The sequence below is a fragment of the Micromonospora cremea genome, assembly GCF_900143515.1.
In the GTDB taxonomy this organism is placed as follows: domain Bacteria; phylum Actinomycetota; class Actinomycetes; order Mycobacteriales; family Micromonosporaceae; genus Micromonospora; species Micromonospora cremea.
Genome location: NZ_FSQT01000002.1, coordinates 2790143 through 2844107 on the forward strand (window position 1 = coordinate 2790143; position 53965 = coordinate 2844107).

General features: G+C 72.0%; 62 protein-coding genes, 1 tRNA gene and 4 pseudogenes (2 of these 67 cut by a window edge). 38 read left to right on the forward strand and 29 right to left on the reverse strand.

Features of this window, described 5'->3' with window-relative positions:
* Positions 1 to 33, forward strand: partial view of an HpcH/HpaI aldolase/citrate lyase family protein gene (locus BUS84_RS26500; protein ID WP_074316511.1) — the final stretch only. 924 nt of this gene lie to the left of the window's left edge; only the last 33 of its 957 coding nucleotides appear in the window; its start codon lies off the left edge, out of view; its stop codon occupies positions 31 to 33.
* A 69-nt stretch (positions 34 to 102) separates the two neighbouring features.
* Here BUS84_RS26500 and BUS84_RS26505 read toward each other — a convergent pair whose 3' ends face one another.
* The gene (locus tag BUS84_RS26505) at positions 103 to 609 is read right to left on the reverse strand and encodes a DUF4190 domain-containing protein (protein WP_074316513.1); all 507 of its coding nucleotides are present in this window, start codon (positions 607 to 609) and stop codon (positions 103 to 105) included.
* Positions 610 to 723: 114 nt separating this feature from the next.
* Here BUS84_RS26505 and BUS84_RS26510 point away from each other — a divergent pair, with 114 nt between their 5' ends.
* Positions 724 to 1629 carry an SDR family NAD(P)-dependent oxidoreductase gene (locus BUS84_RS26510; protein WP_074316514.1) on the forward strand — a complete coding sequence of 302 codons (906 nt, stop codon included), beginning with the start codon at positions 724 to 726 and terminating at the stop codon, positions 1627 to 1629.
* A gap of 36 nt (positions 1630 to 1665) precedes the next feature.
* Here BUS84_RS26510 and BUS84_RS26515 read toward each other — a convergent pair whose 3' ends face one another.
* Positions 1666 to 2202 (reverse strand): DUF4190 domain-containing protein, encoded by a 537-nt coding sequence (locus BUS84_RS26515; protein ID WP_074316516.1) that lies wholly within the window; start codon positions 2200 to 2202, stop codon positions 1666 to 1668.
* Positions 2203 to 2379: 177 nt separating this feature from the next.
* Between BUS84_RS26515 and BUS84_RS26520 the strand changes: the two genes are divergently transcribed.
* A complete protein-coding gene (locus BUS84_RS26520) occupies positions 2380 to 3576 on the forward strand; it encodes an acyl-CoA dehydrogenase family protein (protein ID WP_074316519.1) in 1197 nt (398 codons plus the stop codon).
* 19 nt (positions 3577 to 3595) lie between these two features.
* Here the strand turns inward: BUS84_RS26520 and BUS84_RS26525 are convergent, their stop codons facing one another.
* Together BUS84_RS26525 and BUS84_RS26530 are read right to left on the reverse strand one after the other, a co-directional pair.
* Complete coding sequence (locus BUS84_RS26525; protein WP_074316520.1) at positions 3596 to 4003, reverse strand: CoA-binding protein; 408 nt, start codon at positions 4001 to 4003, stop codon at positions 3596 to 3598.
* Positions 4004 to 4029: 26 nt separating this feature from the next.
* Positions 4030 to 6096, reverse strand: a complete 2067-nt coding sequence (locus tag BUS84_RS26530; RefSeq protein WP_074319135.1) for an intein-containing Rv2578c family radical SAM protein — start codon at positions 6094 to 6096, stop codon at positions 4030 to 4032.
* A 93-nt stretch (positions 6097 to 6189) separates the two neighbouring features.
* Here BUS84_RS26530 and BUS84_RS26535 point away from each other — a divergent pair.
* Positions 6190 to 6579: pseudogene (locus BUS84_RS26535) on the forward strand (thiol-disulfide oxidoreductase DCC family protein); the annotation flags it as partial.
* Here BUS84_RS26535 and BUS84_RS26540 read toward each other — a convergent pair.
* From BUS84_RS26540 to trxA, 3 genes are all read right to left on the reverse strand, one after another.
* Entirely contained in the window at positions 6573 to 7532 is a 960-nt protein-coding gene (locus tag BUS84_RS26540; protein ID WP_074316522.1) for an HTTM domain-containing protein, read from the reverse strand. The pseudogene BUS84_RS26535 and the gene BUS84_RS26540 sit on opposite strands and share 7 nt — an antisense overlap.
* Positions 7529 to 7969, reverse strand: a complete 441-nt coding sequence (locus BUS84_RS26545) for a hypothetical protein (protein ID WP_074316524.1) — start codon at positions 7967 to 7969, stop codon at positions 7529 to 7531. The genes BUS84_RS26540 and BUS84_RS26545 overlap by 4 nt, the downstream gene beginning before the upstream one ends.
* Positions 7970 to 8132: 163 nt before the next feature.
* On the reverse strand, positions 8133 to 8495 hold the full coding sequence (gene trxA, locus BUS84_RS26550; RefSeq protein WP_074316526.1) for a thioredoxin: 363 nt from the start codon (positions 8493 to 8495) through the stop codon (positions 8133 to 8135).
* 548 nt (positions 8496 to 9043) lie between these two features.
* Here trxA and BUS84_RS26555 point away from each other — a divergent pair.
* The 11 genes from BUS84_RS26555 to BUS84_RS26600 all read left to right on the forward strand — a co-directional run bounded on the left by BUS84_RS26555 (position 9044) and on the right by BUS84_RS26600 (position 17456).
* The gene (locus tag BUS84_RS26555; protein WP_074316527.1) at positions 9044 to 9559 is read left to right on the forward strand and encodes a MaoC family dehydratase; all 516 of its coding nucleotides are present in this window, start codon (positions 9044 to 9046) and stop codon (positions 9557 to 9559) included.
* 91 nt (positions 9560 to 9650) lie between these two features.
* A complete protein-coding gene (locus BUS84_RS26560) occupies positions 9651 to 10187 on the forward strand; it encodes a hypothetical protein (protein ID WP_074316531.1) in 537 nt (178 codons plus the stop codon).
* A gap of 57 nt (positions 10188 to 10244) precedes the next feature.
* The gene (locus BUS84_RS26565) at positions 10245 to 10868 is read left to right on the forward strand and encodes a TrmH family RNA methyltransferase (protein WP_074319136.1); all 624 of its coding nucleotides are present in this window, start codon (positions 10245 to 10247) and stop codon (positions 10866 to 10868) included.
* Between the two features lie 79 nt (positions 10869 to 10947).
* Positions 10948 to 11625 (forward strand): DUF6758 family protein, encoded by a 678-nt coding sequence (locus tag BUS84_RS26570; protein WP_342198903.1) that lies wholly within the window; start codon positions 10948 to 10950, stop codon positions 11623 to 11625.
* A gap of 116 nt (positions 11626 to 11741) precedes the next feature.
* Entirely contained in the window at positions 11742 to 11900 is a 159-nt protein-coding gene (locus tag BUS84_RS38715) for a hypothetical protein (RefSeq protein ID WP_165942702.1), read from the forward strand.
* A 7-nt stretch (positions 11901 to 11907) separates the two neighbouring features.
* Positions 11908 to 12783: a PH domain-containing protein gene (locus tag BUS84_RS26575; protein WP_074316533.1), complete on the forward strand. Its 876-nt coding sequence runs from the start codon at positions 11908 to 11910 to the stop codon at positions 12781 to 12783.
* A gap of 103 nt (positions 12784 to 12886) precedes the next feature.
* The gene (locus BUS84_RS26580; protein ID WP_074316534.1) at positions 12887 to 13633 is read left to right on the forward strand and encodes a SigE family RNA polymerase sigma factor; all 747 of its coding nucleotides are present in this window, start codon (positions 12887 to 12889) and stop codon (positions 13631 to 13633) included.
* Between the two features lie 56 nt (positions 13634 to 13689).
* A complete protein-coding gene (locus BUS84_RS26585; protein WP_084757601.1) occupies positions 13690 to 14892 on the forward strand; it encodes a hypothetical protein in 1203 nt (400 codons plus the stop codon).
* Positions 14893 to 14962: 70 nt separating this feature from the next.
* Entirely contained in the window at positions 14963 to 15835 is an 873-nt protein-coding gene (locus BUS84_RS26590; RefSeq protein WP_074316538.1) for a PHP domain-containing protein, read from the forward strand.
* A 40-nt stretch (positions 15836 to 15875) separates the two neighbouring features.
* Positions 15876 to 16490, forward strand: coding sequence for a MarC family protein (locus tag BUS84_RS26595; RefSeq protein ID WP_074316541.1), 615 nt, complete (start codon positions 15876 to 15878; stop codon positions 16488 to 16490).
* A gap of 138 nt (positions 16491 to 16628) precedes the next feature.
* Positions 16629 to 17456 (forward strand): RecB family exonuclease, encoded by an 828-nt coding sequence (locus tag BUS84_RS26600; protein WP_425293509.1) that lies wholly within the window; start codon positions 16629 to 16631, stop codon positions 17454 to 17456.
* Between the two features lie 19 nt (positions 17457 to 17475).
* Here BUS84_RS26600 and BUS84_RS26605 read toward each other — a convergent pair whose 3' ends face one another.
* Both BUS84_RS26605 and BUS84_RS26610 read right to left on the reverse strand, forming a co-directional pair.
* On the reverse strand, positions 17476 to 18339 hold the full coding sequence (locus BUS84_RS26605) for an oxygenase MpaB family protein (RefSeq protein ID WP_074316545.1): 864 nt from the start codon (positions 18337 to 18339) through the stop codon (positions 17476 to 17478).
* A 64-nt stretch (positions 18340 to 18403) separates the two neighbouring features.
* A complete protein-coding gene (locus BUS84_RS26610; protein WP_074316546.1) occupies positions 18404 to 18832 on the reverse strand; it encodes a Fur family transcriptional regulator in 429 nt (142 codons plus the stop codon).
* Positions 18833 to 19031: 199 nt separating this feature from the next.
* On the opposite strand from BUS84_RS26610, the gene BUS84_RS26615 reads away from it, so the two are divergent.
* Entirely contained in the window at positions 19032 to 19514 is a 483-nt protein-coding gene (locus tag BUS84_RS26615) for a DUF2231 domain-containing protein (protein ID WP_074316549.1), read from the forward strand.
* Positions 19515 to 19532: 18 nt separating this feature from the next.
* On the opposite strand, the gene BUS84_RS26620 is transcribed toward BUS84_RS26615, so the two are convergent.
* Positions 19533 to 19859, reverse strand: a complete 327-nt coding sequence (locus tag BUS84_RS26620; RefSeq protein WP_074316551.1) for a hypothetical protein — start codon at positions 19857 to 19859, stop codon at positions 19533 to 19535.
* Between the two features lie 104 nt (positions 19860 to 19963).
* Between BUS84_RS26620 and BUS84_RS26625 the strand changes: the two genes are divergently transcribed.
* Positions 19964 to 20146, forward strand: coding sequence for a hypothetical protein (locus BUS84_RS26625; RefSeq protein WP_074316562.1), 183 nt, complete (start codon positions 19964 to 19966; stop codon positions 20144 to 20146).
* Positions 20147 to 20183: 37 nt separating this feature from the next.
* Here the strand turns inward: BUS84_RS26625 and BUS84_RS40755 are convergent, their stop codons facing one another.
* Positions 20184 to 20315 carry a hypothetical protein gene (locus BUS84_RS40755; RefSeq protein WP_280175150.1) on the reverse strand — a complete coding sequence of 44 codons (132 nt, stop codon included), beginning with the start codon at positions 20313 to 20315 and terminating at the stop codon, positions 20184 to 20186.
* A 600-nt stretch (positions 20316 to 20915) separates the two neighbouring features.
* Between BUS84_RS40755 and BUS84_RS40210 the strand changes: the two genes are divergently transcribed.
* Positions 20916 to 21167: a hypothetical protein gene (locus tag BUS84_RS40210; RefSeq protein ID WP_244298938.1), complete on the forward strand. Its 252-nt coding sequence runs from the start codon at positions 20916 to 20918 to the stop codon at positions 21165 to 21167.
* Positions 21168 to 21181: 14 nt separating this feature from the next.
* Here BUS84_RS40210 and BUS84_RS40215 read toward each other — a convergent pair.
* Both BUS84_RS40215 and BUS84_RS26640 read right to left on the reverse strand, forming a co-directional pair.
* Positions 21182 to 21388, reverse strand: a pseudogene (locus BUS84_RS40215) (FmdB family zinc ribbon protein); the annotation flags it as partial.
* Positions 21385 to 22062 (reverse strand): 5-formyltetrahydrofolate cyclo-ligase, encoded by a 678-nt coding sequence (locus BUS84_RS26640; RefSeq protein ID WP_074316566.1) that lies wholly within the window; start codon positions 22060 to 22062, stop codon positions 21385 to 21387. The gene BUS84_RS26640 and the pseudogene BUS84_RS40215, both read right to left, overlap by 4 nt.
* 85 nt (positions 22063 to 22147) lie before the next feature.
* Here BUS84_RS26640 and BUS84_RS26645 point away from each other — a divergent pair, with 85 nt between their 5' ends.
* The 6 genes from BUS84_RS26645 (at position 22148) to BUS84_RS26670 (ending at position 28916) form a co-directional block, all read left to right on the forward strand.
* Entirely contained in the window at positions 22148 to 24484 is a 2337-nt protein-coding gene (locus BUS84_RS26645) for a GGDEF domain-containing protein (protein WP_074316569.1), read from the forward strand.
* A 9-nt stretch (positions 24485 to 24493) separates the two neighbouring features.
* Positions 24494 to 25456 carry a UTP--glucose-1-phosphate uridylyltransferase gene (locus BUS84_RS26650; RefSeq protein ID WP_074316571.1) on the forward strand — a complete coding sequence of 321 codons (963 nt, stop codon included), beginning with the start codon at positions 24494 to 24496 and terminating at the stop codon, positions 25454 to 25456.
* Entirely contained in the window at positions 25453 to 26766 is a 1314-nt protein-coding gene (locus BUS84_RS26655) for a molybdopterin molybdotransferase MoeA (protein ID WP_074316573.1), read from the forward strand. Before BUS84_RS26650 ends, BUS84_RS26655 begins: the two co-directional genes overlap by 4 nt.
* A gap of 147 nt (positions 26767 to 26913) precedes the next feature.
* Positions 26914 to 27564 (forward strand): GNAT family N-acetyltransferase, encoded by a 651-nt coding sequence (locus tag BUS84_RS26660; protein WP_074316575.1) that lies wholly within the window; start codon positions 26914 to 26916, stop codon positions 27562 to 27564.
* Positions 27565 to 27741: 177 nt separating this feature from the next.
* On the forward strand, positions 27742 to 28524 hold the full coding sequence (sepX, locus tag BUS84_RS26665; RefSeq protein ID WP_208869737.1) for a divisome protein SepX/GlpR: 783 nt from the start codon (positions 27742 to 27744) through the stop codon (positions 28522 to 28524).
* Positions 28525 to 28839: 315 nt separating this feature from the next.
* Positions 28840 to 28916 (forward strand) — tRNA-Ala (locus BUS84_RS26670).
* Between the two features lie 62 nt (positions 28917 to 28978).
* Here BUS84_RS26670 and BUS84_RS40220 read toward each other — a convergent pair.
* A complete protein-coding gene (locus BUS84_RS40220; RefSeq protein ID WP_244298740.1) occupies positions 28979 to 29590 on the reverse strand; it encodes a tyrosine-type recombinase/integrase in 612 nt (203 codons plus the stop codon).
* Positions 29591 to 29623: 33 nt separating this feature from the next.
* A complete protein-coding gene (locus BUS84_RS40225; protein ID WP_244298741.1) occupies positions 29624 to 30607 on the reverse strand; it encodes an IS110 family transposase in 984 nt (327 codons plus the stop codon).
* 446 nt (positions 30608 to 31053) lie between these two features.
* Here BUS84_RS40225 and BUS84_RS26690 point away from each other — a divergent pair, with 446 nt between their 5' ends.
* The 3 genes from BUS84_RS26690 to BUS84_RS26700 all read left to right on the forward strand — a co-directional run bounded on the left by BUS84_RS26690 (position 31054) and on the right by BUS84_RS26700 (position 34875).
* Positions 31054 to 31764 carry an ATP-binding cassette domain-containing protein gene (locus BUS84_RS26690; RefSeq protein ID WP_244298742.1) on the forward strand — a complete coding sequence of 237 codons (711 nt, stop codon included), beginning with the start codon at positions 31054 to 31056 and terminating at the stop codon, positions 31762 to 31764.
* A 269-nt stretch (positions 31765 to 32033) separates the two neighbouring features.
* Positions 32034 to 34310, forward strand: a complete 2277-nt coding sequence (locus BUS84_RS26695) for a hypothetical protein (protein WP_074316581.1) — start codon at positions 32034 to 32036, stop codon at positions 34308 to 34310.
* Between the two features lie 67 nt (positions 34311 to 34377).
* Positions 34378 to 34875 carry a hypothetical protein gene (locus BUS84_RS26700; protein ID WP_074316583.1) on the forward strand — a complete coding sequence of 166 codons (498 nt, stop codon included), beginning with the start codon at positions 34378 to 34380 and terminating at the stop codon, positions 34873 to 34875.
* Between the two features lie 230 nt (positions 34876 to 35105).
* On the opposite strand, the gene BUS84_RS40760 is transcribed toward BUS84_RS26700, so the two are convergent.
* A complete protein-coding gene (locus tag BUS84_RS40760; RefSeq protein ID WP_084757603.1) occupies positions 35106 to 35360 on the reverse strand; it encodes a macro domain-containing protein in 255 nt (84 codons plus the stop codon).
* A 174-nt stretch (positions 35361 to 35534) separates the two neighbouring features.
* Here BUS84_RS40760 and BUS84_RS26710 point away from each other — a divergent pair, with 174 nt between their 5' ends.
* Positions 35535 to 35954, forward strand: a complete 420-nt coding sequence (locus BUS84_RS26710) for a DUF6928 family protein (protein ID WP_074316586.1) — start codon at positions 35535 to 35537, stop codon at positions 35952 to 35954.
* A 289-nt stretch (positions 35955 to 36243) separates the two neighbouring features.
* Here BUS84_RS26710 and BUS84_RS40240 read toward each other — a convergent pair.
* Positions 36244 to 36342, reverse strand: a pseudogene (locus BUS84_RS40240) (AraC family transcriptional regulator); the annotation flags it as partial.
* Between the two features lie 96 nt (positions 36343 to 36438).
* Here BUS84_RS40240 and BUS84_RS26720 point away from each other — a divergent pair.
* Genes BUS84_RS26720 through BUS84_RS40245 form a run of 3 tightly spaced genes read left to right on the forward strand, consistent with a single transcriptional unit; the run spans position 36439 to position 37996 of the window.
* Positions 36439 to 37293, forward strand: coding sequence for a Rossmann-fold NAD(P)-binding domain-containing protein (locus BUS84_RS26720; protein WP_074316590.1), 855 nt, complete (start codon positions 36439 to 36441; stop codon positions 37291 to 37293).
* Between the two features lie 5 nt (positions 37294 to 37298).
* The gene (locus tag BUS84_RS26725) at positions 37299 to 37799 is read left to right on the forward strand and encodes an anthrone oxygenase family protein (RefSeq protein WP_074316592.1); all 501 of its coding nucleotides are present in this window, start codon (positions 37299 to 37301) and stop codon (positions 37797 to 37799) included.
* A 32-nt stretch (positions 37800 to 37831) separates the two neighbouring features.
* Positions 37832 to 37996 (forward strand): hypothetical protein, encoded by a 165-nt coding sequence (locus tag BUS84_RS40245; RefSeq protein WP_244298939.1) that lies wholly within the window; start codon positions 37832 to 37834, stop codon positions 37994 to 37996.
* Between the two features lie 75 nt (positions 37997 to 38071).
* On the opposite strand, the pseudogene BUS84_RS40250 reads toward BUS84_RS40245, so the two are convergent.
* The 4 genes and pseudogenes from BUS84_RS40250 to BUS84_RS26740 form a co-directional block, all read right to left on the reverse strand.
* Positions 38072 to 38203: pseudogene (locus BUS84_RS40250) on the reverse strand (methyltransferase domain-containing protein); the annotation flags it as partial.
* Positions 38204 to 38212: 9 nt separating this feature from the next.
* Positions 38213 to 38617 (reverse strand): hypothetical protein, encoded by a 405-nt coding sequence (locus BUS84_RS26730; RefSeq protein WP_074316594.1) that lies wholly within the window; start codon positions 38615 to 38617, stop codon positions 38213 to 38215.
* 416 nt (positions 38618 to 39033) lie between these two features.
* On the reverse strand, positions 39034 to 39459 hold the full coding sequence (locus BUS84_RS26735; RefSeq protein ID WP_074316596.1) for a nucleoside deaminase: 426 nt from the start codon (positions 39457 to 39459) through the stop codon (positions 39034 to 39036).
* An 8-nt stretch (positions 39460 to 39467) separates the two neighbouring features.
* Complete coding sequence (locus tag BUS84_RS26740) at positions 39468 to 40307, reverse strand: LLM class flavin-dependent oxidoreductase (RefSeq protein ID WP_074316598.1); 840 nt, start codon at positions 40305 to 40307, stop codon at positions 39468 to 39470.
* A 109-nt stretch (positions 40308 to 40416) separates the two neighbouring features.
* On the opposite strand from BUS84_RS26740, the gene BUS84_RS41350 reads away from it, so the two are divergent.
* Complete coding sequence (locus BUS84_RS41350; protein WP_425293467.1) at positions 40417 to 40575, forward strand: AsnC family transcriptional regulator; 159 nt, start codon at positions 40417 to 40419, stop codon at positions 40573 to 40575.
* Positions 40576 to 40603: 28 nt separating this feature from the next.
* Here the strand turns inward: BUS84_RS41350 and BUS84_RS26745 are convergent, their stop codons facing one another.
* Complete coding sequence (locus BUS84_RS26745; protein WP_084757604.1) at positions 40604 to 41371, reverse strand: hypothetical protein; 768 nt, start codon at positions 41369 to 41371, stop codon at positions 40604 to 40606.
* Positions 41372 to 41469: 98 nt separating this feature from the next.
* Between BUS84_RS26745 and BUS84_RS26750 the strand changes: the two genes are divergently transcribed.
* Both BUS84_RS26750 and BUS84_RS26755 read left to right on the forward strand, forming a co-directional pair.
* The gene (locus BUS84_RS26750) at positions 41470 to 42555 is read left to right on the forward strand and encodes a Gfo/Idh/MocA family protein (RefSeq protein ID WP_074316599.1); all 1086 of its coding nucleotides are present in this window, start codon (positions 41470 to 41472) and stop codon (positions 42553 to 42555) included.
* Between the two features lie 82 nt (positions 42556 to 42637).
* Positions 42638 to 43084 (forward strand): Rv0361 family membrane protein, encoded by a 447-nt coding sequence (locus BUS84_RS26755; RefSeq protein WP_483189037.1) that lies wholly within the window; start codon positions 42638 to 42640, stop codon positions 43082 to 43084.
* A gap of 119 nt (positions 43085 to 43203) precedes the next feature.
* Here the strand turns inward: BUS84_RS26755 and BUS84_RS26760 are convergent, their stop codons facing one another.
* Complete coding sequence (locus BUS84_RS26760) at positions 43204 to 43395, reverse strand: general stress protein CsbD (RefSeq protein WP_074316603.1); 192 nt, start codon at positions 43393 to 43395, stop codon at positions 43204 to 43206.
* 152 nt (positions 43396 to 43547) lie between these two features.
* On the opposite strand from BUS84_RS26760, the gene BUS84_RS26765 reads away from it, so the two are divergent.
* On the forward strand, positions 43548 to 44387 hold the full coding sequence (locus BUS84_RS26765) for a hypothetical protein (protein ID WP_208869738.1): 840 nt from the start codon (positions 43548 to 43550) through the stop codon (positions 44385 to 44387).
* Positions 44388 to 44426: 39 nt separating this feature from the next.
* Here BUS84_RS26765 and BUS84_RS26770 read toward each other — a convergent pair whose 3' ends face one another.
* Together BUS84_RS26770 and BUS84_RS26775 are read right to left on the reverse strand one after the other, a co-directional pair.
* Positions 44427 to 45359 (reverse strand): DUF4352 domain-containing protein, encoded by a 933-nt coding sequence (locus tag BUS84_RS26770; RefSeq protein WP_074316606.1) that lies wholly within the window; start codon positions 45357 to 45359, stop codon positions 44427 to 44429.
* A 197-nt stretch (positions 45360 to 45556) separates the two neighbouring features.
* A complete protein-coding gene (locus tag BUS84_RS26775) occupies positions 45557 to 46213 on the reverse strand; it encodes a 4'-phosphopantetheinyl transferase family protein (protein WP_074316608.1) in 657 nt (218 codons plus the stop codon).
* Between the two features lie 208 nt (positions 46214 to 46421).
* Between BUS84_RS26775 and BUS84_RS26780 the strand changes: the two genes are divergently transcribed.
* A complete protein-coding gene (locus BUS84_RS26780; protein WP_074316609.1) occupies positions 46422 to 46688 on the forward strand; it encodes a hypothetical protein in 267 nt (88 codons plus the stop codon).
* A 51-nt stretch (positions 46689 to 46739) separates the two neighbouring features.
* On the opposite strand, the gene BUS84_RS26785 is transcribed toward BUS84_RS26780, so the two are convergent.
* From BUS84_RS26785 to BUS84_RS26795, 3 genes are all read right to left on the reverse strand, one after another.
* A complete protein-coding gene (locus BUS84_RS26785) occupies positions 46740 to 47522 on the reverse strand; it encodes a peptidase (protein WP_074319139.1) in 783 nt (260 codons plus the stop codon).
* Positions 47522 to 48805: a VWA domain-containing protein gene (locus BUS84_RS26790; protein WP_074316611.1), complete on the reverse strand. Its 1284-nt coding sequence runs from the start codon at positions 48803 to 48805 to the stop codon at positions 47522 to 47524. Before BUS84_RS26790 ends, BUS84_RS26785 begins: the two co-directional genes overlap by 1 nt.
* Positions 48806 to 49243: 438 nt before the next feature.
* Positions 49244 to 50905, reverse strand: a complete 1662-nt coding sequence (locus BUS84_RS26795) for a dolichyl-phosphate-mannose--protein mannosyltransferase (RefSeq protein ID WP_244298903.1) — start codon at positions 50903 to 50905, stop codon at positions 49244 to 49246.
* A 141-nt stretch (positions 50906 to 51046) separates the two neighbouring features.
* Between BUS84_RS26795 and rsmI the strand changes: the two genes are divergently transcribed.
* Positions 51047 to 51886 (forward strand): 16S rRNA (cytidine(1402)-2'-O)-methyltransferase, encoded by an 840-nt coding sequence (gene rsmI, locus BUS84_RS26800; RefSeq protein WP_074316614.1) that lies wholly within the window; start codon positions 51047 to 51049, stop codon positions 51884 to 51886.
* 55 nt (positions 51887 to 51941) lie between these two features.
* On the opposite strand, the gene BUS84_RS40255 is transcribed toward rsmI, so the two are convergent.
* On the reverse strand, positions 51942 to 53063 hold the full coding sequence (locus BUS84_RS40255) for a hypothetical protein (RefSeq protein WP_244298744.1): 1122 nt from the start codon (positions 53061 to 53063) through the stop codon (positions 51942 to 51944).
* Between the two features lie 158 nt (positions 53064 to 53221).
* Here BUS84_RS40255 and metG point away from each other — a divergent pair, with 158 nt between their 5' ends.
* Positions 53222 to 53965 carry the 5' end (the start) of a methionine--tRNA ligase gene (gene metG / locus BUS84_RS26810; RefSeq protein WP_074319140.1) on the forward strand. It continues 1059 nt past the right edge of the window, so 744 of the gene's 1803 nt are visible here — the first part of the coding sequence; it begins with the start codon at positions 53222 to 53224; its stop codon lies off the right edge, out of view.

Consider the following 53965-nt stretch of genomic DNA (forward strand, 5'->3'; position numbering starts at 1 on the left):
CGAACCTCGTCGTTCACCCCGCCTTCGGAGTGAACGTGCCGGGCCGGGACGACAGCCCTCGTCCCGGCCCGACAACCGGCGCTGTGCCGACCCGTTCGCCGATCAGTAGCTGCTGGTGTTGTCGCCAGCACTCGTCGTGATGGCGAGGACGATCACGACGACGTAGAAGGCGATCAGCAGCACCAGCAGCCCGGTGAGGATCCAGCCGACGATAATGGCGGCCTTCGCCATCCCCTCGCCGCCCTCGCCGCTGAGCCGGATCTGCTTCTGGGCCACGTGACCGAGGATCGCCCCGACCGGTGCGGTGATGCAGGACGTCAAGCCGAGCAGGGCCAGCACCAGCGCCGCGATCGCCATCCCGTTGGTCTTCTGCGGCACCGGATAGCCGTAGCCCGCGTACGGCGGCGGATAGGCGGGCGCGGCGTAGCCGGGCATGGGCTGGCCCGGGGGAAACTGCCCACCGGCGTACGGGTCGACCGGCGCGTACGGGTCCGCCGGGCCGTGCTGGGTGGGAACCGGCTGACCGGCCACAAGGGTCGGCTCCACCGGAGGGCTCGACTGCTGGCCCGTGGGATCGGTCCAGCCGCCGGGCGGGTGGGGATAGGTCATGCGATTCTCCGTCAGGTCGGGTGGCCGTCAGGGTAGCCAGCGGCGACCAAACCGGATGCCCCTGCTCCCGGGTGCCGCGTTGCTCGGGCCCGCCGGACCGGGCAGGATCCTGGCATGGCAATGGATGCGCGCGCCGCCGACCGTTCCGGCAGTCGACCGAGACGGGACGTCAGCCGCCCGGGCACCGGCCGGCGCGGCCGTGCGGCCACACCGGCCGGTGCCTCCGGCGCGGACGAGCCGGTCGCGCTCGCCGACCCGGTGACCATGCGGCTCGACGGACGGGTCGCCCTGGTGACCGGTGCGGGCAGCCCGGACGGCATCGGGTACGCCACCGCCCGCCGGCTCACCGACCTGGGCGCCCGGGTGGCCATCGTCTCCACCACCCGGCGCATCCACGAGCGGGCAGGCGAGCTGGGAGTGACCGGTTTCGTGGCGGACCTGACCGACGAGTCCGAGGTCGGCGCGCTGGCCGACGCGGTCGCCGAGCAGTTGGGCGACGTCGAGGTGCTCGTCAACAACGCCGGCCTGGCCAGCCGGGCAAGCCCGGAGGTGCTGCGACCGGTCGCGCAGCTGACCTACGACGAGTGGCGCGCCGAGATCGACCGCAACCTGACCACCGCGTTCCTGTGCAGCCGGGCGTTCATCAGCGGAATGGCCGAACGGGGCTGGGGGCGGATCGTCAACCTCGCGGCCACCGCCGGCCCGGTCAACGCGCTGCCCACCGAGGCCGCGTACGCCGCTGCGAAGGCCGGGGTGGTGGGGCTGACCCGTGCGCTGGCCATGGAGATGATCGCCGACGGGGTGACCGTGAACGCGGTGGCCCCCGGCACCATCTACACCGCGGCGTCCACGATGGCGGAGATCAAGCAGGGGCTGGGCACTCCGGTCGGTCGACCGGGCACTCCGGACGAGGTCGCCGCCGCGATCAGCTTCCTCTGCTCGCCGGCTGCCTCGTACATCACCGGTCAGATGCTGGTGGTGGACGGCGGCAACAGCGTCCGCGAGGCCCGCTTCCGCTGACGGGTACGTCCTCACCGGACGTTTCCTGGTCGCCGATCAGTAGCCGCCGCTGTCGCCGGTGTTGCCGATGAGGACCAGGGCCAGCCAACCACAGCAGCCCAGCAGGGTGAGCCCGGTGAAGACGTAGCCGAGGATCAACCCCCACGTGGCGAGCTGGTCGCCCTCCTCGCGGCTGGTGCGGATCTGCCGCTTGGCCACGTGGCCGAGGACCACGCCGGCCGGGGGGAACACGAAGGCGAAAACCAGCGACAGGATCGCCAGCACGTTGGTGCCCCGACCCGGTCCGGACGACGGTGGGCCGTACTGCCCGTAGGGGCCCTGCGGGGGGTACGGCGGCTGCTGCCCCCAGTGCGCCGGCTGGTGCGGCCCCTGCTGCTCGTACGGCGACGGGTCGTCCGCCGGCGGCCCGTACGGCGAGCGCTCCGGCGGCCCGAAGGCCGACTGGTCCGGCGGCGGCCCGTACGGCGACTGGCCCGCCGGTGGCGGCGCGTAGGGCGACTGGTCCCGGGGTGGCTCGTAGGGTGACGGCGGCTGCTCGTCCCCGGGCGGTCCCGACGGCGGCGGGTAGCTCACGGCTGTCCTCCTCCTGCCGGTGCCGGAAAAGTCCCTCTTGCCGGACGCTACCCGCAGCGGTGAACCTTTTCACAGCGGTTGTGTGGACTGGTCACCTTGGCCTCGCCGGCCCCGGAGACCGATACTGACCCAGCGTTCAGTTACCCACGAGTAGTGCGCTGATCCCCGGAGGCTGAGATGGCTCGACTCGCCCAGACGCCCGGCCTGACCGATGTGCAGCGGTCGATCCTGGAGACCGTCCGGGAGTTCGCCGACAAGGAGATCATCCCGCACGCTCAGCGGCTGGAGCACGCCGACGAATACCCCACCGACATCCTCGACGGGATGCGCGAGATGGGACTGTTCGGCCTCACCATCGACGAGGAGTACGGCGGCCTCGGCGAGTCGCTGCTCACCTACGCGCTCGTGGTGGAGCAGCTGTCCCGCGGCTGGATGTCGATCTCCGGCATCGTCAACACCCACTTCATCGTGGCGTACCTGATCTCCCAGCACGGCTCGGCCGAGCAGAAGACCCGGCTGCTGCCGAAGATGGCCACCGGTGAGGTGCGCGGCGCCTTCTCCATGTCCGAGCCGGAGACCGGCTCCGACGTCTCGGCCATCAAGTCCCGGGCCGTCCGCGACGGCGACCGCTACGTGCTCAACGGGCAGAAGATGTGGCTGACCAACGGGGCGTACTCCTCGGTGGTGGCCACCCTGGTCAAGACCGACACCGGCGCCGAGTCGGTGTACGGCAACATGAGCACCTTCCTGCTGGAGAAGGAGCCGGGCTTCGGGGAGACGGCACCCGGGCTGACCATACCCGGCAAGATCGAAAAGATGGGCTACAAGGGCGTCGAGACCACCGAGATGGTGCTCGACGGGGTGACCGTGCCCGACTCGGCGATCCTCGGCGGCGCCGACAAGGTGGGCCGGGGCTTCTACCAGATGATGGACGGCATCGAGGTGGGCCGGGTCAACGTGGCCGCCCGCGCCTGCGGCATCTCCATCCGGGCCTTCGAGCTGGCGGTCAGCTACGCCCAGCAGCGCAGGACCTTCGGTCAGCCGCTCGCCAAGCACCAGGCCATCGCCTTCAAGCTCGCCGAGATGGGCACGAAGATCGAGGCCGCGCACGCCCTCATGGTCAACGCCGCCCGGCTCAAGGACTCCGGCCAGCGCAACGACGTCGAGGCCGGGATGGCCAAGCTGCTCGCCTCGGAATACTGCGCCGAGGTCGTCCAGGAGGCGTTCCGCATCCACGGCGGCTACGGCTACTCCAAGGAGTACGAGATCGAGCGGTTGATGCGGGAGGCCCCGTTCCTGCTCATCGGCGAGGGCACCTCCGAGATCCAGAAGACCATCATCTCCCGCGGCCTGCTCAAGGAGTACAAGCTCTGAGGCCCCGCCCCGCGCGTGGTCAGCCGAGTCGGGTCAGTGCGCCCACGGCCCGTTCGACGGCGAGGCAGCGGTCCTCGACGTAGTCCATCCCGGCTGCCGCGGCGATGCGCCGCGCCTCGGCCGAGACGATGTCGAGCTGCAACCACACCGCCGGGGCGCCGATCGCCGCCGCGTCCCGGACCACCTGCACGGCGTCGGCCGCCGGCCGGAACACGTTCACCAGGTCGACCGGGTGCGGGATGTCGGCCAGCGTGGCGTACGCGCGCTCCCCGAAGAGCTCCTCGACGCTCGGATTGACCGGAATGATCCGCCAGCCGTGCCGCTGCATCTGCAACGGCACACTGTGCGCGGACTTGTTGGGGTCACGGGACGCGCCCACGACGGCGATCACGGCGGAGTCGGCGAGGATCTGCTGAGCGGTACGCACCCGCCGACTGTAGCGCCGCCCGCCGGCTAGAGCAGGGTCAGTTGCTCGGGAGCCGGCGGTGGCGTCGGCTCGGGTAGGCGGCGGCTGTCGCCCTGCTCACCACGGTGCAGCCCGTGCCGGCGGGCCGCGATCCGCACCCGCGCGGTCAGCTCCCGCTGGTACGCCTGTGGAGCGTAGGCGCCGGCCCGGTAGAGCTCGCGGTAGCGGGGCACGAGTTGCGGGTGCTCCCGGGCGAGCCAGTGCGCGTACCACTCCCGTGCGCCGGGGCGCAGGTGTAGCGCGAGCGGGGTCACGCTGGTCGCCCCGGCGGCGGCGATCGCCGACACGGTGGCGTCGATCGACGCGTCGCTGTCGCTCAGGCCGGGCAGGATCGGGGCCATCAGCACCCCGACGGAGAAGCCGGCGTCGGCGAGCGCCCGGACCGCGTCCAGCCGCCGGCGCGGGTGCGGGGTGCCCGGCTCGACGGAACGCCAGAGCTGCTCGTCGACGAAGCCCACCGAGTATGAGATGCCCACCCTGGTCACCTCGGCGGCCTCGCGCAGCAGCGGCAGGTCCCGCAGGATCAGCGTGCCCTTGGTCAGGATCGAGAATGGGTTGGCGAAGTCCCGCAAGGCCGCGATGATCTGCGGCATCAGCCGGTAACGGCCCTCGGCGCGCTGGTAGCAGTCCACGTTGGTGCCCATCGCGACGTGCGCGCCCCGCCACTTCGGCGCGGCCAGCTCCCGCCGGACCAGCTCCCCGGCGTTGACCTTGACGATCACCTTCCGGTCGAAGTCCGCACCGGCGTCGAGATCGAGGTAGGTGTGAGTGTTTCTCGCGAAACAGTTGTGGCTGACCACCCCGTTGGCGATGAAGTCTCCGGTGCCGGTGGTGATGTCCCACAGCGGCAGTTCCAGCCCGAGCGCCTGGATGCCCACCACCCTGAGTGCGGTCTGATGCTTCAGCGCGGCGCCCTCGATCGACCGCTTGCGAGTGATGGCGGGGTCGGTCAGGTGGAAGAACCGGAGCCGGGCGGTCAGACCGCCGGTCAATCTGATCACCCGCACACGGTTGGGTAGGCCGCGATCTTCCCGCATGAAGGAGAACCCGAACCGCTGAAGTGCCTCCGTCGTCTGGTCGAGGATGGCGTCGTCGCTGTTGGTGATGCGTAGAGCGCCTCTGCTGCAACCGCCCTCGGCGTCGAAGATCCCGGCCAGGAAGCCGAGCCTCCAGTCATCGCTGGGAGCCACCGGCCAGCGGATCAGCTCAGTAATCGTCTCGATGTCCCGCTGCTTCGAGGTGCGGATGGCGGTCACCGCTCGCCGCACGGTGCTGGCCTGAGTGAACGTGAAGCGCTGCGTTTCGACCCCTTCGTGGACGAGGTAGCGCTCACTACGGGTCAACGCCTCGTCGTCGCACAGCGCCAGGCGGAACCGATGCACCACGCCGTACGAGTACGAGAAGGTGCCGAGATGAGCGTCCCCGCGGATCATGCCGCAGAGATAGCCCCGGCGGTAGTCCGGTGACTCCTTGGGACCGGCGGCGAAACGGCCGGTGCCGATCAGGCGATTGTTGGTGGTCAGGTAGGGGCGCCGGCTGCCGCCCTGTATGGCTCCGGTGACGCGCTTCCAGCCCCGTTCGGAGAGGAACCGGTGGTCGCCGCTCGCAACGAGCGTCGTGCCGTCCTCCAGGGTGACCCGATAAGCCGCTTTCACGGTCGACCACTTGTCCAGCACGGTGGTGACGACGTATCGCCGGTAGGCGCCGCGCCGCTCCGTCCCGTAGATCCGGTCGCCCGGCTCCAACTCGCTGATCGGCTTGGTGCGCCCGTCCGCCATCAAGACTGGGGTGTCACCCGAGACGCAGTACACACACGCATGCGAGCAGCCCCGGTACGGGTTGATGGTCCACTCGAAGGGGACGCGGGACTGCCCGGGCACCCGGTTGATGATGGATTTGGCCTGCACCTCGTAGAAGGTCATCCCGGCGAACTCCGGGGTGTCGAAGGTGCGGGCGACGGCGCCGGGCAGCGCCAGCGGCAGGGGTGGCGTCGCTGGCGCTGCCCGCTCGGGGTCTCCCTCAACCGGGGGAGCGGTGAGGTTGTCCCAGCGCATGGCCACTATTCGAACACGTGTACGAGGGAAGCGCAAGTGACCCGCCGGACACCGGTGCCTGATCGTGCGCTCCGGGAGGGGAGGATGGACACCATGAAGACGTCGACCTTCGTCTACGACGGGGACTGCGCGTTCTGCACCCGGTGCGCGGAGTTCATCGAGCGCCGCATCCCCACCGCCGCGCGGGTGGTGCCCTGGCAGTTCGCCGACCTGGACGCGCTCGGCCTCACCGCCGCCGAGTGCGAGGAGGCCGTGCAGTGGGTCGGTGCGGACGGCTCACGCGCTGCCGGTCCGGACGCCATCGCGAAGCTGCTCGCCGCGAGCGGCCCGGTCTGGCGGGTCGCCGGCGCTGGGCTGCGCTTTCCGCCGGCCCGCGCCGTGGCCTGGCCGGCGTACCGCTGGGTGGCGCGCAACCGGCACCGGCTGCCGGGCGGCACGGCGGCCTGTTCCCTGCCCCAGGAGGCGCGGGAGCGGCTCTACGGCCCGGCCGGGCGGCCGACCGCCGGCGGCCGACCGCCGAGCGGTGCCGGCTCGGTGCCGGCCCCCACCGGGTCGGGTTCCGCCCCGGGCTCCGGCGGGGCCTGGACCGCGTCGCTCGCCGGCTCGGCCGTGGGGCGGCCGACGAGCCGGCGGGCCCAGACCAGCGGGCGGACCCGCTCCAGCGGCAGGAAGCTGGTCATCGCTGCCAGGTGCGGTGCGAACGAGATGGTGATGGTCGCGATGGTCACCGCGTGGAACGAGTAGAAGAAGCCGACCATGGCCAGCCGCCACCGGGCCGGCAGCAGGAAGACCACCGGGCTGAACAGTTCGAAGGCCACGATGCCGAACTGGGCGACGATCAGCAGGTACGGCACCTGGGCGACCAGGTCCGCCAGGTCGGTGCCGCGCCGGATGATGGCCCGCGCCAGCACCGAGCCGGTCAGCCAGTCGAGCCCGCCGAAGCGCAGCTTGGCCCAGGCGGCCAGGAAGTACGTGCAGATCACCGCGATCTGGGTGACCCGCAGAGCCCAGCCGCCGGCCTCGGTGCGGGTGGTGTCGCCGTGCCGTGCCCTGCCGGCGGTGGGCAGTACGGCCAGTGCGACGAGCAGTCCGAACCGGTCGTGGTCGACCTTCCCGTAGCTCATCGCGATGATCATCCACTCCAGGTACAGCGCGCAGACCGACCAGCCGAGCAGCCGGGGGGCGCGTCCGGTCGCGGCGAGCAGGGCGAGCAGCAGCAGCGCCCAGAAGATCACCGCCACCAGCGCCGGGGTCGGCGTGGGCAGCGGGAGGACCCGGCCGACCAGCAGCGGCTGGTACAGCTCGCCGGGCACGCTGGCCCGGGTCCGTACCCAGGGCGTGAAGACCACGAGGTCGGCGGCGACGAAGAGGTAGATCAGGGTCCGGAACGCGGCCACCCGGCCCCGCGGCACCGCTTCGGTCAGCCAGCGGCTCATCGGGGTGCCTGCCAGCGGACCACGGTCTCGTCGGTGTGCCGGCCGGTCGGTCGGCCGGCCTGGATGCCGTGCCAGCGGATGACGATCCGGACCTCGACCAGCGCGGCGGCGTCCGGGTGGCGTTCGGCGTACGCGTCGGCGACCTCGGCGAGCAGCGCCGGGTCGGCGGCGTACCGGTCCTGCTGACCCTCGATCTCGGCGCGGCGGATGCCGGTCGCGTCCTGGTCGAGGTCGATCACGGTGCCGGTGCTGTTCACCCCCTCCACCCGGGTGTCCGGGGCGGGGGCGTTCGGCGGGTTCGAGGTCGAGTACATCCGGAACGGGCCGAACGGGAAATCGTCGTCGCTGCCCCAGACGGTGCCGATCAGCAGCAGGACGAGGCCTAGTGCGGTCGCGCCCAACCGGGTGGCGCGCCCGCGGGTGGTCAAGTTCTCCATCGGGTCGTGACGATACGGGATGTACCGGCCGCGTCGGGTCCGTCCGACGGTCAGTTTCCGCTGCCCGGGTCGACGACCGGGTGGGACGTCCCCCGCACGTGCCGGGGTACGACGAAGGCCGGGCCCGAACGGGGCCCGGCCTCGCGTGCCGTCGCAGGACGGCTCAGTGCTTGTGCTCGGCCAGCTGCTTGCGGACGTCGTCCATGTCCAGCGCCTCGACCTGCTCGATCAGGTTCTCCAGCGCGGACTCCGGAAGGGCGCCCGGCTGGGCGAAGACGATGACGCCGTCGCGGATCGCCATGATGGTCGGGATCGACCGGATGTCGAACTTGGCGCCCAGCTCCTGCTGCGCCTCGGTGTCGACCTTGCCGAAGACGATGTTCTGGTGCTTCTCCGAGGAGCGCTCGTAGACCGGGGCGAACCGCTTGCACGGACCACACCAGTCGGCCCAGAAGTCGACCAGGACGATGCCGTCGTTGCCGGTCACCTCGTCGAAGTTCGCCGAGGTCAGCTCAACGGTTGCCATTGCACTCTCCGATCACCGCGGTTTGTCTACGTCTCGTAGAACCAGGGCTGACCGTATCGAATTCCCGGGCGGTCGGGCACGAAACGTGCTGCGGGCTGCCGGCCGGTACCGAGAGTCATCGACTCGCGTCTGTGCGTCCCGATGTGCCGAACGCAAGTGCATGACGCACTTGCGTGACCTGCCGTGATGGGAGCGTTCCCAAGGAGATCCATCCGATCGAGCACTACGAATCGGTAACTTGCCCCTTGACAAGGAGCTACCCCGCCTGCAGAGATCGCTGATCAACCGGTGGTTCGTTACCGACAGTAATGTTACAAAAGAATAAATGTGACGCCGGTCTCTGTTGAACCTACGCTTGCGTAGGGCAGAATTCTCCGCATCAGAGCGTGGGCGGCGGGTGCCGGGGAGGGCCCCGCCGCTCATTGCGTCTCCCCTCGGGCGAGCGACCGGTGTGACTTTTCCGCCGGGGTCGCGCCCTGCCGGTCACCTTAACCACCGGTAAGGCATGCTGTGCCGAACTCCATCGCCGCCCGTCGAAGGGGACCAGGATGCAGTTCGGCCGTTACTACGAGGAGTTCGAGGTCGGCGCGGTCTACCGGCACTGGCCGGGCAAGACCGTCACCGAGTACGACGACCACCTCTTCTGCCTGCTGACCATGAACCACCACCCGCTGCACATGGACGCGCACTACGCCGAGACGGCCAGCCAGTTCAAGCGCAACGTCGTCGTGGGCAACTACATCTACTCGCTGCTGCTCGGCATGTCGGTGCCGGATGTCAGCGGCAAGGCGATCGCGAACCTGGAGGTCGAGTCGCTACGGCATGTGGCCCCCACCTTCCACGGCGACACCATCTACGGCGAGACCACCGTGCTGGACAAGCGGGAGTCCGGCTCCAAGCCCGATCGGGGCGTGGTTTCCGTGGAGACCCGGGGCTACAACCAGGACGGCACCATGGTCTGCGTCTTCCGCCGCAAGGTCATGGTCCCCAAGCGGGAGTACGCGGCCAGCGCCGTCGGAGAGGGAGTGGACCCGGAGCGGCCCAGCTTCCCCGAGCCGCGCTGAGCACAGCGGCGGATCGACCGCCGCAGGCACCGGGCTCCTTCCCCGCATCAGGTTCTGATGGGGAAGGGGCCCTATTCCCGTTTCGGGGCATATGCTGGCGCCGGAGGTTCCGATGAGCCACTCCGTCGCCGGAGAGCCGCCCTCTGCCGGTCGCCGCGCCGCACCCTTGACCACCGCCGTCTACTTCGCCGCCGAGTGGGACCTGCTCACCAGCTTGCCCGGTCGGGTTCTCGTGGCCGCCGCCGCCCCGGGCCCCGGCCGGCCGGCCCGGGGGGTCATGGCGGGCCTGGCCGGCCTGGACGCGGTGGCCGCCGGCCGGGCGTTCGACAGCGATCTGGTCCGCGCGGTGGTCGCCGCGATCTACGCCCGCCACGACGGCGCCCAGCCTCCCACCGAACGGCTCACCGATCTGGTGGACCTCCTGGCCGCCTGTCGGGCGGCGGTCCGGGTCCTGCACCGGCGCGCCGACCCCGCCGACTCGGCCGCGTACCGCCAGTGGGTGCAGTCGATCGCGGCCCGCGTCTGCCGGGCGGTGCCCGCCCCTGGCGAGCCGTCACCCGGCCAGCCGGCCAGCCCGGCCGACCGGCGCCTCCTGGACCGGCTCGGTGCCGCGCTGGAGCTGGGCTGAACCGGCAGGCAGGCCGTCGGTGGCGAGCGCCGGACGGGTCCGTACTCTCTGATGACCGTGACCGACGACCAGCTTGAGGTGGGCGTGGGCCCCTGGCCGGGGGACCTGCCGGACGACCCGCGCTACGACCCGCAGTTGCTGGTCGAGGGGGACCGGCGCAATGTGGCCGACCGCTATCGCTACTGGCGGCACGAGGCCATCGTCGCCGACCTGGACCTGCACCGGCACGGGTTCCACGTCGCCATCGAGAACTGGCAGCACGACTTCAACATCGGCACGGTGGTCCGCAACGCCAACGCCTTCCTCGCCGCGGAGGTGCACATCGTCGGACGGCGACGGTGGAACCGGCGCGGCGCGATGGTGACCGATCGTTATCAGCACGTCCGGCACCACGAGACGATCGAGGAGTTCGTCGGCTGGGCGGCCGCGCAGGGGTTGCCGGTGTTCGGCATCGACAACCTGCCCGGCTCGCGCCCACTGGAGACCGGCACCCTGCCGCGGAAGTGCGTGCTGCTGTTCGGCCAGGAGGGGCCCGGGCTCTCCGAACCGGCCCGCGCGGCCTGCGATCAGCTCTACTCCATCGCCCAGTACGGCTCCACGAGGTCGATCAACGCGGGCGTGGCCAGTGGCATCGCCATGCACGCCTGGATCCGCACCCACGCCGGGCCGCCACCGGTCTGACCACGCCCCGGTGCCGAATCGGACGTTCCGGCTTGACGGGCCGGCGCTCCGGGGTGACGGTGGGGATGTGAGTGTCGCGGTGAGTTGTCCGAGATGCGGGGGCCCGGTACGGGCGCCGGATCTGATGCACACCGACTCGAGGTGCCTGCACTGTGGCCCGGTGCCACCGCTGCACGTGCCCGAGCACATCGGAGCGGAGATCGTGGCGAGCGTGGTGGACCGGATCACTGCGACCGCGAATCAGCCGGGCACACCGCTGTGGTGCCCGTGGCCGCTGCCGCCCGGCTGGACCCTCACCGGCGTGGCGTACGCCGGTGACGACCGCACCGGAGTGCGGGCCACCGCGGTGGCCTGCGCGGGCCCGGCGCCGCTCGGCGGCGGCCCGGCGGACCTGGTCTTCGTGGCCGAGGAGCCGGGCGTCGGCCTGGGCACCCGGCTGGCCGGGCTGGCCGGCCCGGACCCGGGGCCGGAGTTGGCCGACGCGTTGACCGACCCCGGGCCGGGCCACCCCGAGCACGTCGGGCAGGCCCGGATCCGGGTCGGCGGTCACCCCACTCCACTGTGGCTGGTCAATTCACCGGCGGATCGAAGCGCGTACGCCGGCGAGGCTCGGGGAATGTGGCTGCATGCGATAGCCTGGCCCGCGAGTGCGGGTCACCTGCTCGCGGAAGATGTCGTGCTGCACGACCTGACCGAGTGGACTCCGCCCGAACTCGTGTACGGCGCACCGTCCCCGTACCTGTCCGGGAGAGCTTGACAACTCTCCTGGATTGACGGAGAACGGACGCAGATATTCACTGTACGACACCACACTGATACTCTGGGTGCCGCTGCGGTAATGGGACCCGGCGCCGCGCGAGAGGATGGCCCGCCATGGTCAAGAAGGTCCTCACCTGGGCCGGAATCGCATTCTTGATCTTCTTCGTCGCCTACCGGCCAAACTCCGCGGCGGATGTGTTCAAGTCGCTCGGCGGCGGGATCGTCGACATCGCCCAGGGGTTCGGCGACTTCTTCACCAGCCTCGTGGCCTAGCCGTTCGATGGGCAGCCCCGCCGGTCCACCCTTCGACCCGGACGACCCCGACCGGGAGCGCCGCGAGCGCGACACTGAGCCGATCCCGCGGATCGGGCCCGATGACGGCCCGGGCTACGGTGCCGGCCCCGGCCTGTCCGACGGTCCGTCCCTTTCGGACGACGTCGGGTACGGCGACGGGCCGGGCTACGCCGGTGAGGGTCGTTCCGGCCGCGCCTGGATCCGCGATCCGGAGGCCGGCTACCAGCCGCCGCAGATCTCCGAGGACGAGCTGGCCGGGCTGCGTGCCGACGCGACCGGCTCGGCCCCCCGGCGGGTGCTGCCGCTGGAGGACGAGCCCAGCTCGCTGGTCGCCCGCTACCTCTTTCCCACCGAGCGCTACCGGGGTGAGTGGAAGCGGCACTGGATCCACCTCACCACTCCGCTGCTGGTCGGCATCGCGGCGACCTTCGTGCTCGGCTACCTCTCCGGCTTCCTCGCCGGTCAGAACGTCGGCGCGTTGACCACCATCGCCGTGCTGCTCTGGTTCGCGGTGATGGGCTGGGTGGCGTGGAAGGTCGCCGACTGGTGGTATGACCGGTTCATCCTGACCAACAAGCGGGTCATGGTCGTCAACGGCATCATCACCCGCCGGGTGGCCATGATGCCGCTGGTGCGGGTCACCGACATGAAGTACGAGCAGACGCCCAGCGGCCGGGCGCTCAACTACGGCACCTTCGTGCTGGAGTCCGCCGGCCAGGAGCAGGCCCTGCGCGAGATCAAGAACCTGCCCAACCCGAACGAGCTCTACCTGCGAGTGGTCGAAGAGATGTACGAGCCGCAGGCCGTCGAGGCCCGGTTGGGCAAGGAAGCCGACGAGGCCAAGGCCGACGACGGGGCGTGAAGGTTTTCGTCCGAACATCGGAGCAAGTGCGCACCTTTCGTCATGGACCAGACGGCTCCTGACGTGGCACTCTGCCAGGACGGCTGGGGTGCGGAGGTGCGCGGTGGCGAGCAGGGACCCGTTGGAGGAGGAGTTTCGCGAGTTCGTCGCGGCCCGCTCCGCCGCCTTGCTGCGCACCGCGTATCTGCTCACCGGCGACTGGGCCACGGCCGAGGACCTGCTCCAGACGGCGCTGACCAAGACGTATCTGGCGTGGAAGCGGCTCGGAGGGATCGAGGCGGTCGAGCCGTACGCCCGACGGGTGATGGTCAACACCTCGACGAGCTGGTGGCGGCGGCGCTGGCACGGTGAACGTCCCACCGAGGTGCTGCCCGAGCGCGCCGGTGTCGACGAGATCGAACAGCAGCTGGACCGCGACCTGCTCTGGCGGCACCTCAGGGAGCTGCCCAGCCGGCAGCGCGCGGTCCTGGTGCTGCGCTACTACGAGGACATGTCGGAAGCGCAGACCGCCGCGATGTTGAACATCTCCCCGGGCACCGTGAAGAGCCAATCCTCCCGGGCGCTGTCCACGCTGCGCCGGCGGATGGGCGCGGCCGCACCGGAGTTGGCCGCCGAGGCCGCCACCACCGGTGGCCGGACCGCCGCTGCCGGCACCGCGCGTGCCGACCGCGCGGCCACCCCGAGCGGGCAGGTCACGGCCACCGGCGACGCCGCGCCCAGCCGGCCCCGGACGACGAACACCCCGGCCCTGCCCCGCCCGGCCGCGCCCCGTCCGGTCGAGCTGCCGGTCGAGCTGCCCGTCGCCCCCGCGCCCGTGCCCGTGGGCACGGGCACCGGAGAGCAACGGTGAAAGCATTCCCGAGCCGGTCAGGCAACCTGACGGGCCACCCGCCGCGTCCCTACCAGGTGCGACCTGACGAGCTGGACGATGCGGTGCGGGAGACCCTCTCGCACCAGGTCGCCGTCGCACGCCCCCTGAGCGCCGACCCGGCCGGCCAGGCCATCCGCCGGGCGAACCGGATCCGGCGCCGTCGTACCGCGGGCGGCCTCGCCCTCGCGGCGGTCGCCACCGTGCTGGTCAGCACCGGCATGGCCCAGCTCGGTGACGACTCCGGCGGGCAGGGCACACCCATCGTCGTGATCGGTGACCCAGACCCGTCGGTCCGACCGATTCCCTCGGCCACCGTCGCCGCCCCCGCGCCCTCGCCCGGGACGTCCGTCGACCTGCTCGTCGGCGGGACGCTGATCAGCGCGGACGGAGAGCGGCTGGAGCTGGCCGGCGTCGGGCCGGCCGAGGCCGTCCACCTGCTACCCGGCGATGCCGGTTGGCTGGTGGTCGGCGCGCCGACCACCGCCGGCCGTTCCCTCTGGGTGGCGCAGCGCGACGGGCTGGTGCAGGTGCTGCTCGCTGGGGCGGGCGCGATCGTCGTGGCGCCCGACGGCCGCCAGGTCGCCTGGCGCGACGGCACCAACCTGCTGGTGGCGGGCGTGGTCGGCACCCAGCTCATCGGGCCGGTGCGCACTCCCCTGCCCGCCGACGCGGAACCGGTCCGGTTCGTCGGCGACAGCGTGCTGGTCCGGCTCGACCCGGGCCGCGCGGGCCACGCCCTGTGGCGGCCGGGCGCCGGGCAGCTGACCGTAGGGACCGACCGGAGCACGCTGAGCGTCTACGGCGCGCTGCCCGACGGACGGCTGGTCGGCCAGTTCTCCGCTGCCGCCACGCGCAAGACCTGCCTGGCCGTACTCGATCCGAAGCGGGACCTGAAGCGGGTCGGCACCGGCTGCGGCCCGCAGCTCAGCCAGGACGGAGCCGGCGGGATCTCCCCGGACGGGCGGTGGCTGCTGGTGAACGGATGGGTCGGCAAGGCCACCCGGGCACTGCTGGTCGACCTGCACCGGCTCGGGCCGGACCTGACCGCCGTGCCGGCCGGGCCGCCATTGACCGGCGCGGTCGCCTGGATGACCGAATCGGACGCCACCTACGTCGACGGCGCGGGCCAACTGGTCCGGGTCGACGTCGACCGGGTGCGGGCCGGAAAGCCGGCCCAACCGGCCCCGGTGCCCGGCGTGCAGCCGGGGGACCGACCGGTCCTGGTGACCGGCTCCTGAGCACCTCCACCCGTCGCGGACGGACAGGCCTCGACACAGCGGAGCCGGTGGCGCTCGGTAGCGTCGGGCGATGACCTCGCGTACCGGCCCCGCGCCGCGAATCGACCTGCACGCCCACTCGACGGCCAGCGACGGCACGCTGAGCCCGGGCGAGCTGGTCCGCGCGGCCTCCCACGCGGGGCTGGACGTGCTGGCGATCACCGACCACGACACCACCGCCGGCTGGGCGCCGGCCGTGCGGGCACTGCCGCCCGGGCTGCGCCTGATCCGCGGCGCGGAGCTGTCCTGTCGCTGGTCCGGCGCGCAGCCGGCGGTGCCGCTGCACCTGCTGGCGTACCTGTTCGACCCGGACCACCCGGAGCTGGTGGCCGAGCTGGCCCGGGTGCGCTCCGCCCGCGAGGAGCGGGGCGAACGCATCGTCGCGCTGCTGCGCGCCGACGGCATCGACGTGAGCTGGCCGGACATCCTGGCCGGCGCGGGAGGCGGCACGGTGGGCCGGCCGCACATCGCGCAGGCGCTGATCCGGGCCGGCCTGGTCGTCAGCACCCGGGAGGCGTTCGGTCCGGACTGGCTGGGCGAGCGGTACCGGCTGCCCAAGGAGGACATCGACGTGTTCCGGGCGATCCGGCTGGTCCGGGCGGCCGGCGGGGTGCCCGTCTTCGCCCATCCACGCGCCACCCGACGCGGCCGGGTGGTGCCCGACGAGCTGATCGCCGAGCTGGCCGCCGCCGGGCTGGCCGGGCTGGAGGCCGACCACGAGGATCACAGCCCGGCCGAGCAGGCGCACGTGCGGGCGCTCGCCGCCGAGCTGGGCCTGCTGGTCACCGGCTCCTCGGACTTCCACGGCACCCACAAGACCGTCCAGCTCGGCGCGTTCAGCACCAGTGCCGAGGCGTACGAGCGGATCGTCGCGGCCGGGGTGACCGAGGTCGCTTCGGGCTGATCCGGGTCTCGGCCCGCACAGGCGCGGCTAGGTTGATCACGTGGATCTGAAGCTGTTCGGCGAGGTTTTCGTGACCCTGCTGGTGATCACCGACCCGCCGGGCATGATGCCGATCTTCCTCGCGCTGACCGGCCCGCTGCCCGCCCGCGATCGGAACCGGGCGGCCTGGCAGGCCGTCGCGCTGGCGCTCGGCGTGATCGTGATCTTCGCGGTGGCCGGACAGACCCTGCTCGACTACCTGCACGTGGACCTGCCCGCCCTGCAGGCCGCCGGCGGACTGCTGCTGGTGCTGGTCGCCCTGGAACTGCTGACCGGCAAGGCCGACGACCCCAGCCAGCAGGTCACCTCGAACATCGCGCTGGTGCCCCTGGGCACCCCGCTCCTGGCCGGCCCCGGCGCGATCGTCGCCACCATGCTCTTCGTCCAGCAGGCCGACGGGCTGGGCGACTTCACCGCCATCGCCGTGGCGATCCTCGCCGTGATGGTCGCGGTCTGGATCGTGCTGCGCTTCTCCGGCGGCATCGTGAAGATCCTGCGCCCCGGCGGGATCGAGGTGCTGACCCGGATCGCCGGCCTGCTGCTGGCCGCGATCGCCGTGCAGCTCATCGCGGACGCGGTGGCCGCCTTCGTCACGCATTACGTGAACATGACCTGACCCGGCACCCCCGCGCTGTCGGGGGTGGGTGGCAGGATCACAGGCGTGCGACGATCCTCCTCAGCCGGACGACCGGCCGCCGGTGGCCGGGCCCCGCAGCAGCGCGCCGGCGGCGCCGAGCAGCTCGGCTTCGAGGGCATGCCGGAGCGGCTGTTCGTCTGCACGCCGAGCAAGCTCGGCGCGTACGCGGACTGCCCGCGCCGCTACCGCTACTCCTACGTCGACCGGCCGGCCCCGCCGAAGGGCCCGCCGTGGGCGCACAACTCGCTCGGCGCCAGTGTCCACACCGCGCTGAAGAACTGGTATGCGCTGCCCGCCGACCGGCGGCGCCCCGAGGCACTGGCCACCCTGCTCAAGGGCACCTGGGTCCGCGAGGGCTACCGCGACGACGAGCAGGAGCGGGCCGCCTACCGGCGGGCGTTGGGCTGGCTGGAGGCGTACGTCGAGACGCTGGAGCCGGAGGCCGACCCGCTCGGCGTGGAGCGGGTGGTGGCGGTCAAGACCGCCGTGCTGGCCTTCAACGGCCGCGCCGACCGGATCGACTCCCGCCCCGGGCCGGACGGCCAGGAGCTGGTCATCGTCGACTACAAGACCGGCCGCACCGGGCTGGACACCGATGACGCCCGAGGCTCGCAGGCCCTAGCGCTCTACGCGTACGCGGCCGAGCGGGTGTTCCGCCGCCCGTGCCGGCGGGTCGAGCTGCACCACCTGCCGACCGGCACGGTCGCCGGCCACGACCACACCGTCGAGTCGCTGGCCCGGCAGTTGACCCGGGCCGAGGAGACGGCCCGCGACATCATGGCCGCCGAGCGGGCGGTCGCCGACGGCGGCGACGCGGATGAGGCGTTCCCCGTGGCGCCCGGCCCGCGCTGCGGCTGGTGCGACTACCGGCGGCACTGCCCGACCGGCGCGCAGACCCCGGGCAAGGAACCGTGGGCGGCCGTGGACCGGCCCACCGACGGCTGAAACCTCCGGCGGGACCGGGTCAACCGGCCAGCGGGGTGGCGGTGAGCCGTTCGGCCCGCTGCTTGGCGGCCTGCAGGATCGGCCCCTCCAGGTAGCGCCGGGGCACCGCGCCCAGGGCCAGCCGCAGGGCACGCACGGTCAGGTCCGCCGACAGGGCGGTGGTGGGCAGCCCGAGCCCGCCGTACATCCGGCGAGCCCACGCCGGCAGCAGCGCGAGCGCGGTGCCGGCGACCCCCAGGTACGCCCAGCGCGGGGGCCCGAGGGTGAGCCCCAGCCGGGCCGGCAGGCTGAGCTTCCACGGCAGCGGCGGGGCGGTGAGGAAGAGCGCCGTCTCCGCGGCCTCCCGGGTCATCCGCAGCTCCGGACGTACCGTGCGGTAGTACGCCGCCACCTCGGCGGCGGTGCCCGGGACGGTGGCGGGATCCAGGCCGACGAGGGCGGCGGAGCGGCGCTGCTCGGTGTAGTAGCCGTCCACCTCGTCGTCGGTGAGCGGCAGGCCGGCCCGCCGGGCCGTGCTGAGGAACGACTCGACCTCGGTGACGTGCACCCAGCGCAGCAGATCCGGCTCGTCGATCCGGAACTCCTCGCCGGTGTTCGGGTCGGTGGCCCGCATCCGGGCGTGCAGCCGGCGCAGCCGCGCCCCGGCCGCCTCCGCCTCCGCGGTGGTCCCGTAGACGGTGGTCGCCACGTAGGTGGCGGTGCGGACCAGCCGGCCCCAGGCGTCGGTGCGGTAGTTGCTGTTCTGCGCGACCCCGGCCATCGCCAGCGGGTGCAACGCCTGGAGGTAGAGCGAGCGCAGGCCGGCGACGATCAGGATCGGCTCGTCGTGCACCTTCCACGTGACCGAACCCGGACCGAAGAGGCCGAGGTCATCGGAGTCCACCGCCCAAGAGTGCCACGGCCCGGCCGACCTCGCCGGTCACCCTTCCCGGCCGGCGCGAGACCCGTCAGCTGTCGGCGGAGCGGCGGGCCTGGCAGCCCGGGCAGAGACCCCAGAAGGTCACTTCCGCCTCGTCCACCTCGAAGCCGTGCGCGACGCTCGGCTCGAGGCAGGGGGCGCCGCCCACCGTGCAGTCGATGTCGGCGATCTCGCCGCAGCCCCGGCAGACCACGTGGTGGTGGTTGTCGCCGGCGCGCGCCTCGTACCGGGCGGGACTGCCGGCCGGCTCGATCCGGCGGGACAGCCCGGCCCGGGACAGCGCCCCCAGCACGTCGTAGACCGCCTGGGTGGAGACCGAGTCGAGGCGTTCGCGGACCTGGCGGGTGATCTCGTCGACCTCCAGGTGGCCGCCCCCGGCCAGCACGTCGAGCACCGCGAGGCGCGGTCGGGTGACACGCAGGCCCCTCGATCGCAGCAGTTCCTCGGCACCGGACATGCGCCAATGACAGCACGTGCGACCGGTGCCGACAACCGACGTCCGGCCGGGGTGGCCGCGGACACAGCCGGCGGCGGTCGGATCGGGGCGCGGTGAACCCGATCGAGACGCCGCGCGTGTCTCCGGTCGAGAGCCTGGGGGCGAACCGGCGAACCGTACGTTGGCCACCCCGTGACCGTGATCCACCTGGAGGGTGTCAATGTTCGAGGAGATCCAGGGTCTACCGGTACACGTCCTGGTGGTCCATGCGGTGGTCCTGTTCGTGCCGCTGCTGGCTGTGGTGTCCGTCGCGTACGTGGGGCTGCCGGGCTGGCGGCACCGGCTGGACTGGGCGGTGGGCATCCTCGCCGTGGCCGCGCCGCTGACCGCCTTCGTGGCGATCGAGTCGGGTGAGGCGTTCACCGACGCGCTGGTCGCCCGGGGTTTCCAGGGCCCGATCCTCGACCAGATCTTCGAGCACTCCCGCTACGGCGACATCCTGTTCCGGATCGTGGTGCCACTCGGGATCGTGGCCATTCTGCTGCTGGTGGCGACCAGCGGACACCCCCGGGTGCCGCAGCTGCCGGCGCTGGTGACCCCGGTGCTGGCGGTGGCGGTCGTCGCGCTCTCCATCGCCGCCCTGGTCTACGTCTACCTGACCGGCCACTCCGGCGCCGAGGCCGTCTGGGGCACCACGCTCTGACCGCCGGTCACGACCCGGTCAGAAGATGACCCGCGAGCAGAGCAGACAGACCAGGACCACCAGCACCACGCCGACCGCCGCGCCGAAGCCGTAGGTGACCCGCTGCGCGCGCTGCTCGGCCGCGTCGAGGCCGGCCATGTCCTGCGGCGGCAGCCGCCGGGGCGGCGCCGGCTCCAGGTGTACGGGCGGACGCCAGCCCGCTGGCGGCGGCACGCTCGGCGGCGGGCCGGCGTACCCGCTCGCGGGCGCGGGCGCGGCGGAAGCCTGGTCCGGCGCTGCTTCGCCGCCGGTCCCGGGCCGTCGCCAGTAGTCGTCCGGGGTGCTGCCACCGCTGGGGGTCGTCACGCCGTCCGACGCTACCAACGCGGCCGACGGCTCGGTCGATTCTGGCCGGCGCGCCACCGTCCGCCACCGGTCCGCTGCCGTCGGCTGCGCTAGTCTTGCCGCTCGTGAGCACCGAGGACCCCGGCACGCAGGGCGCGCGCGGCGACGACGACCGCACCGTCGACCTGAGCGAAGACTTCGTGGTGCTGCCCGAGCAGACCGCCGACGACACCGACCGCGGCTGGGGCGAGCGGCCCGGCGGCAACGACGACTGGCTGCTCGCCGAACGCCCCCCGCACTGGGGCTGACCCGTCTCTCCGGTCCCGCCAGCCTCGTGACGTGCGGTCAACCGCGGACGACGATGGCGAACCGGCTGCCCTCGGGCAGCCCGACCGCGCGTTGCGCCTGGTCGGGGCGGAGCGCCAGATAGAGCGCCGAGGACCCGTCGATCGCGCCGGTACCCAGCACGTCCAGCACCAGCGCTCGGGGGGGGGGGGGGGGGGGCGAGCAGGGCGGCTTCGGTGCCCGACCCACCCGGCGGCGCCGCGAGCAGGTCGACCCGGGCCCCGGGTCGGACCACCGCCAACGCGGCCGGCTCAGCCAGTCGGACCGGCACCCCGACCGCGCCGCTGGGCAGCGGTAACGGACCGGACATCGGTCCCGCGCCGTCCGTGGTCGCGCTCGCGCCGGTCGGCTGCGGCCCGTCGACCGCGCCGGTCGGCCCTCTCCCGTCCACCGGTCCCGCTCCGGCTGGGCCGGGGGACGGGGTGGCGCGGGTGGCCGGCGGACAGCCGGTCGGGGTGTGCAGGACGGCGGCGGCCAGGCCGAGCAGCGCGGCGACCAGACCGGCCCGGAGCAGGGTGCGCCCGCCGGGCAGGGCCAGCCGCCGCAGCGGCCGCAACGCGCGTGCGGAATCTGGATCGCCGGTCGCCATCTGCCGCCTCCCGTCCCGGGTGCCGCAGCGACACCCGTGGCGGCAGGTTAGGCCGGTTCGGACCCGCTCAGCTGATCGTCCGCCGGCGCCTGTGGACAACCGGCCGGCCTGTGGACAACGCCCACCGACCGGCCGGACCTGCTATGACACGGGACGACTACCCCACCCGGGAAGGCGGGCGGAGCGGTCAGGATGCGGAGCTGGCCGCCGGGGCCTTGCCGCCGGACGACGAGGAGCCGGACGACGAGGACGATCCGGACGACGAGGACGACCCGGTCGAGGAGCTTGACGACGACCCGGAGTCTCCACCCGAGGACGACTCGGACTTGGCCGGCTTGGCCGGCGTGCCGCCGGCCGACGTCTCGGAGCCGGACGCCCGGGAGTCGGTGCGGTAGAAGCCGGAGCCCTTGAAGACGATGCCGACCGAGTTGAAGACCTTGCGCAGCCGCCCCTCACACGCCGGGCACTCGGTCAGCGGCGCGTCAGAGAAGGACTGGACCGCCTCGAGCTGGTGACCGCACGCGGTGCAGGCGTACTGGTACGTGGGCACGTTCTCCTCCGGATCTGGGCTCTGCCAGTTGGCACTCGACGTATTCGAGTGCCAATGGTGCGTCATTCGCCCCGGGTTCGTCCAGCGGACGTGTGGGGCGCGACACCATGCGCCGCACCCGGGCCGTCGTCAAGCGTACGCACCCCGTCGGCAGGGGTGACGATCGCGCGGACCGGGCGGTCGTGCGGCTCCGCCGGCAGCGTCTCGACCAGCTCGCCGTCGTGCAGCGGAACCACGGTGAGCGTCGCCGTGGACACCCGGGCCAGCGCCCGGTCGTACGAGCCGCCGCCGCGACCCAGCCGCCGGCCGTGCCGGTCGACCGCCAGCGCCGGAACGACCACCAGGCCCGCGCCGGTCACCGCGTCCACCCCGAGCCGGGGTCCGACCGGCTCCCGGATACCCCGCCCGGCCGCGATCAAGGCATCCGCCCCGGTGTACGCAGCCCAGTCCAGATCGAGGTCGGCGCGGAGCACCGGCAGCAACAGCTCGGCGTCGGCCGGCAGCGCCGCCCGCAGCACCTCCGGCAGGTCGGCCCCGCCCGGTTCGGAGCCGACCGGCACGTACGCCGTCATCCGGCGCGGGCGCAGCCGGCGTACCAGCGCGACCAGCTCGGCCTGGACGCGCCCGGCCGCCTCGGCCCGGGCCGGACCGGTCAGCGCCCGACGGCGGGCGAGCAGCTCGGCGCGGGTCTCCCGCTTCGCCACACGGGTCACTTCCGCTTCATCAGAAAATTCCGGCACGCAACACTCCTGACGCAACGCCTCTCCCGCGGTTGCTCTGTGTCAGCATCGCAAGCAACGGAAGCGGAACGTCCGGGGGGACCGAGTGACGCTACGCGGGCGGTTGACGGCAGCCTTCCTCGTGGTGGTGCTCGGGCCGGTCCTGCTCGGCGCGTTCTTCGTCGCCTCCACCGTCGCCGCCGTCGACCGCAGCCGCTCCACCCAGCGCCTCGCCGTGGCGGCGTCCACCGTGCGTACCTCGGTCGACGCGCTCTGCCAGCAGCTCCGCGCCACCGCCGACGCGGTTGCCCTCACCGGCGACCCGACCCGCGCCGCCGACCAACTGGTCGGCCGTGGGGTCGCCGCCGCGGTGCTGATCACCGACGTGACCGGTCAGGTCACCTACGCCTCGCCCGGCGCGCCCTCGACCCCCTGGCGGGACTGCTCCGGCCCGGTCGCGTCGCCCGGCCCGGCCCGCGCGCTGGCCGCCCGGGTCGACCTGCGCGACGCGGCCGGGACCCTGCTGGGCACAGTGGCCGCCGCGCAACTGGTCGACCCGGCCTTCGTGGCCCGGCTCGCGGCGGCGACCGGGGTGGCGGTCACCCTGCTCGACGGCGGCGCCAGCGCCCCGCGGGTCACCCACACCACCGAATCCCGTGAGGTACGCGACGCGGTGCTGGCCGCGGCCAGCGCCACCGAGGGCGAGCGGGTCACCGAGACCACCGAGGGCCGGTACGTGCGGCGCATCGGGCCGTCCTCCGGGCAACCGCTGCCGCTGGTGCTCTCCGTGGCGAGCGAGCGGCCACCCGCGCTGCACGTCACGCTGGTCGGCGTGGTCGTGCTGGCCGCTCTGCTCGCCGTGCTGACCGCCTGGCGGCTGGCCCGGGTGACCACCCGGCCGCTGGTGGAGCTGGCCGGGGCGGTGGACCGGGTGGCGCACGGCGACCTGACCGCCCGGGTGCCGGTGCGCACCCGTGACGAGCTGGGTCGGCTGGCCGCCGCGTTCAACCGGATGACCCGGGAGACCGGCTCGTACGTCGCGGCGCTGACCAGCAGCCGGGACCAGTTACGCGGTCACCTCGCCGTCCTCGGGGACACCCTGGCCAGCACGCACGACCTGCAACGCATCCTGCGGGTGATCCTGCACAGCGCCATCGCGGCCACCGGGGCGCGGGCCGGCGCGGTGCTGCTGGTGGAGGCCGGTGGGGTGCTGGTCGCACAGTGCAGCGAAGGGCTGGACGGGCGCTGGCCGGAGGGGGACGGGCCGGAGACGCTGCGGGTGCCGGTGGGCGTCGGGGTCGTCGGCGCTGTCGCCGCCACCGGGGAGCCCCAGCGAGGGCGGGTGGAGCCGACCGAGGCCCCCGCCGGTGAGCCGCGCTGCCGCACGTACGTCGCGGTGCCCTTCGCCACCCCGGGCGGCGGCGCCACGGCCACCCCGGGCGGACCTGCGGCACAGGGCGGCGGTGCGCCCGGCGAAGAGGCCGGGGCGCCGGCGGCGGCGCTCGGCGTGCTGGCCCTCTACGACCGGCTGGGCGCGGACGAGTTCGACGACGACGACCTGGTCACCCTGCGCACCTTCGCCGGGCACGCGGCGGTGGCGGTGGACAACGTCCGGGTGCACGAGGAGGCGCAGCGGCTCTCGCTCACCGACCCGCTCACCGGGCTGTGGAACTACCGCTACCTGCGCGAGTCGATCCGGCGGGAGGTGGAGCGGGCCAGCCGGTTCGGCCGGATGCTCAGCGTCCTCGCCCTGGACCTGGACCGGTTCAAGGACGTCAACGACACGTACGGGCACGCGGCGGGGGACACCGTGCTGGCCGAGTTCGCCCGGCGGGTGCGCGGCGAGATCCGGGAGGTCGACCTGGCCTTCCGGCAGGGCGGCGAGGAGTTCGTGCTGCTGCTGCCGGAGACCGACGCCCGGGGTGCGGCGATCGTGGCGGAGCGGCTGGGCGCGGCGGTCCGGGAGACGCCGGTCGCCGTCGAGGCGTACGCGGGGCCGGTCGTGGTGACCGTGTCGGTGGGCATCGCCGTCTACCCGGACCACGGCAGCACCGGACGGGAGGTGCTGGAAGCCGCCGACGACGCGCTCTACGCGGCGAAGGCCGCCGGCCGGGACACCTACCGGGTCGCCGAGGTGTGCCCGGACGTGCCGAGCCTGGAGATCCCGGTCCCGGCAGGGGCGGTGAGCCCACCGGACGGGCTGCCGCGCGCCGGCCGGCCCGTGCAGGTCGTCCGGGAGCCGGGCGGGCCCGCCCGGTCGGAGCCGACCCCGGGCGTACCCGAATCGCCGTCCGGACCGACGCACGCCCGGCCGGAAGCGGCCGAGAGCCCGGCGGACAGCCCCACGGACGCGGCCCGGCCCGGCCCGGACGCCACCCGGCCGGGGTCGGGCGGCGGCGCGTCTTCTGGGCCACACCCGCCGCGGCAGAGCCGTGGCCGATAGTCTCGCGGCATGTCGGAGCACTCAGCGAACCCTTCATCGACGGTCGCCGCAACCGGCCGTCCCCTGGCGGTCAAGGCCGTCATCCCCGCCGCCGGACTGGCCACCCGATTCCTGCCGGCCACGAAGGCGGTGCCCAAGGAACTGCTGCCGGTCGTGGACCGGCCGGTGTTGCAGTACATCGTCGAGGAGGCCGCCCAGGCCGGCCTCGGCGACGTGTTGCTGATCACCGGTCGGGGTAAGACGTCGATGGTGGACCACTTCGACCGTCGCCCGGACCTGGAGACCAGGCTGGAGGAGAAGGGCGACGCCGAGCGGCTGGCCGCCGTTCGCCGGCCCAGCGACCTGGCCGAGATCTACACCGTCCGGCAGCCGGAGCAGCTCGGGCTCGGCCACGCCGTCGGGTACGCCGAGGCGCACGTCGGCGACCAGCCCTTCGCGGTGCTGCTCGGCGACGAGTTCGTCAAGCCGTCCGAGCCACTGCTGCCGGCCATGCTGGAGCTGCAGGCCCGCACCGGTGGCGTGGTGCTCGCCTTCTTCGAGGTCGACCCGGCCGACACCAAGCGGTACGGCATCGCCTCCGTCGAGCCGGCCGAGGCCGAGCTGACCGACATCGGCGAGGTCGTCAAGGTGACCGGCATGGTGGAGAAGCCGCAGCCGGAGGACGCGCCGAGCAACCTGGCGGTGCTCGGCCGCTACGTGCTGCCGGGCACGATCTTCGACGCGATCCGGCGGACCAAGCCGGGCAGCGGCGGCGAGATCCAGCTGACCGACGCGATGGAGCTGCTGCGCACCGAGGGCACCCCGGTGCACGCGATCGTCTACCGGGGCACCCGCTACGACACCGGGATGCCGCTGGGCTACCTCCAGACGGTGGTGCAGATCGCCGCCGAGCGCGAGGACATGGGCGCCGAGTTCCGCTCCTGGCTGGCCGACTTCGTCAAGGCCGATACGGCAGGCGGATCTGGTACATGACCGCGACGGCCGACGCCGAGGCGGCCGCGAACGAGTTGACGCCGCTCGCCGACTACCTGGGCAGCGTGCTGCGCAGGTTACGAGCGCTGCCGCCACTCGACCTCGACCTCACCCAGGCGTACGGCAACGTCCTCGCCGAGGACGTCGTCGCGCCGCACGCCTTTCCGGCCTTCGACCAGGCGGCCGTGGACGGGTACGCGGCCCGCTGGGAGGACATTTCCGGAGGAGGCCGGGGCCCGAGCTACGTCCCGGCCCCCTCCGGCACGCCAGGCGGCCGGACCATCCGGCTCAACGTCGTCGGCGACCTCGGCGCGGCGAGCTGGCGACCGGTCCGGCTCACCCCGGGCTCGTGCTTCTCGGTGGCCGCCGGGGCGCCGCTCCCCGTCGCCGCCGACGTGGTGGTCCCCGTGGAGTGGACCGACCAGGGCATGGCCGCAGTGGAGATCTTCCGCACCCCCAAGCGGGGGTACGGGGTACGCCGCGCCGGTGAGGAACTGCCCGCCGGCACCCTGCTCGCCCGGGCCGGCACGTACGTCTCCCCGGCGCTGGTCGCGGTCTTCGCCGCCACCGGCATCGGGCACGTGGTGGTCCGGCCCAGCCCACGCGTGGTCATCGTGGCCACCGGCGACGAACTCGTCGACGTGGGCCGGGGCAGTCAGCCCGGGCAGGTGGTGGACGCGAACTCGCACGCGCTGACGGCCGCCGCGGCCGAGGTGGGCGCGCTGGCGTACCGGGTGGGCATCTGCGACGACGACCCGGAAGGCCTGCGCGGGCTGCTGGAGGACCAGACCCTGCGCGCCGACCTGATCATCACCACCGGGGGGACCGGCACCGGCCCCGGCGACATGGTGCGCCGGATCCTGTCCCGCCGGGAGGGCGGCCGGGCGGGGCCGGTCACCTTCACCGACGTCGCGCTCTATCCCGGCACCGCGCTCGGCTTCGGCACGGTCGGCGCCGAGGAGGTCCCGGTGGTCTGCCTGCCCGGCGACCCCGGCGCCGCGCTGATCGGCTTCGAGGTGCTGGCCCGCCCCGCCATCCAACTGCTTGCCGGCGCGGAGCCGGTGTTCCGGCCCAGCGTGCGGGCGCACCTGCTGGAGACCGTGTCGTCCCCGGGCGGGTTGCGCGAGTTCCGGCCCGCCCACGTCGCCGAGCGGCGCGGCGGCGGGTACACGGTGCAGCCGCTCAGCGGCGGGCCGTTCACCCTCTCCGGGCTGGCCGAGGCGAACGGGCTGCTGGTGCTCGGCGAGCGGGTCACCACCGCCGCCGCCGGCTCCACCGTGGACGTCCTGCTGCTGGACCGTCGCCGGTGACGGTGTCCCGGTCGTCCGCACGCAGGTGTGGCGGTGCGTCCGGGCGGTCGGTGGTCCGCATCCCGACCCCGCGATCATGAGGTCCTTCGTGTTGGGCGCGGTGGGTCCACTTGCGCGCGACACCGTCCCGGGCGGGAGACTGTGCGGGTGAGTCTCTTCGGCCCCGAGCGGGCACCCGGCTGGCCGGCGGTGCTGGTCGACGGCCCGGTGCTGCTGCGGCCCTACCGGCGCTCCGACGCGGCGGCGTGGTCGGAGGTGCGCCGCGCCAACCGCGCCTGGTTGTCACCCTGGGAGTCGTCGCTGCCCGGCGACTGGGACGAGCTCAACTCCCCGGCCGCGTTCCGCTGGGTGCAGCGTGACCAGCGGCGTTCGGCCCGCGAGGGCGAGGGCATGCCCTTCGCGGTCTGCCTGCGCGAGGCCGACCGGGACCGGCTGGTCGGGCATCTCAACGTGGGCAGCATCGTGCGGCGGGCGTTGTGCTCCGGGTACGTCGGCTACTGGGTGGATGCCCGGGTGGCCGGTCAGGGCGTGATCCCGACCGCGCTCGCGCTGGCCGTGGACCACGCGTTCGGTCCGGGCGGGCTGCACCGGGTGGAGGTCAATATCCGCCCGGAGAACCGACCGTCCCGGCGGGTGGTGGAGAAGTTGGGCTTCCGCGAGGAGTCGTACCACGTGCGCTACATGCACATCGACGGCGCGTGGCGGGACCACATCGGATACGCGATGACAAGTGAAGAGATAGCTGCCGAGGGTGGCCTGCTGGCCCGATGGCACCGGGTGCGCGCCAGTGCGCGGTAAGTCGTCCCACGGACGGGATCGGCGCGGCGCGGCGGCATCCCGGTCGGCGCGCCGTAACCTCAAGTAACTGCAAGCTTCGGCAAGCGCTGCCCATCCGGACGATCCACGCAACCAAGCGCGATCGGTGGAAGATCCTGCGGTCGGGTGGTGGTTGCTCCGAATTCGGTGACGGGAGGGGTGAGGGTGCCGACCTCGGTGCTCCTCGCCGTCCTCGCCGCCGCCGGCCTGCTCGCCCTGGCCCCGGCGCTGGTTCGCCGGTACGACGCCACCGAGCGGCTGGTGGCGGAGCGGGCGCAGTCGACGGCGCGGGTGCTCCAGCGCCACCGGCGGCGCCGCACTGTGCCGGGGCGGCGACCGGTGCACCCGCCGCGCTCGCTCGTTGTCACCCTCACTGAGGATGCGACTACCGGGGCGTTGACCGCGCCGGTCTCCGCGCCACCCGCGGGCCGCCGCTCCGGCCGGCTGCGCGCCGTGCCGCCCACACCGAAGCGTTCCCGCCGCCGCCCGCCGCCCCGCCGGCAGCACACCCCCGCCGTGTACCGGCGCCGCCGGGTGCTCGCCGCCCTGCTGCTGCTCAACGTCGTCGAGTTGATCGGCGTGCTGTTCGTCAGCCCCGGCTTCTGGATCGGCTTCTCGGTCACCTTCATGCTGCTGGCCGTGTACGTCGTCCACCTGCGCGGCCGGGCCCTGGCCGGCCGCCGTCGGCGCCGGGCCCGAGCCCGGGAGGCCGCCTGGCTGGCCGCCCGGCAGGCCGAGGTGCGCCGCGAGCAGGCTCGACGCGCCGCCGCCCGCCGGGAGGCGCAGCGCCGGCTGGCGGCCCAGCGCGAGGGGGTACGCCGCGCCGCGATGGGCCTGGACCGCCCGGGGGACCTGCCGGCCGCTGTCAACGGTGGCTCGGTCTCCTACCGGCGGTCCGGTGGGCTGCGCGGGCGCCCCTACGAGGCCGGCCGCGGCGCCTGACCGGCCTGACCCGATCCGCGACGGTGCTGGTGCTTGATCGACTCCAGGTCGCCGATGTGGGGGTGACCGCCCCGCGCTGATACCCCCACATCGGCGATGCGGAGTGGGGGCTGGGACTTGATCCACTCGGTTTCCTGAAGGTCGGGGTGTCGTGGCGTCCTGGATGCCCCGATTTCCGGGAGGCGGAGTGGATCTTCCGGTGGGTGTGAGCGCCGCGCCGGGGGCGGATTCGCGGTCGGGGCCGGCGACCTGTTAGCCTTGCTGCCGGCCCGCCCGGTGTAAGCCGGGTGGGACCGAAGCCGGTTCGCCGGCGGAGGGGCTGTGGCGCAGACTGGTAGCGCACCTCGTTCGCATCGAGGGGGTCAGGGGTTCAAATCCCCTCAGCTCCACCAGCAACGCGTACGACCAGGGGAAATCCCGCCGGCAAGATCAGCGGGCACAGATCCGGCACAGATCAGCGAGAATCCAGGGCCTTCGGGCCCTGCTTTCGTTTGGCGCTCGCGTCCCGGAGCGCGCCGCTGATGATGTTGCGGCGGCGGTCCTTCTTCGGCCACCAGTGGACGTAGGTTTCCAACGTGATCCGCAGGCTGGAGTGCCGCAGCGCGTTCTGCACGTCCGTGGGATCGGCACCCGAGGTGATCAGGCGGGTGGCGAAGTAGTGCCGCAGAGAGTGGAAGGTGCCCTCATCGGGCCAGCCGGCCGCCTTGCACCAGGTCCGCCACATCTGCGACCACCGTTGGTCATGGATCGGCCGACCCTGGTCGTCGGTGAACAGCAGCGGGACCATCCGGCGCTTGGGATCTTTGCCCGGGTCGGGGGTGCCGGCAGTGATGTCGGGCAGCTCGACCAGGGCGGGCGGGTAGCTGCGGACGTGCTGGGCGAAGACCGCCGCAACGTGGTCGTCCAGGTCGACGTCACCGACTGAGCCGGCCTTCGGCGGGGCGAGATAGAAGCCACCGTAGGCGACCTTGTGAAACCGCAGTTGTTGAACCACGTGCAGTTCTTGACGGTCCGGGTCGATACATCGGGTGCTGTCCTCCAGGCCGAGGGCTTCCCCGAGTCGCATCCCTTCACCCGCACCGGCCCAGATAGCCGCCTGTTATTCGTCGGGCACCACGTCGACCAGGGCGAGCACGTCATCGTCGGTCGGTACCCACTTCGGCGCGCGGGAGAAGCCCCGCAGAATCGCGAACAGCCGGATGGACTTGCAGGGGTTGTCGGGGATCACCTTGTCCGCGACGGCCGAGTTCATGATGTTGTTCAGCAGGTCGAAGTAGGTCTTCACCGATGATTGGGCGACGTTGTTTTGAAGCAGCTTGGCGACCCACTCCAGGACGTCGGTGACGGTGATCGCGCGGATAGCCCGGTCGCCGAAGTGCGGGTAGTGGTGGTGGCGTAGCCGGGATTCGGTGTGGCGCTGGTAGTCGAGGGCCTGACTGATCTGGCGGGACAGCCGCCATCGCTCGCCGTAGTCCTTGAAGGTCAGCCGGCGCTCTGCCTGGTCGATCCGGGTTTCCTCGGCGATCCCGGCGCGTCCCTTGACATCCCACTCTTCGGCGTCCACCTTGCGGTCGAACAGGCGCTCCCGGGTTTCGCCGTTGTGGTCCACGTACCGGCAGCGCCACCGTTTGCCGCGCCCGTAGCGCTTCGACTTCAAGCGCTCCTTGTTGGGGCCGCGCTTGGTCAGGTACCACAGGTCATCGATAGCCATGTCAGGCCGCCTGGTCTTCGAGCCAGGCCCGAACGTCGGCCGGGTCGTAGCGCAGGTGACGGCCGACCTTGAAGGCGCGGCCAGGCGGGCATCGGACGGATCAGACTTGCCGCCTGGCCGACGCCCTACGCGTTGCGGCCGACCAGCTTCGACGACCTGCTGTCCCGCGGCCAGGAGCGCCCGCAGCAGGCCGGCTCCGTGCGAGCGGCAGCCTTCCACCGCCCAGGTCAACCGGGGGCCTGGCGCTTGCTGCACTGCCCAGACGATCAGTTCGCTGTAGCCGTCCGGGCTCGCGTCGACGGTGACGGTCGCGACCTCCCGGCCAGCGCCGTCGAGCAGGCAGGCGGTGTGCGTGTCGGTGTGGGTGTCCACGCCAATGACGGCGTCGACCGATTCTGCGAGCATGGGCATTACACCGTTGCTCCTTCCCAGGGGCGGTGGTTGACGTTGGCACCGGCCTGGGTGGAGACACCTACGGCACATCTGTGATGAGCCACGCCGCAATGGCGGGCAAGCTTCTGATCAGGCCAGACGGTGAGCCAGGCCGGTGCCGGCGGTCAGAGACGACAGGTCAAGCGCAGGGCACGCCGTAGACGGCCAGATGCGTTAAGAGTCAGCCCTGACCACCGGCACCGATCCTGGCAGCAGCCCACCCAGGACCACCACCGCGAGCCTCACAGATGCGTTACACATCGGTTTCACTTGACGGGTGACAGTCAGCGGTCCCCTCCGCCGGCCGGCATCACGGTCCGTTACTGGTGCGCTGCCTGTCAGGGCAGGCGATCAACGACGTCGGTCAAGACGTTCGGTTAGCGGCCATGACCCGATGCCTGAGCTGGTCCGACGCGGTCGGCGGACATGACATCGGTACGGGTACAGGGCGCACCGCCGTGCAACGAGAACTCGGCTACCTGCCGCAGGATCTCGGCGTCTACCCGGACCTGACGGCGCGCCAGTTCCTTGACTATGTGGCGCTGCTCAAAGGCATGGATGACCGGTCGGCGCGGCGCCGGCGTGTCGGGGAACTGCTGGAGGTGGTCGCGCTGACCGAACACGCCGACCGCCGGCTGCGCGGTTTCTCCGGCGGGGTGCGGCAGCGGGTCGGCATCGCTCAGGCGTTGCTCGCCGATCCGCAACTGCTGATCGTGGATGAGCCGACCGCGGGACTCGACCCGGAGGAGCGGATCCGCTTCCGTACGCTGCTGTCCCAGTTCGCCGGCCGGCGGACCGTGCTGCTGAGCACGCACATCGTCGACGACATCGCGCAGACGTGCCGGGAGGTGGCGGTGCTCGCCAAGGGCCGGCTGATCTTCCGCGGCACCGTCGACGAACTCACCCGCCGGGCCGAGGGTCGTGTCTGGTCGGTGGTCACGGGCGGCCCGCCGCCCGCCGAGGGCACGGTGGTGTCCGCGTTGCCGCACGAGGACGGCATGCGGTACCGGATCGTGGCGTCGGCGGCGCCGAGCGCGCAGGCCCGCCCGATGGATCCCGGCCTGGAGGACAGCTACCTCGCCGTCACCGCGCGATGAGCCGGGCGAGTGACGCCTGCCGGTTCCCCAACGTCTGCCTGCTGCTTAAGTTTCCGCAGGCCAGCCCACATATATTGCTAAATATATGTGAGGCTCTATACGATTCCCCCCACGTTGAACCTCTTCGACGCGGTGGGGCCGGCAGTGGCCGGCGCTGTTCTGCGGTCCGGTGCCGCCGAGCTCGATGCCAGGTTGAAAAAGGGTTCATTGGGCAACTCGCCACACACTGGGGGAACATTGTGAGACGTGGTATACAACTACGCCGTAGAATGGCGGCCGCGCTGTCCGCGGCCGTCGTTGCTCCGATAGCCCTCCTCGGCACCCCGGCGGCCGCCGCCGAGACGCCGTTCTGGCAGGTCGAGATCGCCAAGATCCCGGCCACCAGGTACCAACTCGACGCAAAGGCGTCCGTCATCGAGGGCACTGAGGCGCTGCGCCCGTATGTCGGTGACGATCTCGGTGAAAGCCGGCTCGAGCCGGTGCAGGCCGACGTCAAGAGCCGGTACTTCGACGGCGCGCGGCTCAACGGGCCGGCCGACGCCGCCGCGGCGTTCGACAACCTGAAGCACCTCGAGGCCTTCCTCAAGAGCCGGATGACCGGCGCCAGCCCGCCCAGCGGCGAGGCCGAGCAGGGTCACGTCACCGCGCTGGTCAAGGCGCTCACCGGGGTCCGGCTGCTGGCCGACGCGGCGATCCAGGACGCCGAGGCGACGATCGGCCCGTTCCGCCGGGTCAGCCCGCCTCCGCCGCCCGCTCCGGCCGGCGTCGACGAGGCGTTCGCCGACCTCGAAGCGGCCAAGGGTGACCTGGCCAAGGCCGACGAGATGCTTGTCAAGGCCAACGTTGAGCCCGCCACCATCCAGGCCGAGGACGCCTGGGAGAGCGGCTTCCGGGTGCTCACCCGGTTCGGCATCACGTACGAGGGTGACCACGACAACGACGGTGTGGTCGACGTGGTGGAGCTGCGCTTCGGCTCCAGCCCGCTGCTCGCCGACTCCGACGGTGACGAGCTCACCGACAAGTTCGAGATCACGGCGCTGGCCGGCTGGACCCGGCCGAACGCGTACGACACCGACAACGACACGGTGAACGACGGCGCCGAGGATCTTGACGGGGACGGGCTGACCAACCTCGAGGAGCAGCGGCTCGGCACCTCCCCGACCGAGGCGGACACCGACGGCGACGGCCTGAACGACGGCGCCGAGGTGGCCAAGGGCACCAACCCGCTGGTTCCCGACCAGCCGCGTGCCCCGCCGGTCCCCGGCGACGGCCAGCCGATCAACCCGAACCCCACGCCGATCGACACGGACGGCGACGGCGTGCGGGACCTCGCGGAAGAGGACCTCGGCTCCGACCCGACCAAGGTGGACACCGACGGCGACGGCCTCTCCGACAGTGTCGAGCTCGATTACCTGATCAGCGCGCTGAACCAGGACACCGACAACGACGGCCTGCGTGACGACTACGAAATCTCCAACGCCGAGTCGAAGGGTCTGCACCCGGGCCGCTTCGACGAGCAGATCAGCAAGTGGACGTACGTCACCGACTTCCTGCTCGGCATGTTCGCCGGCGACTTCGCCGAGAAGGACTCGATGGCCTGGCTCGCCGGCAACCTGTGTGCCAGCGCGTCCAGCGTCATCCCGGTGGTCGGCTGGATCACCGGCACGCTGGCGGACATCCGCGACACCGTCGCGGCGATCATCCACGGCGACTGGGTGAGCGTCGGTTTCAACGTTCTCGGGCTCGTCCCGTACGTCGGCGACGCGGTTGCCATCCCGGCCAAGGTCGCGAAGTTCGTCACGAAGTACGCGCACCGCCTGATGGACGCGGCGCGTTACGTCGCCCGGTACGACAAGATCCCGGACACCGTCAAGGAGCTCACCTACGAGCTCATCATGCCGGAGGTCTACAACGCTATCGTCGCGGAGGACGCGGCAGCGGCGTTCGCCGTGACCGCCTCCGCCGTCCCCGACGGATGGATCAGCAAGAAGACCTTCGACCGGCTGCTCAACGGCAAGCGGACCGACCTCAAGCGGACCCACGAGATGATGACCGACCCGGACGCGCTGCACGTCGACGGGCCCAACCTGCGCTGGGCGTACGGCTGGCAGGACGGCGAGACGATCCTCAACGAGCTGATGGCCAGCCAGGGCAAGGTGGGCCGGCCGCAGCTGCCGCTGGCCAGGCCGGACGACGACAGGTTCAAGGGCGGCCGGGACGCCGACTTCGGCGAGGAACTCGCCGACGGCTGGATCCTGCACGAGGTGAAGTCGGGCTTCGCCCAGGGCGACGACCGGATCCTGGAGCAGGTCACCCAGTGCGAGAAGGATGCCTGGTACATGAACCCCGACAACCAGGAGAAGATCAAGGCGGCCAACGCCGGCAAACCGGATATGAAGGGCAAGGGTGTCAAGGGCGTCCACTGGCACTTCGTCGGCAGCGGTAGCGGTCAGCCCAACGTGAACGACCTCGGCATGACCGAGAAGCTGTTCAACTGCCTGAAGAACAACAAGATCCCGTTCACCATCCACTTCCCGGTGGAATGATCCCAGGTGTCGCGGGGCGGGCTCCGGCCCGTCCCGCGACACGGCCTCCGATACGAAGGACTGAGAAATGAGTGCTTTCCCGCCGTTCGCGGTGCCCGGCGTCGAGCCGGAAAGCGGCACCCCGGGCCAGGGCAGCGTGGCTTACCGCGGTGACCAGCTCGCTGATCTTCCCACTGCGGCTGCTGTCCTCGACCGGTTCCCGGCCGAGCTGATCGGCCTGGCCGGCCCCGACGAGACCCGGGACGAGCACCCGATCGCCCGCGCGGACCTGGTGGCGCAGATTTACGTCTCGACCGGTGACGGCCTGCGGTGGGGCCTCGGTTTCGATGACGAGGTCGGCCATCTGGTCCAGCCGAACCTCGGGTCCATCGTCGAGGACTACCTGGAGAACGCACTCGCCGCGCAGCCCGACGTCGAGTCCGCCTACCACTACGACCGCGAGTCCTTCCAGGCCGAGACGACCCGGGTGCTCCGGGCCGACGAGATGCTGGCCCGGTGGCTCGACGCGATCCTCATCGCACACCGCGGCTACGCCCAGCAACTTGGCCGGGCTCTGCCGTACTGAACGGCGCTCACCGGCTGAAGGCCCGGGCCAGGCAGCCGGGCCGAGTCCCTCATGCCGAGGTAGTTCTTGTGTAACCGAGAGTGCTGGCGTGGCGCCGTAGAACGAGGAGAGCAGAACAGTCTTGCCGCTGCATGTGGGGATCTTACGGATGAGTCCTCCGCAGCGCGCCGCCACCTGCGCCGCCTGCGTCCTCTGCCGCGTTGAGGCGTGCTGTTCTCGGCCATGCGTGTTCACCGACCGTACTCGAAGGCCTGGTGGATGCGCTCCGCGGTGTGGCGCGTCTGCTCGTCGAAGAACACGAGACGGACCACTTCCACGGTGGTCGGCTCGGCGTGCAGCGCGGTCAATGCTTGGGCGACGGCATCGTCTTTCGGCCACCGGTCCACGCCGGAGGAGATCAGCGGGTAGGCGACCGACCGCGCGCCCAGGTCAGCGGCGACGGCCAGCGACGCGGTGTAGCAGCTCCCGACCTCGTGACAGACCAGTCTCGGGACGTGCGTGACATGTCCGGCTAGACGATCATGTTTGTGGTCTCGGGCTTGCCACCGGCTGGGCTTGACCTAATCCTCGACCGGAACGTGCGAGGCCGGCCAACTGGGAGGCTCGTAGGCAGGTGGTGTGCGGGCGCTTGTGCGCAGCCGAAGACCTGGAGGAGCGACGTGGGCGCGAAGACAGCCCTACTGGCATTCGCCGATGGAGAGATCCGCTCCGCGTTACTTGGTGCGACACGCTCGGAGCGAGCCGAGACCGAGGCGCTGGTACGTCAGGTCCACCCGGGCTACGTCGTCGAGCCCGCCGACGACGGTACGTTGCTCGACGACATCAACCCGCCAGATGACATCACGTACGCCACGAAGTTGGCTGGGTTGGAGCTGTTCTGCGACTGGCGGCTTGTGTTCGACCGCCCGTCTGAGCTGCCGGAGCACCTGCGTCAAGCGGGAGTGGGCAGCGCGGGTGTGTGGCCGAAGATCATCAGGCACAGATCCGGCACAACCAAGCCCGATAAGCCGTGTCAAACGTCGAGAGGCGTTGACGACGGTTGCGCAGGCCAGCCCGGCGATCGGTCCGGTAGGAGATGATCTATCAGGGCTGGAGGTGTATGGGGTTCAAATCCCCTCAGCTCCACCCCAGGTCAAAGGCCGTTTCCGCTCGTCGGAGACGGCCTTTTTCGATCTTGTACGGCAGCAGGAGAGCGGTCCGATGGCAGCCGGCTTCCCCGGTATCGGGGTCGGCGTCGGCGTCCTGTGGCTGGACAAACCGCCGGCCGACGCCGACCGGCCAACCGCAACATCAGGTTCACCGACGCCGAGGACGACTCGATCAGCGTCACCAACAAGGCCCACCACGTCTGGATCGACCACAACGACGATCCTGGATCCGTACCGACCACGGCGGGTCGAACACCGATCGGAGCAGGAACGCGCCGCGCGCTTTCGGCCCGTCCAACAGCCCCGCCGGTGCGTACACGCACCACAGGCCGGTAGAACCCTGGTGAGACGCCCAGACATGGAGCCGAGCGTCTCACTCATTCCCGGTCAGGCCCCGCTCGGCTTGACTAGTGACATGAGAGAGAACGTGCACGAACAGCCCATCCTGGTCCTCGGCGGTACTGGCAAGACCGGTCGTCGCGTGGCGGACCGCCTCACCGCCCTCGGCCGTCCGGTACGGGTCGGTTCCCGCTCCGGCGAGCCACGGTTCGACTGGACCGACCAGAGCACCTGGGCTGGCGTGCTGGAAGGGGTCGGGTCGGTGTACCTGGTGTACTACCCGGACCTGGCCGCACCGGACGCGCCCGCCACAATCCGCGCGTTCGTCGAGCAGGCGGTGGCCGGCGGCGTCGAGCGGATCGTCCTGCTCTCCGGCCGGGGCGAGGAGGCGGCTCAGCTCTGCGAGCAGGTGGTACAGCGATCCGGCGCGGAGTGGACGATCCTGCGGGCGAGCTGGTTCAGCCAGAACTTCAGCGAGGATTTCTTGGTGGACTCGGTGCGCGGCGACGAGATCGTGCTCCCGGCCGGCGACGTCGGGGAGCCCTTCGTCGACGCCGACGACATCGCCGAGATCGCGGTCGCGGCGCTGACCGAGGCGGGCCACGTGGGTGAGGTCTACGAACTGACCGGGCCGCGGCTGCTCACCTTCGCCGAGGCGACCGACGAGATCGCCAAGGCGGTTGGGCGACCGATCACCTACCAGTCGGTCTCCCCGCAGGAGTACGCGGAGGTAATGGCGCGTTACCAGGTGCCCGCCGAGCTGGTGGCCGTCCTGACCGACCTGTTCGGCAAGGTCCTGGACGGGCGTAACGCCCACCTGACCGACGGTGTGCAACGCGCTCTGGGCCGCCGGCCGAGGGACTTCGCGGACTACGCGCGGGACGCCGCCGCCACTGGCGTCTGGGCGACCGAACAAGCGGATCGGGGCTGATCGTCATGAACACGCTGGCAGCCTGGTCGGCGGCGGTGACCCTGGCGGTGACCGGTCTGATCGCAGGGGTCTACTACGCCTTCTCCGTGTCCGTGATGCCCGGGTTGAACGCGACCGACGCCGGCACCGCGATCCGGGCCATGACGAACATCAACCAGAAGATCCAGAATCCGCTCTTCTTCGTGACCTTCTTCGGTCCCATCCTCGCGGCTACGATCACCGGCGTACTGCTGCTGATCCTCGGCCACCGTCCGGCGGCGCTGCTGTTCTTCCTGGCCGGGGCCGCGTACCTGGTGGGCGCGTTCATCCCGACGGTGGCCCTCAACGTGCCGATGAACGATGCGCTCGACGCGGCCGGTGTGCCGACCGACCCGGCGGAGGCGGCGCGGATCTGGGCGGACTACGCCTCGCGCTGGACCTGGTGGAACACCGTGCGCGCCGGGGCGAGCGTGGTAAGCCTGCTGCTTGCCGGGTTCGGCGTCTACCTCTGGGGCAGCCAGCGGTGATCACGTCACCCCGGCGGGGTGCGGATCGGGCGATGCCCAGCGGATCGGTCAACCGGGCCTGCGGCCTCGACCAGGATCCGCTGGGCGTGCGCGACGAAGGGTCCGTCGGTCTGGATCCGCTCGTGCAGGGCGGCGAGCCGGTCGCGGTACCGATCGAGTACCCCAACGGGGGTTGGCCGGCAGCGGCCCCGCGATGACGTCGGCGAGTTCGTGGACCGTGCCGGGGCCGATCTGTCGAGAGAGGAAGGTGCGGCCGGGCAGAGCAGCCGGGCAACCTCCGCCCACCAGGTGTCCACCGAGTGCCGGCTGACCACCAGGTCGAAGCAACCGTCACGGAACGGCAGGTCAGCGGCGTCTGAGAGGCGGCGACCACGGGTCACTGACGTGCGCCTCCACAGCCACATCGGTCGGCCTCAGTGTCGGCTGTCGCGGCCCTGCAGCCAGGGCGCGATGACCACAGTGGGCAGGGCGAGGAACATGGCGATGAGATGGGCGGCCCAAGCCCATGGAGCGAGGCTGGTACCGTCCATCCCCGCGTGGTCGATGAGCAGCGCCCAACCGCACGGGATGAACAGCAATCCCATCGCGACGGCACCCGCCCACAGCAAAGCCAGCGAGCGACGGACAGCGGCCGCCGTCAAAACGACCGTCACCGCAGCCGGTACGCCCAACAACACGCTCGCCTGGCTCCAGTCGACACCCTGAGGGGCCGAGGTCCCAACACGAAGATCGGCGTCAGCCAAGGCCCAGCTCCACCCGGCCGCGATGTTGGCGAGGCTGAGAAACGAACCTGCCCACATGAACCAGACGGCTCTCACGGCGGCAGCATAGTCATCGCGTCACATGTCCTTCGGTGACCAACTAAGTGACGATCGGTGCGACGCCAGCGGACAAGGGCGGACGGAAGCGGACCGCTTCGGCAGGTCACGGGCTACGAAACCGCAGCTCACGTGGCAGCGTTGGTTGCCTGGGGGGCAAGGAGTCCGTGGCTTTGGCGATACGTTGGGCGCAGCATGTGCAAGGCCGTCGCTGGCTGGCTGGGTCGCCATCCCTCAGCCAGAGTCTTGCGGACGACTGCCGCGACCGTCGACGGAAGGGACAGGGGCCGACGGGCCGCCGATCCAGTTGCTCGGGTGGTCCTGACGCATGCTGACCAGCAGCACGCTGCCCTTGCAGTCGCCAGTGTGGGGGGCGGCCTTTCCGATCTTGTGCCGTGGAGGCGGAGCCCCTGCGACTAGTAGTGGTTGTCGATCGGCTGGCGCGCCTCGTCAAACAGCGCCGGTCCCTCGTACCGCACCGGAGGCAGTGGCGGGTTGGCAGGCTTGACCTCCTCGAACTGTTCGGTGGACAGGGCGTACACCACCCGGCCGAGGCCGGACCGATCGATCGCGGTCGCGCACATCGGGCAGGGCTGGCAACTGGTGAACATGGTGGTGCCAGCCGCCACGTCGGGGGCGAGTTCCCGGGCGGCCCAGCGGGCCAGTTTCAGCTCCGGGTGGGCGGTGATGTCCGAGTCGGAAACCACGGTGTTGTGGTCCTCGATCAGGACTGTGCCGTCCGCATCGACAAGTAACGAGCCGAATGGCCGTTCGCCGGACGCTCCGGCCTGGCCTGCGATTTCCACGGCACGGCGGAGAAGCTTCTCATCGTCGGGCGTCATCGGTCCTCCTAGGATTTGTGGTGAGCGGCCACGGCCGCGAGTGTCTGCCAGGCGCGTTCGGGCTGGCGGATCTCGGTCAGGTCGCCGTTGAACGGGTCGAGCACCACCGTCTCCGCGCCGAGCAGACGAATCTGGTCGATGTCGGCAATGATCTGGTGGATGGTCCCGACACCGGCGAGACGGTCCGGGTCGCTGATCGGCTCACGGGTCTCCTGAAGTGCCATGCGCGGCATCAACGCGGGCACCGGGCGACCCAGTTCGCCGGCGATGGCCTTGAGTCGCCCGGCCGCCTCCGCCAGCCATCCAGGCGTGAACCGCAGCGGGTGCCACGCGTCACCGAGCCGGACGGCGCGTCGCATGCCGGCGTCGCTGTTGCCGCCGATCCAGATCGGGATCGCCTCCGTGTCGTAGTCGTCGGTGTCGCGCCAGGCGTCACGCATGGCGTTCAGGTACTCGTCGGTCAGCGCGCCGCGCCGGCGGTACGGCACGCCGAGCGCCTCGAACTCCTGCCGGGCCCAGCCGACGCCGACACCGAGGACGAGCCGGCCGCCGCTGAGCCGGTTGAGGTTCGCCGCCATCCGGGCGGTGAGCAGCGGGTGCCGGTACGGGACGATGAGCACGGTGGTGCCCAGCCGGACCCGGCGGGTCACCGCGGCCAGCCAGGACAGCGTCGTGAACGGCTCATAGAACGGCGCGGGATACTGCTCGGCCACGTCCGGGGTCACCGCGATGTGGTCGGAGACCATCAGCAGGTCGAAGCCGAGGCCCTCGACCGTCTGCGCCCACTGCCGCAGCATCTCGGGATCGGTGCCCGGGGCGAAGTTCGGTACGTTCACGCCAATCTGCACAGGTTCAAGGCTAGTCACCGTGGAATCGGCCCGTGAACCTCATGTTCACCGGACTTGGTGGCTCCCGGCGTGGATCCACCGGTCGTTTGGCGAATGGCCGAGGATCTTGATGTCGTCGATTGGCATCCTGACCGAGCTGCAGGAAGATGGCCGCCTGCCGATCACCGAGCTCAGCCGACGGGTCAAACCGAGTGCGTCGGCCGCCAACGTCGTCTGCAGCGCCACCCTGCCCCATCGCGGCCCGCGCCCGAGCCAGCCTCGCCCTTGACAGGATGGTGCCGCTCCGGGCACCGAAGTCAGGAGAAACGATCCGTCATCGCGGGTACCAGGCCGTGCTGTCGCATGACGTTCGTCAACTCGTGCAGGGTTGCGCTCACTGCTGCGGAGGAATCATCTCTCAACAGGACGGTCACGTCGAGGCACCAGGCCACCTCTCGACCAACTCGGCGCACGACCCAGACGAACTGGTCGCCGCCCTGATCCAGGTAACCGGTGACGACTGACCCCGGAGGACGCGGTGCGCCGTCTCCGGTCGACTGCCAGAGCGTCCTGAGGCTCTCCACCTGATCCTCCCGGAGATCCTTCGCGAAGAGAACGCGGTAGACGCGCCGTTCGTGGAACCCGGGAGGTGGGTGCGCGGGACCGAGCCGCAGCGGCGGAGCGGCGGCGATCGGCTGGTGGTCGCGGAAGTACGTGCGCAGGACTGCTTCGGGCGGCAACTGCCCGCCACCGAGCTCGCGGTAAACGCTCTCGGCCCTCTTGCGGGAGGCGGGCACCACCCGGTCCAGCACTTCGCGATCTGTGCGCATGCTCTGGCTGAACGAAGCGGAACTCCACCAGTCGGCACCTGACGGCGTCCAGCCGGCGCTGTCCAGCCCCGCCGTCGAGAAATCAGCGTGACGGGTGAACTCCTCGACGACGATCCCCTCCACAGCGGCGGCCGGACCACGGTCGCCCGGCTTCGTCAGGAGCATGTAGTAGTCGAGCGGAAGTCGGCGCTCGGTCGCCTCGACGACCGTCGTTCCAGGTTCTGCCCGAGGCGGCCCGGCAGGCATCAGCGACATCCTCCGTCTTCCGTCTCTATCGGGGATTCCGGGCCACCGTAGCGAAGGGAGGCGCCGTCCCAGGCGACTAGCATCCGGTGTCGACGTGAGGAGCCCACATGACATCGCCGGCCCAGACTCGGTTCGGTCTCGTCGGCAGTGGTTGGCGGGGCGAGTTCTTCCTCCGCCTGGCCAGACTGCTGCCGGAGCGGTTCCGGGCGACCGGGGTGGTCACGCGTACCGAATCGCGCGGTGCCGCGGTGACGGCCAAGTGGGGCGTGCGGACCTTCCGCACGACGGCCGAACTGCTCGCCCACGAGCGGCCGGACTTCGTCATCGTGTCGGTGCCCTGGCCGGTGACGCCCGAGGTGACCCGCGACCTGGTCGCGGCCGGCGTGCCGGTGCTCGCCGAGACGCCGCCGGCGCCCGACCTGGCGGGGCTGCGGTCCCTCTGGTCCGACGTCGGAGGCAGCGGCTTGGTGCAAGTCGCCGAGCAGTACCTGCTGATGCCCGGGCACGCGGCCCGTCTGGAGGTGATCCGAGCCGGGGTGCTCGGTGAACCGACGTCCGTCCAGGTCTCCTCGACGCACCTGTACCACGCGGTCTCGCTGATCCGTTGCCTGCTCGGCGTCGGGTACGACGCCGCCGAGGTCAGCGCGCGGGTGTTCGTCGCGCCGCTGGCCAACCCGTTGTCACCCGCCGGCTGGAGTGGTGACGCCACTCCGCAGCAGATCTCCACCACCCTGGCCACCATCGACTTCGGCGGGCGGATGGGGTTGTACGACTTCACCGACAACCAGTGGTGGAATCCGCTGCGTACCCGCCGTTTGGTGGTGCGGGGGTCGCTCGGCGAGTTGGTGGACGATCGGGTGGTCCGCCTGGTCGACCCGACCACGCCGGTGGAGTCGTCCCTGGTGCGGCGGCAGACCGGCGTCGACCTGAACCTCGAAGGGCTCGACCTGAAGCACATCAGCTTCGACGGCAGCGTGGTCTACCGGAATCCGTTCGTCGGCAGCGGATTGTCCGACGACGACATCGCCGTGGCCGACATCTTGGCTCGTGCCGGCGCCTGGGCGCGAGAGCAGGGCCCGGCGCCGTATCCCCTGGCGGAGGCGTGCCAGGACCACCTCATCAGCCTCGCCATCGAGGAATCGGTACGCACCGACCGTCCGGTCGTCACCGCCAAGGAGGCGTGGGCACGGTAGCCGCGGGCCGAGATCGATCTGTGCTCCGGTCGTGTTCGGGTCCTGACTCGCCGTGGCTAGCGTGCCGGGTATGACGCCACCGATGCACACGCCGTCCGGGGTCGTTGGCCGGCGGAGCTGGGGGCCGTGGGCCGTCGCCGCCGCCTGCGTGGTGGGGCTGCTGGTGGCGGCAATCCCTCCGGTGCTCGGCTTTCTGGTGTTGGCGTACGGCGGCCCGGACATCGATGAGCCGCGAGCCGCAGCCGATCGGTTCGTGCAGCACCTGGAGCAGAACCAGGACGAGGCCGCTTACCGCTCGATGTGCTCGCAGGCGAAGGACCGAATCACCGTCGCAGAGTTCACCGAGGCGGTGGAGCGACTGGGCCGCCCGGTCTCCCACGATCTCGGGCGGGCCGGATTCGGCAACGAAGCCGGCAGCAGTGCGTTCGTGACCGTGCGACTGACCGACCGCTCCGGTGCGACGACGTCGGTGAGTCTCCGGCTCGAGACCGAACCAGGCTGGCGCGTCTGCAGCGACACCTTCGGCTGACCGTCGTCCTTCGCGCGCACGACGAACCCGCCAGGGGTGGGTACCGGTTGTCGCCTGGCTGCCCCAGCAGTGCGGTCGCGCCCCCGACACGTAGGCCGGGGGCGCCACGTCGTGGTGGGTCAGCTGGTGAAGTCGTCCGAAACGTCCCGGGCGTCCTCCTGGACGTGCTCGCCGGGCTTGTTGCCCCGGATTTCATCGCGTTGCGCCACCTGATCCGCCTGCGACCGCTCGTTCTGGGTCATGTTGCCCACCTGCGCCCTGGCAGGACCGGCTACGCGCTCGACCTGGTCGTTGGCCCTCTCGACGCTCATGTCGCCTCCCTCTCGTTCGGCGGATGCCTCTGCTGACCCGCGTCCCCGCCCTCCGGTGGGGAAAACCCTGGTCGGCTCCCAAACGATGGCCCCCGACCGGACGAGATGTGATCGCGACGTGCAGATCTCATGGAGGTCCGTCGCTACTCGTTGTGGCGCCAGAAGCCGTCCGCATAGCGTTCGAGGAGCGGCGGCGAAGACGGGTGGCCACCATGGATTTCGAGGAATGGGTACGAAGGTTCGCGGCCAATGCCGAGCGCCGCCGGCTCGACGGGGACCCGGCGTGGGGTACGGCGCGCTCATTGGACCGGGCGCTGATTCGGAGCCTGCAGCGATTCCAGGCCGGCGAGGATGGCGACGGCGCGAGCCTCATCCGCAAGAGCGACCTGGCCGGTGACCCGCACTATCTGGCGGCCATTCGGCTGTTCGTCGTCGAGGAACAGAACCACGCGCGGCTTCTCGAACACCTGTTGCTCAGTGCGGGTGCCTCCACGATCGACGGCCACTGGAGCGATCGGGTGTTCGTGGCGGTGCGGCGCGCACTGGGGCTGCGACTCGAACTGATGACGCTGATGGTCGCGGAGGTCGTCGCGCTGCGCTACTACCGGGCGGTACGCGACGGGACAGCGAATCCGCTGGTCACGGATGTTGGTCGCCGCATCCTGGCCGACGAGCAGGCACACGTGCCGTTCCACGCCCAGCGGCTCGGCGAGGGCTTCGCCGGGCTGGGCCGATCGGCGCGGGCGACGGTGGCGGCCGGTTGGTGGGCACTGCTGCTCGGCGCGGCGTGCGTGGTCGCGTTCGGGCACGGCTCGGCATTACGCCTGCTCGGTGTCGGTCGGCTCCGCTTCATCGCCGAAACCGCGGCGCTCTTTCGACCAGTGGTGCGCGACGTGCTGTTTGAACGGCGTCGGTCCGACCGTGCCGAGCCGCCGGGACAGCACGGCGCTGAGCAGCGAGACAGGCGCGGACACCGCAATCTCGCCAGGTAGGCGGAGCCGGTCCGGGTGGACCGACTCCACCTCGAAGCGTCACGGCTTCCAGGAGCCGGAGGTCTCGAACTCGTGCTGGTACTCCAGCACGCCCTTGGTGTCGGGCACGTCGAACACGACGCTGCCGGTGCGCTTGGTGCCGGCGGTCAGGTCGTTGCCGGCGGGCAGGGGCTTGCCGCACCCCGAGAAGGCCCCACCGATCGCGTTGGTCTCGGTGCCGTCGGCGGCGACCCACTGGAAGTAGAGCGGGTTCGTCGAGCCGGTGCCCGTGGTGACCGTGAAGGTCACGTCGGCGATCACGTACATGCCCTCGTCGGGCTTGAGGCCGTACGACTTGCAGGGCTTGGTGGAGGTGCTGAACTTCGTCACCGTGACCTCGACGGTGCCGTCGTCGCCGTCGATGACCAGGGTGTCCCCGGGCGACATGTTCCGGGTGTCGTCGTCGGCCGAGGGCGGGGCCGACGAGGGGTCGTCGCGGGGCGGCTGCCCGACGCCCCGGGTCACGCCGGGGGTGGGGAGAGCGTCGGTCACGTCGTTGGCGGCATGGTTCGCGCCGATGACCACCGCCACGATGCCGCCGGCGCAGCACAGCAGGGTGAGCACGGCCGCGGTGACCGCGATGACCACCACGGTCCTGTTGGAGTTCTTCGTCGGCACGGGCGGCGGCATGGTGAGCGGGTAGCCCGGCACGCCGGGTGGCGGGTACGCGCCGCTGCCAGCCGCCGGGTACGCGCCGCCCGGAAGCGGCGGCTGCGGCCAGGCCTGGCCCGGCGGGGTCGGGTACGGCGTGCTGGCGTACGGCGGCTGCGGCGCGTTCCCCCCTGCCGACCACGGGTTGGGTGGTACGGGTGCCTGCGGGAGGGTCGGCTCGGCGGCGGCCTGCTGCGGTGCCGCCGGGAACGGCTGCGTCGGCGGCTCCAGGCTCGGCTGTTGGGGGTCCTGCGGCCCGACGGGGGGCTGGGGGTGGGTCACCGTGCTCCTTGGCGCCTCGGTACGTGCGGTTCGCGAACCCGCCGACGCTACCGTGCGTCGCCGATCGCCCGGTCGTCGCGCCGGCTCCCGCCCATGCCCGGTGGGAGCCCGACGGGGCATGCGAACCTTACGGACCGGTCAACATGGACGGTGGCCGGCGACAGGCTGAGCGTCAGGGAAAGGTGAGCGCCTGGGCGTCAGCGGAGCGGGAGCACGGCGGCGGTGCGGACCAGCCCGTCGGCGACCACGAACCGGCCGCTGATCGTGGCGGGCGGGTCGGCGACCGCCGCCGCGTCCACCCGGGCCGGCGCGATCCGGGCGGTGAACGTGCCGGCTTCCGGGTCCAGCTCCAGCCGGGCGTCGTGGAAGTCGAGCCAGCTTCCGACGACCGGGTACCAGACCTTGTAGACGGTCTCCTTGGCGCTGAACAGCACGACCGGCCAGGAGATGCCGCCGGGCAGTCGTGCGCAGGTCTCCTCCTCCTCGGGCAGCAGCACGAGTCGGCGTACTCCCGCATTGACCTCGCGGTGCTGTTCGGCGTCCATGCCGACCGATCGGACGTCGGTGCTGCGGGCCGCCGCGGCGGCGCAGTAGCCGGTGGTGTGGGTGATGCTGCCGACCACCCCGGCCGGCCAGACGGGCGCGCGGTCGGCGGCGGCCGGCACGGCGGCCGGCGGCAGGCCGAGACCGGCCATGGCCCGCCGGGCGCAGATCCGCCCGGCGGTGAAGTCCCGCCGGCGGGTCTGAACCGCCCGCTCGCCCAGGCACGCCTGCTCGGCGGCGAGCAGCTCCCCGGCCCAGTCGTCCGAGCCGGCGACCGCCACGGCGACCGTCGGCGGCAGCAGGTCACGCATCGCCGGCTACCGGTCGGTAGGAACGAAGGTGCGGCGGCGACATTCGGTCGACCGTCAAATTTCCGACTGTCACGAGGGGAGAACGTACCGGAAGGATGTAACACCGGAGAGACGCAAAGCGCTCGCCGGTTGATGGCACCGGGGGGCCACCATCGCCGACCGGGGCACGGCGACCGCCAGCCCCACGGACATCTGGAGAGGACGTGCGATGACCGATGGTGCGGAACGGCCGGGGGGACGGGCTGACGATCACGCGCCGACCACCCCCGGCTGGAGCTGCGGCTCCTGCGGCGACGAGTGGCCGTGCGCGACGAAGCGCAGCCGGCTGCTGGCTGAATACGGGGGTGACCGGGCGATGCTCAGCGTCTACCTGGGCTCCTGTCTCGCCGCCGCCACGGAGGACCTGCGCGCCGCCCCGGTCATGTCCCTCCAGGATCGGTTCATCGGCTGGCTGCCGCGCTCGCGACGCGGCTGAGCCCACCGGTGGCCCCGCCGCCGGGACGGGACCACCGGGGACCGGGCTCGTTCAGGCGCGCCGGGGGCGCCGGGTCAGGGCGAAGCCGACCACGCCGGCCACCGCGGCGAGCACACCGCCGATGCCGGTCCAGACCCAGCGCGAGCCGAGCTCCGGCAGCCAGTCCGCCGGGGAGTCACCCTCGTCGTCGGCCTCGGCGTCGGCCGCCGGTACGGCGTTGAGCACCGCGCCCGCCCTGGTGTTCGGCACCAGCGGCGCCGCCAGCTCGCCGTCGTCGGCCGAGGCGCCCCGGTCGGCGACGGTGCCGACCAGCAGGTCCACGTCGATCGGCGCGCCCAGGTCCGGCTCCGGCAGGTCCACCACGGAAAGCCGGACGACGTACGTGCCGGGCAGCGGATCGGCCGACCACGGCTCCGCCCAGGGCCGCACCTCGCGCAGCGTGCAGCCCAACGCCACGCTCGACGCCTGCGCGTCCACGGTCGGGGTCTGCGCCCCGGCGGTGCACGCCTGCCGCCGGCGCAGTCCGTCGAAGACGTCGACGGTCCAGGTGGAGGCACCGCTGCGCGCCTTCGGGAAGGTGACGGTGGCGCTGATCTCCTGCACCTGCCCGGCCATTGCCGGGAAGGACCAGTAGAGGTGGTCGCCGACCGAGGCGTCCACCCGCACCGGTTGCCCGGCGGTGATCGGCGTGGCGGTCAGGAACGACGTGCCCGCCCGGGTCACCGGCGTGGCGCCCGGCGAGGGGGTGGGGGCGGCGACGGCCGCCGCGGGCAGCAGCGCGGACCCGCCGGCGGCGAGGACCGCCGCCAGCGACCGGAACAGTGCGGTACGCATCAGTTTGTCCTCCAGGTGGCGACCCACCAGCGGGTGAGCAGGCCGGCGAGCAGTCCGGTGAGCAGGCCGGCCACGGTGAGCAGGGCGAGCAGCGCCCAGCCCCGGCCGAGGTCGGGCCCGTCCGGCGCGGGCGCGGCGGCGACCACGTCGACGGTCAGCTCCACCGGCATGCCGGGCGTCGCCGCGGTGCCGGGGCGTGGGGCGAAGGAGTTGCTGACCACCAGGCAGACGGTGGTGGGCTCGATGACCGCCGTCGCGGTCTCCTCGGCCTCGACGGCGTCCTCGTCGTCGGCGCTGGCCGACCAGCGCAGCCCGGCGGAGAGCACGTCGGCCCGCCCGCTGCCGGCGTCCGCGCCTCGGACCAGTTCCCGGCCGTCCGCCGCGGTGGCCCGCAGCAGCACCCCGTAGTCCCGGTTCACCGGCCGGTCCAGAGCCATGCTCACCGACGCGCGTAGCTCCTGCCCGGGCCGCACCGGCACCCGGTAGTACCGGTGCTCGGAGAACGCCTCCCGGTCGGCGTAGACACCGGGGGCCAGCAGCGGCGCCGAGTCGCAGGCGTTCGCGCCGCCGACCACGGTCGGGGCCAGGGTGTGCGTGTCACCGGCACGCTCGACGAGTTGCTTGATCCGGTCGGTCAGCTCCTCGGCGCTCTGCGCCGCGGTGTAGGTGCCGCCGGTCGCCCCGGCGATGCAGAGCAGCTGCCGGCGGACCTTCTCGTCGGGAGCCAGGCCGAGCGTGTCGACCACCAGGCTGGTGCCCTGGGCGGCCAACTCGCGGGCCACCTCGCACGGGTCCGGCGGGGCGCAGGTGTCCTCCCCGTCGGTGATCAGCACGATCCGTCGGGTGGTGGCGCCGGTGCCCAAATCCTGCGCGGCGGAGCGCAGCGCGAGGCCGACCGGCGTGAACCCGGTCGGTCGCAGCGTCGCCACCGCCGCCTTGGCCCGGGCCCGGTCCACCGGCCCGACGGGCACGATCTGCTGGGTGTCCTGGCAGCCGACCTTCTTGTCCTTGCCCCGGTAGGTCGCGCCGAGCACCCGGATGCCGAGCTGGGTTTCCGCGGGCAGCGCGTCCACCACCTCGTTGAACGCCTGCTGAGCGACCGAGATTCGGCTACGTCCGTCGATGTCCGCGGCCCGCATCGAGCCGCTGACGTCGAGCACCAGCTCGACCCGGGGCGGCTCGGCCACCGGCTCGTCGTCGGCCGCCGCCGGGACCGGCCCGGTCAGCGCGGTGGTCGCCAGCAGTCCGAGAAGGACGGCCGCCGATCGTCTGAAGTTGATCACGGTCCGCAGTGTAGTGAGATCCACATTGGATGATCATTTGGGTGGCGGTTGGTGATCGCCGAGCGCCCGGTGCGGCGGCGGCCTCCGGCACCCGTCGATGCCGGGCCGCGGGCACGAGTGGCGGGTGCCGGCGGCGGGTGCGGCGAGCGCGGTCACGCGGCCCCGGACCTGCCCGTTCAGGGCGCTGCGTCCACGCCGGGTCACCCACGGTCAACGGCTGGAGGGGAGGCGTCGGCCCTGCCCGTATCCGTCGGAAATCTGACCCAAGTCGACCCGTTGTGCCGGTGGTGCGCGGTGGTTAAGCTCTTCATGCGCGCCCCAATCGCCCGCTTCCCCCGTGGCAGGCGATCGGGGCGCGCGTCTTTGTAGAACGGGCCCGCACGCCGAAGCGTGCGGGCCCGTTTCCGTCGCGCGGAACGGCGCGTCGCCTGTCGATGCTTATATCCAGCGCCCGTCCAGCCACATCCGGGCCAGCCAGTCCGAGTACGGCATCAGACGGCCCACGAAGATCGGATAGAAGTACGCGAAGCAGAGCGCCACCAGCAGCACGTACGCACCGGCCACAACGCTGCCCACCAACCGGCGTTCGTAGCCCGGGTCCCCGGGCACCAGTGGCGCCACCTCGCCGACGTCACCCCCGGCCGGGGCGATCAGCGCACCCAGCACGTAGACGACAGCCAGCACCAGGAAGGGCAGCGCGGGTGCGGCGTAGAACGAGAACATCGTCCGGCCTTCGAGGGCGAACGCGAACCAGGGCAGCAGCCCGGCCGCCACGCTGAGCAGGAGCGCGCCGGCCCGCCAATCGCGGCGAGCCACACCCAGCCAGACCAGCGCCACCAGGGCCGGCAGGAACGACCACCAGAGCAGCGGCGTGCCGAGCAGCAGGATCTCGGAGGCGCAGGTCGGCGCGCCGCAGGCGCCCTCGCCGGACCAGTGGAACGCCACCGGACGGCCGAGCAGAAGCCACTGCCATGGCCACGACTGGTACTTGTGCGCGTCGTCCAACCCGGTGTGGAAGCCGTAAGCCGCCCGGTGGTACTCGAAGAGGTTGATCAGCGGGCCGATCACCGGGGCGTCACTGAGCGGGGCGCTCGGATAGGACGACGCGAGCCGGTAGTAGCCGTCGTCGCTGAGCAGCCAGCCCGACCAGGTGGCGAGGTAGGTGCCGACCATCAGCACGCCGGCCAGCACCAGCCAGGGCAGCTCGTCGAGCAGGGTGTCCCGCCAGGGTCGGCGGACCCCCGCCGAACGGCGGACGCCGACCTCCCAGAGGAGCACCAGCAGCGCGAAGGCCGGCACGAAGTAGAGCGCGCTCCACTTCACCGCGCAGGCGCAGCCGAGCAGCACCCCGGCGGCGAGCCGCCACCACGGCCAGGTGCGCCAGCCGGTCGGCGGTCGGCCGGCGCGGCCGGGCAGCGACGGGTCGAGCCCGTCGTCCAGCACCCGCGCCCAGCGCCGGCGGCGTGCGTCGCGGTCGAGCACCAGCGCGCCGAACGCGGCCAGCACGAAGAAGAGCAGGAAGATGTCGAGCAGCGCCGCGCGGGACAGCACCAGGTGGAAGCCGTCCAGGGCGAGCAGCAGGCCGGCCGCGCACCCCAGCACCGTCGAGCGGAACAGCCGCCGGCCGATGCGGACCAGGAGCAGCACCGACAGCGTGCCGACCACGGCCGCCGAGAACCGCCAGCCGAACTCCGGGGCGGTGGTGATCAGGTGCCCGGGGACGGAGACCTTGGAATCCGCGTCCTGATAGCCGAAGGCCCACTCGCCGAGGCCGATCAGCCACTTGCCCAGCGGCGGGTGCACCACGTACGACGGGGCGTTGTCCTTGTAGTTCCACTCGACGCCACGGCTGATCAGCCCGTAGGCGTCCTTGGCGTAGTACGTCTCGTCGAAGATCTTGCCCTTGGGGCTGGACAGGCCGACGAAGCGCAGGATCGCCGCGATGGCCACCACCACGGCGGTGGCCAGCCACGAGAAGCGGTCCAACCGGGTGTCGACGGTGGCGAACCGTCGGCGGACCACGCCGGACACCCCGCTGCCGCCGGCGCTGGGCGCCGCGGCCTCCTGGTCGGGGCTCTGGTCGCTCGTCACGTCGACCATCTTTGCCGGGTCGGCGCTCGGGCTCTGCGCTGTCGACGCACTCGTCACCCGGCGATCGTAGGCTGCCAACGTGTCCGGTGGCGCCCGTCGTCCCTGATACCGGTATCCGCTGTCAACGAAGGAGACGATCCTGTGGGTGAAATGTCCGAAGCTGGGCGCCTGATCCTGCTCGGCGCCCCGCTCGGCAACCCCGCCGACGCCTCGGCCCGGTTCCGGGAGGTGCTGACCAGTGCCGACGTCGTGGCCGCCGAGGACACTCGCCGGCTCATCCGGCTGGCCCGTGACCTCGACATCACCGTCGGCGGCCGGATCGTCTCCTACTTCGAGGGCAACGAGGAGCGGCGGACCCCCGAGCTGGTCGAGGTCATCCTCGGCGGGTACGTGGTGGCGCTGGTGACCGACGGCGGGATGCCGAGCGTCTCCGACCCCGGCTACCGGCTCGTCCGGGCCGCACTGGACGTCGGGGCGCCGGTCACCGTCGCGCCCGGGCCGAGCGCGGTCACCACCGCGTTGGCGATCTCCGGGCTGCCCTGCGACCGGTTCTGCTTCGAGGGCTTCCTGCCCCGTACCCCCGGCGCCCGCCGATCCCGGCTGCGCGCCCTCGCCGCCGAGGAGCGCACCCTGGTCTTCTTCGAGGCGCCGCACCGGATCGGGGCGGCGCTCGCCGACTTGGCCGAGACGTTCGGCGCGGACCGGCCGGCGGCGCTGTGCCGGGAGCTGACCAAGACCTACGAGGAGGTGCTCCGCCGCCCGCTCGGTGAGCTGGCCCGGTGGGCCGCCGAGGGAGATCCGCGCGGGGAGATCACCCTGGTGGTGGCCGGGGCGCCGGTGACCGCCGCGGAACGCCCCGACGACGACACCCTGCGCGCGGCGGTCGCCGAGCGGGAGGCGGCCGGGCGGTCCCGCCGCGACGCCATCACCGACGTCGCCACCGAGTACGGCCTGCGCCGCCGCGACGTGTACACCATCGTGCACAGCTGACCCGCGCTCCCGGGCGCGCCGTTCACTCAAGGGCCACGTCCACCGGGCGGACGGGTCACCACGCGGCGGCGAGGAAGCCGAGGGTGATCAGCACCGGTCCGGCGATGGCGACGGCCACCGCCCAGCGGCGGTTCCGCCGGTCGGGCAGCCGGGTCGCCCCGGTCCACCGGGCGATACCGGCGGCGCAGCCGAGCACCATCAGCAGGCCGGGCAGCCAGCGGAGGTGCCGGGCCACGCCGGTGTCGACGTACGCGGTGCCGCCGTCGGAACCCGCCAGCCGCGCCGGTAGCGCCGTCCCGGGGACGTCCCGGCCGGCGGGTACGCCGCTGACCCGTACCCCGTGCGCCAGGAACCGCCCGTCGTCCGCCGTGAAGATGCCCCGGCAGCGCTGGGTGAGCCCGCCGCCGGTGCAGTTGTCGATCACCACCGTGCCGACCCGGGAATGCCCGACCGCGAGCCAGAACGGGCCGGCGCTGACCCAGGCGAAGAAGGCCGCGACCAGACTCAGCAGCACCAGCACCGCGAGCCCGGGCAGCGGGTCGGGCGGCGGAGTGGCGCGGGCCGGCGTCCGGGGCCGGCCCGCGCCGGAGCCCCGGTCCCGCTCCGGCGCGGGATCTTCCCGGACCGGGGTGCCGTCCCAGTGCACCTGCTCGATCGGCGCCCAGAAGGTGCCGTCGTCACCGTCCGGCGGCGTGTCGCTGTCGGTCCGGCGGGCGCCCAGGTGCCAGCGGCTGTGCTGCCGGACCGGCACCCTGCGCGGCACCGCGTCCACCGGCGCTCTGCCAGTAGACGGGCCCGCCGGAGTCGGACGGACCGGGGTGGGTGCCGGCGCGGTCGGCGTGGGACGGGCCGGGGTGGGCGCCGGCGCGGTCCCCGTCGTGCCGTCCGGCCTCGACGTTGCCGTCCGTCCCGCCGGCGTGGGCCGCTGCCTGCCCGGCCGGCCGGGGGCAGGTGCAGGGGTGGCGCCCGGTCGGGGCCTCGGGCCGGTCTGCGCGGTGGCACCCGGCCGGGGGGTGGGGTCGTCCGGGGTGCGGCTCGGGTCGGCGCCGGGCACCGGCCGGGGCTGGGGCGCGACCGTCCCGCCACGGGCCCCGCCGGGCTCGGGGCTGGGGTCGTCGCCGACCGCCGGCCCGGTGGGACGGTCGTCGTGGTCCCGGGCCGCTCGTCTGCCAGTCACGACGTTCATTGCACACCGGTACCGGAGTCGGATCGGGCAGCTTGAGCGCGTGTCGGCGACAAATCGGACCAATGGGCGGGGTGGCTGACCCGGTCCGCCGGCCCGGCACCTCCTGTTGGTTCGCGGATCTCCCGGAGAGGTCACTAGGCTTGCTGCTCATGAGTCACGTTCTCGCGGCAGTGGCCTGGCCGTACGCCAACGGCCCCCGCCACATCGGCCACGTCTCCGGTTTCGGCGTTCCCTCCGACGTCTTCGCCCGGTACATGCGGATGGCCGGCCACGACGTGCTCATGGTCTCGGGCACGGACGAGCACGGCACCCCCATCCAGGTGCAGGCCGACGCCGACGGGGTCACCCCGCGCGAGCTGGCCGACCGGTACAACAGGGTGATCGTCGAGGACCTGCACGGCCTGGGGCTCTCCTACGACCTGTTCACCCGCACCACCACCCGCAACCACTACGCGGTGGTGCAGGAGCTGTTCGAGGGGATGTACCGCAACGGCTACATCGTGCCGAAGACGACCATGGGTGCGATCTCCCCGTCCACCGGGCGCACCCTGCCCGACCGGTACATCGAGGGCACCTGCCCGATCTGCGGGTACGACAGCGCCCGCGGCGACCAGTGCGACAACTGCGGCAACCAGCTCGACCCGATCGACCTGATCGACCCGAAGTCGCGGATCAACGGGGAGACCCCGAAGTTCGTCGAGACCGAGCACTTCTTCCTGGACCTGCCCGCCCTGGCCGACGTTCTGCGACAGTGGCTGGACACCCGGGAGGGGTGGCGGCCCAACGTGCTGCGGTTCTCCCGCAACCTGCTCGACGACCTCCAGCCGCGGGCGATCACCCGGGACCTGGAGTGGGGCGTACCGATCCCGCTGGACGGCTGGCGGGACCGGCCG

Bases quoted from the DNA above. Each gene is read 5' to 3' on its own strand.
- BUS84_RS26505 (WP_074316513.1), bottom strand. From the start codon at position 609: ATGACCTATCCCCACCCGCCCGGCGGCTGGACCGATCCCACGGGCCAG.
- BUS84_RS26510 (WP_074316514.1), top strand. From the start codon at position 724: ATGGCAATGGATGCGCGCGCCGCCGACCGTTCCGGCAGTCGACCGAGA.
- BUS84_RS26520 (WP_074316519.1), top strand. From the start codon at position 2,380: ATGGCTCGACTCGCCCAGACGCCCGGCCTGACCGATGTGCAGCGGTCG.
- BUS84_RS26530 (WP_074319135.1), bottom strand. From the start codon at position 6,096: ATGCGCTGGGACAACCTCACCGCTCCCCCGGTTGAGGGAGACCCCGAG.
- BUS84_RS26540 (WP_074316522.1), bottom strand. From the start codon at position 7,532: ATGAGCCGCTGGCTGACCGAAGCGGTGCCGCGGGGCCGGGTGGCCGCG.
- BUS84_RS26545 (WP_074316524.1), bottom strand. From the start codon at position 7,969: ATGGAGAACTTGACCACCCGCGGGCGCGCCACCCGGTTGGGCGCGACC.
- trxA (WP_074316526.1), bottom strand. From the start codon at position 8,495: ATGGCAACCGTTGAGCTGACCTCGGCGAACTTCGACGAGGTGACCGGC.
- BUS84_RS26555 (WP_074316527.1), top strand. From the start codon at position 9,044: ATGCAGTTCGGCCGTTACTACGAGGAGTTCGAGGTCGGCGCGGTCTAC.
- BUS84_RS26560 (WP_074316531.1), top strand. From the start codon at position 9,651: ATGCTGGCGCCGGAGGTTCCGATGAGCCACTCCGTCGCCGGAGAGCCG.
- BUS84_RS38715 (WP_165942702.1), top strand. From the start codon at position 11,742: ATGGTCAAGAAGGTCCTCACCTGGGCCGGAATCGCATTCTTGATCTTC.
- BUS84_RS26575 (WP_074316533.1), top strand. From the start codon at position 11,908: ATGGGCAGCCCCGCCGGTCCACCCTTCGACCCGGACGACCCCGACCGG.
- BUS84_RS26590 (WP_074316538.1), top strand. From the start codon at position 14,963: ATGACCTCGCGTACCGGCCCCGCGCCGCGAATCGACCTGCACGCCCAC.
- BUS84_RS26600 (WP_425293509.1), top strand. From the start codon at position 16,629: ATGCCGGAGCGGCTGTTCGTCTGCACGCCGAGCAAGCTCGGCGCGTAC.
- BUS84_RS26610 (WP_074316546.1), bottom strand. From the start codon at position 18,832: ATGTCCGGTGCCGAGGAACTGCTGCGATCGAGGGGCCTGCGTGTCACC.
- BUS84_RS26615 (WP_074316549.1), top strand. From the start codon at position 19,032: ATGTTCGAGGAGATCCAGGGTCTACCGGTACACGTCCTGGTGGTCCAT.
- BUS84_RS40210 (WP_244298938.1), top strand. From the start codon at position 20,916: ATGACACGGGACGACTACCCCACCCGGGAAGGCGGGCGGAGCGGTCAG.
- BUS84_RS26650 (WP_074316571.1), top strand. From the start codon at position 24,494: ATGTCGGAGCACTCAGCGAACCCTTCATCGACGGTCGCCGCAACCGGC.
- BUS84_RS26655 (WP_074316573.1), top strand. From the start codon at position 25,453: ATGACCGCGACGGCCGACGCCGAGGCGGCCGCGAACGAGTTGACGCCG.
- BUS84_RS40220 (WP_244298740.1), bottom strand. From the start codon at position 29,590: ATGCGACTCGGGGAAGCCCTCGGCCTGGAGGACAGCACCCGATGTATC.
- BUS84_RS26690 (WP_244298742.1), top strand. From the start codon at position 31,054: ATGACCCGATGCCTGAGCTGGTCCGACGCGGTCGGCGGACATGACATC.
- BUS84_RS26695 (WP_074316581.1), top strand. From the start codon at position 32,034: ATGGCGGCCGCGCTGTCCGCGGCCGTCGTTGCTCCGATAGCCCTCCTC.
- BUS84_RS26700 (WP_074316583.1), top strand. From the start codon at position 34,378: ATGAGTGCTTTCCCGCCGTTCGCGGTGCCCGGCGTCGAGCCGGAAAGC.
- BUS84_RS26720 (WP_074316590.1), top strand. From the start codon at position 36,439: ATGAGAGAGAACGTGCACGAACAGCCCATCCTGGTCCTCGGCGGTACT.
- BUS84_RS26725 (WP_074316592.1), top strand. From the start codon at position 37,299: ATGAACACGCTGGCAGCCTGGTCGGCGGCGGTGACCCTGGCGGTGACC.
- BUS84_RS40245 (WP_244298939.1), top strand. From the start codon at position 37,832: ATGCCCAGCGGATCGGTCAACCGGGCCTGCGGCCTCGACCAGGATCCG.
- BUS84_RS26735 (WP_074316596.1), bottom strand. From the start codon at position 39,459: ATGACGCCCGACGATGAGAAGCTTCTCCGCCGTGCCGTGGAAATCGCA.
- BUS84_RS41350 (WP_425293467.1), top strand. From the start codon at position 40,417: ATGTCGTCGATTGGCATCCTGACCGAGCTGCAGGAAGATGGCCGCCTG.
- BUS84_RS26745 (WP_084757604.1), bottom strand. From the start codon at position 41,371: ATGTCGCTGATGCCTGCCGGGCCGCCTCGGGCAGAACCTGGAACGACG.
- BUS84_RS26750 (WP_074316599.1), top strand. From the start codon at position 41,470: ATGACATCGCCGGCCCAGACTCGGTTCGGTCTCGTCGGCAGTGGTTGG.
- BUS84_RS26755 (WP_483189037.1), top strand. From the start codon at position 42,638: ATGCACACGCCGTCCGGGGTCGTTGGCCGGCGGAGCTGGGGGCCGTGG.
- BUS84_RS26760 (WP_074316603.1), bottom strand. From the start codon at position 43,395: ATGAGCGTCGAGAGGGCCAACGACCAGGTCGAGCGCGTAGCCGGTCCT.
- BUS84_RS26775 (WP_074316608.1), bottom strand. From the start codon at position 46,213: ATGCGTGACCTGCTGCCGCCGACGGTCGCCGTGGCGGTCGCCGGCTCG.
- BUS84_RS26780 (WP_074316609.1), top strand. From the start codon at position 46,422: ATGACCGATGGTGCGGAACGGCCGGGGGGACGGGCTGACGATCACGCG.
- BUS84_RS26785 (WP_074319139.1), bottom strand. From the start codon at position 47,522: ATGCGTACCGCACTGTTCCGGTCGCTGGCGGCGGTCCTCGCCGCCGGC.
- BUS84_RS26795 (WP_244298903.1), bottom strand. From the start codon at position 50,905: ATGGTCGACGTGACGAGCGACCAGAGCCCCGACCAGGAGGCCGCGGCG.
- rsmI (WP_074316614.1), top strand. From the start codon at position 51,047: ATGTCCGAAGCTGGGCGCCTGATCCTGCTCGGCGCCCCGCTCGGCAAC.